This is a genomic window from Brevundimonas sp., from assembly GCF_041648055.1.
Classification (GTDB): domain Bacteria; phylum Pseudomonadota; class Alphaproteobacteria; order Caulobacterales; family Caulobacteraceae; genus Brevundimonas.
The window spans coordinates 508141-564450 of record NZ_JBAZPS010000001.1 but is presented as its reverse complement, the minus strand read 5'-3'; the positions used below and the strand labels follow the sequence as shown (position 1 = coordinate 564450).

The following is a 56310-nucleotide window of genomic DNA, read 5'->3' as shown; positions in this document are numbered from 1 at the left end:
GGCAACGCAGAGAGGTTCTTCGCGTGAAAACCTACTCCACCTGCATCGTCATCGTTCTGTTGGCAATTTCGATGGCGGGATGTGAAGGCGAGCCATCTTCGGGTCTGAGCAACGCCGAACGAATTGCCCTATGGAGATCGGGGGCGGCAGATAATGCGCGGGTGGACGTCGAGTTGACGGTCGCCGTTCAAGGGACCGTTGCGGCGGTCAGCGCGACAAACCGCTCGGACAGGCCGCTTTGCACATCGGGAACTGTCTGGCCAGACAAGCAGATGGCAGGCGACGCGTTCCTGATTAGGGCGGGCGGCCGCTACCGGCTCTATGGCGGGCCGTTGGCCAGCATCATTGGCGATGATTCAATAGCTGTGGCCCCGGGTGAAACCTTGCGGGGCAGGGTGGACATCGCGCCGTATTATACTTTGCCTTCTGACGTCGGAATCGAGACAATCGAGTTTTCGGCTCGGTTCTATGACTGCGCACCCAAAGGAAACGCTAAATGAAAACCCGCGCCGCTGTCGCGTTCGAAGCCAAACGTCCGCTGGAGATCGTCGAGGTCGATCTGGAGGGGCCGCGTGCAGGCGAAGTGCTGATCGAGATCAAGGCGACGGGCATCTGTCACACCGACGCCTATACGCTGGACGGGCTGGACTCGGAGGGCATCTTCCCCAGCATCCTGGGTCACGAGGGCGCGGGCGTGGTGGTCGAGGTGGGGCCGGGCGTGACCTCGCTCGCCGTCGGCGATCACGTGATCCCGCTGTACACGCCGGAATGCCGTCAGTGTAAGTCGTGCCTGTCGCGCAAAACCAACCTCTGCACCTCGATCCGGGCCACGCAAGGGAAAGGGCTGATGCCGGACGGCACCAGCCGTTTCAGTTACAAGGGTCAGGCCATCGCCCACTACATGGGCTGTTCGACCTTCTCGAACTACACCGTCCTGCCCGAGATCGCAGTGGCCAAGATCCGCAAGGACGCGCCCTTCGATAAGGCCTGCTACATCGGCTGCGGCGTGACGACGGGCGTCGGCGCGGTGGTCAACACCGCCAAGGTCGAGCCGGGGGCCAATGCCGTGGTCTTCGGCCTGGGCGGCATCGGGCTGAACGTCATCCAGGGTCTGAAGATGGTCGGAGCCGACATGATCGTCGGCGTCGACATCAATGCCGACAAGGAAGAATGGGGTCGCCGCTTCGGCATGACCCATTTCGTCAATCCCAAGGAGGTGAGCGACGTCGTCGCCCATCTGGTCGAGATGACCGGCGGCGGGGCGGACTACACCTTCGACTGCACCGGCAACACCGTGGTCATGCGCCAGGCGCTGGAGGCGTGCCACCGCGGCTGGGGCGAAAGCATCGTCATCGGCGTGGCCGAGGCGGGCAAGGAGATCTCGACCCGCCCGTTCCAGCTGGTCACCGGCCGGGTCTGGAAGGGCTCGGCCTTCGGCGGCGCGCGCGGCCGCACCGACACGCCGCGCATCGTCGACTGGTACATGGACGGCAAGATCGAGATCGACCCGATGATTACCCACACCCTGCCGCTGGAGCGGATCAACGAGGCCTTTGACCTGATGCATGCGGGCGAGAGCATCCGTAGCGTTGTGGTGTTCTGAGGTCCGTTGCGTTTCGAAATGGACCTAGGTAGCGTCATCGAATAGCAGGGCGGAGCTCACAATGTTCACACACATCACCATCGGCGCGAACGACATCGAGGCGTCGCGCAAATTCTACGATGCGGCCCTCGGTGCGCTGGGCATTCCGGCGGGCACGGATGACGACCGGGGCCGGGTCTGGTGGCGCACGCCGCGCGGGGCCTTTGCCATCACCAGGCCGCTGGACGGCCAGCCCGCCTGCCATGCCAATGGCGGCACCATCGGATTTGGCGCACGCGACGCCGAGGCCGTGAAGGCGTTCCACGACGCCGGCGTGGCGGCCGGCGGCACATCGATCGAGGACCCGCCCGGCGAGCGCAACGGCCCGTTTGGAACCCTGGTGCTGGGCTATCTGCGTGACCCGTCGGGGAACAAGATCTGTGCCGTGCATCGGCGGGGGTGAATCCAGATCATGGATGTGACCAAGACCCACGCCGCTCACGGCGGCACCCTGCGTTATCTCAGGCATGACAGCGCGACGACCGGCACGCCCATGACCCTGTCGGTCTTCGTGCCTCCCGGGGAGGGCCCTTTTCCGGTGCTGATATGGCTGTCGGGACTGACGTGCACCGAAGACAATTTCACCACCAAGGGCGAGGCTTACCGGGCCGCGGCCGAGCATGGGATCATCGTCGTGGCCCCCGACACCTCGCCGCGTGGCCCCGATCTGAACGGCGAGGGCGTGGCGGACGATGCGGCCTATGACCTGGGGCAGGGGGCGGGCTTCTATGTCGATGCGACTGAAGGACCCTGGGCCCCGCATTTCCGGATGGAGACCTATGTCACCTCCGAGCTGATCGCCCTGATCGACGATCAGTTTCCGACGACGAAGACGCGGTCGATCAGCGGCCATTCGATGGGCGGACACGGGGCGCTGACGCTGGCGCTGCGGCATCCAGACCTGTTCCGTTCGGTCTCGGCCTTTGCCCCGATCGGGTCGCCGACGCGCTGTCCCTGGGGCGAGAAGGCCTTCACCGCCTATCTGGGCGACGACCGGGACGAATGGGCGCGGCATGACGCGGCTCTGCTGATCGAAGCGGGCGCGGCGCGGGGCCACTACGACGACATCCTGATCGATCAGGGGGACGCCGATCAGTTCCTGACCGACCAGCTCAAGCCGGAGTTGCTGCAGGCCGCGGCCGAGGCGGCAGGTCAGCCAGTCACCCTTCGCATGCAGCCCGGATACGACCATTCCTATTTCTTCATGGCCAGTTTCATGGCGGATCATGTGGCGTTTCATGCCAAACGTCTGCGCGACTGAAGGACGACAGCCATGACCGACACTGCCCCCAACTACGACGACCTGTTCGCCGCCCTGTGCCGCGAGGTCGGCTTCTGCCTGCATCCCAAGGGCGAGGCCAAGGTGAGGGCGGCTCTCGCCAATGGGCTGGATGCGGCGACGCGGGCCGTGTTCGAAGCGGACGGAGCCGACTTCACCGCCGCCAACGGCGATCAGCGCCGAGCGGTCAGGGACTGTCTGAAGGCGAACCTGCCCACACCCTGACGCAACGAAATCTCCGTTTCGGACTTGGGTTCAGCGAGCGGGCACCTAGATACCGTACCTCACACCCGCAAAGCTCAGGAGCTTCCCCGATGGCCTTCACCCTCGCCCCCCTGCCTTATGCCTATGACGCGCTGGAGCCGGCCATCGACAAGGAGACGATGACCTTCCACCACGACAAGCACCATCAGGCCTATGTCGACAATCTGAACAAGTTCGTGGACGCCACGCCCGCCGCCCAGGGGAAGAGCCTGGAAGAGCTGCTGGCCGTTATCTCCACCCTGCCCAAGCCGATCCGCAACAACGGCGGCGGTCACTGGAACCACGCCCTGTTCTGGGAGCTGCTGGCCCCCGTCGGCGAAACGGGTGAGCCCTCGGCCGAACTGGCCGCCGCCATCGACCGCGACCTGGGCGGGATGGACAAGTTCAAGGAAGACTTCAACGCCGCCGGTGCCGGCCAGTTCGGGTCGGGCTGGGCCTGGCTGATTGTGCAGGACGGCAAGCTGAAGGTTACCTCCACGCCGAACCAGGACAATCCCCTGATGGACGACGTGGCCGAGAAGGGCGCTGTCGTCCTGGCCGCCGACGTGTGGGAACACGCCTATTATCTGAAATACCAGAACCGCCGCCCCGACTATCTCAAGGCCTTCTGGACCGTGGTGAACTGGAACAAGGCCAACGAACTGTTCGCCGCCGCCACCGCCTGACGCTGACGACGCCCGCCGGATCCATCCGGCGGGCGTTTCTCTTTTCGAACCGGAGTCGATGATGCGCCTGACCCTGACCGCCGTTTCCGCCCTGGCCCTGACCTTGGCGGCATGCTCCCCGCCCGCCGCCGAAAAGGCCGCCGAAACGCCGGGGGCGGCTCCCGCCGCCAGCACCCAGGCCGCGAACGAGGCCTTCGCCTTCAAGATCGGGGCGCTGGACGCCTATGCCCTACAGGACGGCAGCCTGTCGGTGCCGAACAATGGCGAGGTGCTGGCGATCGGCGAGGCCAAGGCGGATGTGGATGCGCTGCTGACCGCCAACGGCCTGCCGACCGATACGCTGGGCCTCAGCATCCAGCCGCTGCTGGTCAAGATGGGCGACAAGGTCGTGCTGTTCGACACGGGCGCGGGCGGCCAGATGGGGACCGAGGGCGAGCTGCTGACGTCGCTCACTGCGGCGGGCGTGCAGCCGGGTCAGGTCACCGATATCCTGATCTCGCACGCGCATGGCGACCACGTTGGCGGTCTGGTCAATGGCGAGGGTCAGCTGGTGTTTCCGAACGCCACCATCCGCATGACGACTGATGAGTGGGACGCCCTGAAAGCCGATCCGACCATGGCCGCTCTGGTCACGGCCCTGACGCCCAAGGTGCAGACCTTTGCCGCCGGTGCCGAGGTCCTGCCCGGGGTGACGGCGGTCGACATCCAGGGCCATACACCCGGCCACACCGGCTATCAGATCGCCTCGGGCAACGAGGGCCTGCTCTACATCGGCGACACCATGCATCACTCCGTGATCTCGGTGCAGCGCCCGGACTGGACTATCCAGTTCGACGGGCGGGCCGATGTCGCCGAGGCCAGCCGCCGTGCCTTGCTGGAGCGCGCGGCTAGCGAAAACCAGCGCCTGTACGCCGTCCACTTCCCCTATCCGGGCCTGGGCCGGATCGAGCGGCGGGCCGACGACTTCGTATGGGTGGCCGAGCCGGGGCCTGCCGCCCGATAGGTCCGGGTGATGGCAAGGAACGGTTAAGCCTGATCGTTAGGCCTGCGCTCAAGGTTCCGCATTAGGAGCTGCTGCAGTTTCAGTTCGTTGCGGCAGTTCGTATGCGTGTGTTTTCGTGCCTGGTGGAGGATCACAACCTCTACCTGACGGCCCTTGCGGCCGTGATCTGCGTATTGGGGGCCGTCATCATGGCCCGACTATACCGCAAGGTGAGGGCCAGCCGCCGGCGGATGCGCTGGTCCTGGCTGTTCCTGGGGGCTGTGGCTGGCGGAGCCACCATCTGGTGCACCCATTTCGTGGCCATGATGGCCTATCGACCCGGCGTCGAGATCACCTATGCGCCCTTCCTGACAGGAATATCGTTGCTGGTCGCGATCGTCGGCTGCGGACTGGCCATGGCCATGGGGTCGCAGCGGCACCGTCTGTCGCCCGAAGCGGGCGGCGTGACCTTTGGTCTGACGGTGGCGGCCATGCACTATGTCGGCATGGCGGCCTTCACCGCCGATGCCCTGGTGATCTGGTCGCCGGTCTATGTGGCCGCATCCCTGATCGCGGCGGTGGTGTTCGGCGCTCTGGCCTTTGCCCAGGTCCGGAACACGGTGTCGGGGCTGAAGACCTATATCGCCCCCGGCTTGCTGGTTCTGGCGATCGTGTCGTTGCACTTCACCGGCATGGGGGCCATGACCATCCTGCCCCTGGCCCCGGTCGAAGGCGCAGTCACGGGTGATGTTGCCTCCGCCCTTCTGGCCGTGGGCGTGGCCGTGGTCGGCTTCCTGATCCTGGGTGTCGCGATCGCCAGCCATGCGCTGGAGGACCAGACCAGCCGGGATTCCAACAGCCGCCTCTATCAGCTGATCGAGGGCAGCGTGGACGGCATGTTGGTCGAGAGCGAAGGCGTCATCCTGATCGGCAATGCGGCCTTTGCGGGCCTGTGCGGCGTCCCGGTCGACGATCTGGTGGGACAGCCGCTGGAACGCTGGCTGGACGAGGAAGCGCGGTCCGCAGACGGCATGCTGGTTCAGGGAGCCCTTACGGCCAGCGACGGCGAGGCGATCCCGGTCGAGGTCGCCGTGCGCGCAGCGCGGCGGGACGACGGGGCCGGCCACTATCGCATCTTTGCGGTCCGCGACCTGCGGGCCCGGCTGGCGCAGGAGCGTCGCATCGTCCATCTGGCCCGCAACGACAGCCTGACCGGACTGCCCAACCGCGTGTCGTTCCTGGAGGAGATGGAGCGCCGGGTCGCCCAGTCGGGTGGCCAGCAGTTTGCCCTGTTCGCCATCGACCTGAACCGGTTCAAGGAGGTCAACGACGTCTATGGCCACGGGGTCGGCGACCGGCTGCTGATCCATGTCGCCGATCGGATGATGACGACCCGCACTGAAGGCGACTTCGTTGCGCGGCTGGGCGGTGACGAATTCATGGCCCTGACCCCTGTCACGAGCCGGCTGCACGCCATGGAGGCGGCCGAGCGTCTGCGCAGCGCCATCATGGAGCCGATGCAGGCGGACCATGCCGATGTGCAGTGCGGTGCCGCCATCGGCATCGCCCTGTGGCCCGACGATGCGCGTGAGGCGTCCGTCCTGATCAACAATGCCGATCTGGCCATGTATCGGGCCAAGGCCGCCTTGGCGACCGACGTCTGCTTCTACGAAGAGGCGATGGACGAGGCTGTGCGCGATCGTCGACGCCTGACGCAGGGATTGCGCGAGGCCCTGGATAACGACCGGTTCGAGCTGCACTATCAGGTCCAGGCCTCGCTCTCGACCGGCAAGGCGACCGGGTTCGAGGCCTTGTTGCGCTGGAAGCAGCCTGACGGCTCCTACATTCCGCCGGATCAATTCATTCCCTTGGCTGAAGAGACCGGCCTGATCCTGCCGATCGGTGAGTGGGTTCTGCGGGCCGCCTGTGTGGAGGCCGCCAGCTGGGCGGTGCCGCACCGGATCGCGGTCAATCTGTCGCCGGTCCAGCTGTCGCACATCGACCTGCCCCGACTGGTGCACCAGATCCTGATCGAGACGGGGCTGAAGCCCGAGCGGCTGGAACTGGAGATCACCGAGACGGCCATGATCGCCGAAATGGAACGCACGACCCATATCCTGCGCCAGCTCAAGCTGCTGGGCGTTTCTGTGGCCATGGATGATTTCGGTACCGGCTATTCGTCCCTGTCCACGTTGCGGGCGTTTCCGTTCGACAAGATCAAGCTGGACCGGTCCTTCATGTCAGAACTGGAGGGAAGCCAGCAGTCCAAGGCCATCATCCGCGCCGTCCTGGCCCTGGGCGAGAGTCTGGACATCCCTGTCCTTGCCGAGGGTGTCGAAACCCGGACCCAGCTGGAATTCCTGCGGGCCCAGGGGTGCGACGAGGTCCAGGGCTATCTGTTGGGCCGCCCGTCGCGCGATGGCCAAAACAACACCGATGCGCAGGCCGACCTGACAGTAGACGCTGCGGAGGCGTCCCAGGCGGCTTGACTCCGGAAGGCGCGACGTCGATAAGCGCCGCCTTCACGTCGTCGGGGCAACCCTTCGATGCGATGACACTACGGACGATGCGTGGACCGCCGTTGAGATCGTCTCTCCATCTGGGGAGGGACCGGGCCGCATCATATAAGAGAGTGACACATGTCCAAGCGCCACAGCGCCAAGTACAAACTCGATCGGGTCATGGGTGAAAACCTGTGGGGCCGCGCGAAATCTCCCGTCAACAAGCGGTCCTATGGCCCCGGCCAGCACGGCCAGCGCCGCAAGTCGAAAGTTTCGGACTTCGGCCTGCAGCTGAAGGCCAAGCAGAAGCTGAAGGGCTACTACGGCAACATCACCGAAAAGCAGTTCTTCGCCACCTATGAAGAAGCCTCGCGCCGCAAGGGCAACAGCTCCGAAAACCTGATCGGCCTGCTGGAATCGCGCCTGGACGCCATCGTCTACCGCGCCAAATTCGTCCCGACCGTCTGGGCTGCCCGTCAGTTCGTCAGCCACGGCCACGTGACTGTCGACGGCAAGAAGGTCGACATCGGCTCGTACCGCGTCAAGCCGGGCCAGGTCATCGAGGTCAAGGAAAAGAGCCGCAACATGGCCCTGGTCCTGGAAGCGCAGCAGTCGTCGGAACGCGACATCCCCGACTACATCGAGCTGGGCGACCGCGGCTTCTCGGTCCGCTACGTGCGCGTGCCGGAGCTGGCCGACGTGCCGTTCCCGGTGAAGATGGAGCCGAACCTGATCGTGGAATACTACTCCTCGTAAGGCGGTTGATCGCTGGTTCAGCGAGACAAATTCTGGAAAGGGCCCCGGAGCGATCCGGGGCCCTTTCTATTTCACGGAACCGGGGTTCACCTGTGACGCGAACAGGCGCACTATGATAAAGTTCAGAGACGGTCTGGAGGGCCGGGGCATGAAATCGATCGCTAGTCTGGCCGGCGCGACCCTTCTGGCCATCAGCCTTTCGGCCTGTGCCCTGTCAAACCCTTTTGCGGATGCTGATGTGGTGGCGCACGGTCCGATGCCCGGTCAGATGGAGCCGGTCCACGCCGCCGTCATCGCCCATGACCAGGCTCTGTTCCGCGTCACCTCCAACGGCTGTACCGCCAAGGCCGATCTGACGCCCGTTGTGCGCCAGACGCGGGACGAAGCGGTCATCACCCTGCGCCGGATCAAGGAAGACCGCTGCCAGCGACCCGTCACCGACGGTCTGGAGATCACCTGGACTTTCGAGGAACTGGGCCTGGCACCCGGCGCGCGGGTTTCGGTCGAAAACCCCTACCAGCTGCCGCGAACCTGATACCGGTCAGACCCGGTCTTTACGCTGACCGCCGGCCGACAATGTCCTGATCAGCCCTCCGGTGCCTGCTGCCCGGTGTTGCTGTCCGATGCCGTGCACCGTGGATCGCCCGGGCATGTCGGAAGCGGCGGTGGCGGTGGCGGTGGCGGTGGCGGCGGGGGAGGCGGCGGCATGGGGATGTCGGGCGTCGGCGGTACCGGCGGATCCTGTGGCTGCTGACTGCAGGACGCCATCACCAGGGCAACGGTTCCAATGGCCCACGGCGTCAACAGGGTCAGTACGCGACCAGCAGACTTCAACATCGGATGTCTCCCCAACGGCGAAGCCAGACAAGAACGCCCTGATGGCGCGCGCGTCAATAACAATGTTCAGTCAAGAAGGGCCGGACTGGCAGGGGAGTATGGCCCAACCCTTGTTCTTCAACTGCCCCGCCAGCCAGGGTCGATAGGTCACCGCCCCTTTCGGTCGCAGGTCGACAATGCAGGTCGCGGTCTTTTCGCCGTCTGAGTGCAGACGATAGTGGAAGCGTATGACAAGGCGCTCGGCACGGTCCAGCGCCTGGCTTGCGCTGGTGAAGTTGCGGTAGGCGTCACAGTGGCCAGAAGGCGCGCAGTTGCTGCTGTTGAGGACAAAGCCGATATACTCGGACCGTGAGGAGCCGCCCGCCACGTCCAGCGTCCGGCGAGGCTCCTCGATGGCCAGGAAATTGCCGTTCAGGACGCAGCGTGATGTGACCGGACAGTTCGCAGCCTGACGCGCAGCCGTCTCGCTAAACACCGGCGTCACCAGGGTCTGGTACCGGAACACGGCATCGCGATCGCCCGGGGCATCGATCTGCATCGTGATGCGGGTGACGACGTCGCCATAATTTGCGCTGGCCGTGTTGACCAGCGCCGTATCCACACCGGCCGTCAGGACGGCATTCTCTATGGCTGTTAGTGAAGGATCATTGCTGGCGTCGCGGTAGAAGAAGATGTTTTCCGGCGGCACCGCTGTGACCACCGACCCACGCAGCACAAACCAGGCCGAAGTTGTCAGCGTGATCAGAGACAGCATGACTGCCACGGCCGCTACGGCGGCTTCTGACGTAACTTCGGGCCAGCGTATCCTGGCCGGCGCTCGCCGTCGTATCGGCTTTCTGACCATGGTCCCTCCACCAGGGCCGACTATGCTGCATATCCGTGATTTCCCAAAGTCATGGCTCCACCTTGCGGATTGTTCACGTGCCATTCGCCCGGGCAGGCGGCAGATTGAAGATCAAGCGTCACATCAGGTGACGTCATTGCTCTCTCGCCCTTTTCGAATGGAACACCTCATGCTGCGTCGTCTCGCCATAGCTGCCGTCCTGACGGCCTTTACCGCCCCACTGCTGGGTGGCTGCATCATTATCGCCACGGACAAGCCGACGACCCGGGTCGTGCATCAGTCTTCGGACGCGGCCCAGTGAAGCGCATATTCCTGGCCTCAGCCTTGATCGCGCCCCTGCTGTCGGGCTGCGTCATCTATGCCAATGACGAGGGCAAGACCGATGTGGTGCGCCTGTCCGATGCGGCGTCGACCTCGCTCGAAGCCGTGGGTGAGCCGCGCGTCGAGAACGGTCGTCTGACCGTGCGCGTGGGCTCGAACGGCTGCACCAGCCTGGACAGTTTCGAGGTCCAGCTGACCGAGGCAGCGGACGGCTATACCGACGTGGTCTTGAACCGCCGGGCACCGGATATGTGCAAGGCCCTGGTGGCCGAGGGCGTCGAACTGTCGTGGAGTTTTGCGACCCTGGACCTGGCCCCGGATGCACGCTTGCGCCTGATCAATCCGCAGACGCTTTAGTCAGCGCGCCTGAAAGGCCGGCAGCATGTCTGCCGGAATTCTGTGCGGCCGCATCGTCTGCGCATCGACGAGTACCCATTCGGAGACGCCCTGGGCACAGACCTGGCCCTCGGCATTCTCGATGCGGACATAGCGGTTGAAGCGCGGGCCCTGCGGATCACCGACCCAGGTGCGCGCGACGACGCCGGTTGCGTCGGGCATCAGCGGGCGCAGATAGTCGATCTCGTGCCGGACACCGACCCAGGACCATTTGGTGCGGGTCGCCTCGTCGAAGCGGGCGGTCCAGTGGGCCGTGCCTGCGTCCTGAAGCCAGCCGACATAGACGACATTGTTGACGTGGCCGTTCTCGTCGATGTGCTCGGGCCGGATGATCAGGGGCACGACGAAGATCTCGCGGTCCTCGCGCGGTTGCAGGACCGGGCGGGCCATCAGGCGTCGGCGTCCTCACCCATGGGCACGCCCTTTTCGGCCATCAGGGCCTGAAGCTCACCGGCATTGAACATCTCGCGCACGATATCGGAGCCGCCGACGAACTCGCCCTTCACATACAGCTGGGGGATGGTCGGCCAGTCGCTGAAGCTCTTGATGCCGTCGCGCAGACCCTCGTCCTGAAGCACGTCTACCCCGACGAAGGGCGCGCCGATATGGTCCAAGATCTGGACCGCCAGGGATGAGAAGCCACAGCGCGGCGCGTCCGGCGTGCCCTTCATGAACAGAACGACCGGATGGGTCTGCACCGCATCGGTAATGAAGGTATGGATGGGGTCGGCGGAAGTCACGGCTTGATCGGTCACTGAAGGGGGCCTTTCGTGAAGGCCGTCAGCTAGGGACCGGGCGGGCCAGGGTCAAGGGCGCGGGCTGTTTATGACGCGGTGTTGAAGGGGTTCAGGCTGCGACGGACTTGGCACCGGCCACACGCGCCATCTCGATCTGGGCGGCCAGGCCGGGCGGCAGGTCGCGGTCGGGGATGGCAGCCAGCTGGTTCAGACGATCGACATCCTCGGCATGGATCATGGCGCTGGAGATCGACGGATCGGTCAGCACATAGGCCAGGCAGATTTCCTCGGCCGTCCAGTTGGGCGTGCGATGCAGGAAGGCGAAGGTGCCTGCACCGCGCAGGGGGTCCGACTTGGCCCGACCGCCGGAGCCGCCGAAGCCGAACAGACCCCTTTTCTTGGGCTCCGCATGAACCATTTCGGCCTTTTGGGCCGTATCCAGGCTCTCCGGGAAATAGCCGATGGCGAAGACGGCCATGTCCTTTTCGCGGGCATCGCGCAGACGTGACCGGACCTGCCAGGGCGAGTTGACGTGGTAGGGCGTGACCAGCACGTCGAAGGCCCCGGTCGACACATAGGCGTCCATCACCTCGCCATCACCCGCCACGCCCAGCAAGCGCACGCGGTCGGTGGCGCGCAGGGCCTTCAGCGCATTCAGAGATGATTGGGGCAGTTCGTCATGCATCGGCTGATCCAGCAGAGCCTGGTCGAACCAGCCCAGCGACGATGCGTGCAGGGCGCGGTCCATGCAGGCCGTCATCCCCTCGGCGGAGAAGTCGCGGTCCGACCCCTTGCGACCGTCTCCGGCCCCCAGTGTCAGCGAAATCTGCAGCAGGCGGCGATCCACCTCCTTCAGACTGTCGCCCAGGATTTCGGCCAGCACGGGGTTGGCGTCGCGCAGGCGATAGCTGTTGATGCCTGCTTCCAGCGCAGCATAGATGATCGCGCGCGCCGCCTCGGGGCCCCGGGCGATGTCGCGCGAGCTGAGGCCCAGGGTCACGGCCGAGACCGCCTGTCCTTTGTGGCCGAAGGGACGGTAACGCATGGCTCAGGCCTCCGTCGGCGTCGAGGTTTCGAGCGCCAGCGCGTGCAGTTCGCCGCCCATCTTGCCCTTCAGCGCGGCATAGACCAGCTGATGCTGGCGCACGCGCGGCAGGCCGGCAAAGGCGGTCGAAACGATCCGCGCCCGATAGTGGTCGCCGTCGCCCGCCAGATCGTCGATTGTGATCTCGGCATCGGGAAAGGCCTCGACCAGGTGGCCTCGAAGCTCTTCGACAGGCATGGGCATGGGCGCGGCGATCTCCGACAATTCGGCTGTGACTATGCCGCGTAAACCTTAATGGCTGGCTACGGTGGTCCTGCGCTCCAGCAGCACGACCGGACTGCCTTTGTAGATAGCCTCGGCATAGGGAACGTAGCCTACACGCCGGGCCAGGGCGTGCGACGGGCCATTGGCGGGGTCGATCATGCAGACGGTGCGTGGGGTGTTCAGCGATCGGTCGCACCATCCCAGCGCCGCGCTCACGGCCTCGAACGCCAGCCCCTGTCCCTGAAACCTCGGTGCTACGCCCCAACCCAGTTCCGGCACGTCGAAGGCGGGCGTCATCAGGCGACGATGGTCCAGCACGCTGACATTGCCGATGTAGACGCCGTCGGCCGTTCGCCGCACCGACCAACTGCCATAGCCCCGAACCTGCCACTGCCCGATGTCGCGCAGCAGGCGGAACCAGACGTCCTCGGTATTCATGGCTTCGGGCAGGATGGCGGTGGCGAAGGCTGCGTCGCCCCACAGGGTGCACAGGTCATCGTAGTCATCCACGCTGACCGGCGTCAGGGTCAGCCTGGCTGAGGTCAGCACAGTCATGCGAACAGGGCACCGGCCCGCTCGATCCGGGTCGTGCCGTCGGCGGCCGTGACGGCATAGGTGAAGCCGGGTTGCAGGGCGAAGGCCCCGGCGCGGCCCTGCTTGTCCAGGGCCAGCAGGGCGACCTGCGATGCTGCGACCTTGGTGCCGCGCAGCCGGGCCAGACGTTCGATTACGCTGCGACAGGCGGCGGTGGGGTCCATGCCGTGGCGCATGGCCTCGACCACGGCATGGCTGCCGGCCACGCGGACCACATCCTCGCCGACACCGGTGGCGGTGGCCCCGCCGACCTCGTCATCGACATAGAGGCCCGCGCCGATCAGGGGGCTGTCGCCGACCCGGCCGCGCATCTTGAAGGCCATGCCCGAGGTGGTGCAGGCCCCGCCCATATGCCCGTCCGCCCCGATGGCGATCAGGCCGATGGTGTCATGGTTGCCCGGACCGCCCGGCATCGACCGCCAGTCGGTGTTCTCGCTGTTGATACGCGGCGCATATTCGGCGGTCTTCAGCCAGTCACGCCAGGCGGCCTCGGCCCGTGGAGTCAAAAGGTTCTGCGTCGGAAAGCCTTGGTCGACGGCGAACGTCCGCGCCCCTTCGCCCACCAGCATGGTGTGCGGCGTCTTTTCCATGACGGCGCGGGCGACCGAGACGGCATGGACCACATCCTCCAGGGCGCAGACCGCCCCGATGTCGCCGTTCCAGCCCATGATACAGGCATCCAGCGTCACCCGACCGTCGCGGTCCGGCAGGCCACCCAGGCCGACGGAGGAATTGCTCTCGTCTGCCTCGGCCACGCGCCCGCCCGCCTCGACCATGTCCAGCGCAGAGCCGCCCGCCTGCCGCCGCGCGACGCCCGCCGCATTGGCCGCCGCGCCAAAGTCCCAGGTGGAGATCATGACGGCGGGCGCGGACTGGGCGGAGGCGGTGGTGGCCAAGGCAGCGAGAGGTATTGCGGCGAGGGGCGTCGCGGCCAGAACAGATCGACGTGTGGTTTTCATTTCCATCCGCTCATCCCGGCGAAAGCCGGGACCCAGTTCTGTCCAGCGAAGCACTGTGCCTCGGGATATCGTTACCGGCTCATTCGCGCAGACGCATCACCCAAAGCACTGGGTCCCGGCTTTCGCCGGGATGAGCGGATTAGGGTGGGTCACATCAACCCCAACTGCTTGAAACTGGCCACGCCCTGACGCCCGACGATCAGGTGGTCGTGGACCTCGATGCTGAGCGAGCGGGCGGCTTCGATGACCTGGCGGGTCATGTCGATGTCGGGGCGGGATGGGGTGGGGTCGCCGGAGGGGTGGTTGTGGACGATGATCATGGCCTTGGCCGACAGCTCCAGCGCGCGGCGCACGACCTCACGCGGATAGACGGGGGCGTGGTCAACCGTGCCCCGGTTCTGGATTTCGTCCAGGATCAGCTGGTTGCGGTTGTCCAGATACAGCACCCGGAACTGCTCGCGCGGCTCGTGCTGCAGCGACAGCCGCACATAGGCCAGCAGCGCAGACCAGGACGAGATCACCGTGCGCTTGGCGGGCTCCTCCTTTGCGACGCGGCGCGAGACCTCGTGCAGGGCGGCCAGGTCCAGCGCCGTCTCGGCCCCGATGCCCTTGGTGCGGCCCTTTGTGTCCTCCGCCTTGACCGTCATCAGGTCCTCGACCGATGCGGCCAGCACCGCCGCCAGCGACCCAAACCGCGCCAGCAGGGCCTTGGCGATCGGCTTGACGTCCCCCTGCGGCTGGCTGCGGAACAGGAACAGCTCCAGCAGTTCATAGTCGGGCAGGTGATGGATTCCCGCCCCCCGCGCCCGCTCGCGCAGGCGTTCGCGATGGCCCGCATGGTGGGGCACAGCCGCTTTATGCGCAGCGATTTCTGGCTGTTCCGTCACGCGCCCCTCATGGCCTTTTACCGCTCAGAGCTTGACCCTAGCGCAATCAAGTCCGGCGAGGCTATTCCGGCGTTGCAGGACTTTCAGCTGCTGCCTCTTGCGCCTGACGCGCTTCTTCGGCGGCGCGGGTCGAGACGCCCAGAACCGTTCGGATGCTGTCGGGGATCAGGGCGTGGTCGAATGGCTCGTGCGTCGGCTGCTCTCCCCGTTTCACCATAGTCTGGGTGCCATAGATCTGTGGCTGGCCGATCTTCTGAAGGTAACGGTCCAGCGTCGCGGCCGCGAGCCAGGGCGACTCGGTCGAGCCTTCACCCAAGGCCGCCACAGCCAGGGTGTGGGCCATCAGATAGTCCTCGGCCGTATCGCCATGCTGATAGACCAGGGCGGCGGAATAGAAGTCCGTCGCGGTGCGCAATGCCCCTGCGTCCAGCAGGGCCTTCACCTGCTGGCGGCGCACGGTGTCCTCAGCGTAGATTCGCAGCGCCGCCTCTCGTCCGCCGGCCAGGATCGCGGCGACGTCCTGTCGTACGGCCTGATCCGCCGCATAGATCGCCGCCATGTCCGGATTGTCCGCGACCGGCTCCGGCTCCTGGGCCAGCGCGGGCCCAGCCAGCGTCAGTATCATCCCGACCGTCGCCAGAACCCGCTTCATCGACGCCACCCTGCAAACACTTCGCCGAAACGATGCAGGCGCGTCGCCGGGACGCCAAATGAAATCCCGGTAAGGTGGCTCAGAACTTCGGTCTGAACAGTCCCGCCGGGCTGGCGCTGAACAGTTCGGCGCCGTCGTCCGTCACGCCGATGGTGTGCTCGCACTGGGACGACAGGGACTTGTCGCGCGTCACGGCGGTCCAGCCGTCGGACAGCACCTTCACGTGCGGTTTGCCCAGATTCACCATCGGCTCGACGGTGAAGAACATGCCCTTCTTCAGCACCGCGCCCTCGCCACGACGGCCGTAGTGCAGGACGTTGGGGCTGTCGTGGAACAGCCGCCCGATGCCATGACCGCAGAAGTCGCGCACGACCGACATGCGATTGGCCTCGACCACCTGCTGGATCGCATAGCCGATGTCGCCGAACGTGTTGCCCGGCTTGATCATGGCCAGGCCGGCGTCGAGCGAATCGTAGGTCACGTCGATCAGCTTGCGTGCCCGGGCGTTGATCTCGCCGATCGGATACATGCGGCTGGAATCGCCGTGCCAGCCGTCGACGATGACGGTGTGGTCGATGTTGACGATGTCGCCGTCCTTCAGCACCCGGTCGCCGGGAATGCCGTGGCAGACCACGTGGTTGATCGAGGTGCAGACCGTCTTCTCATAGCCCTTGTAACCCAGGCAGGCGGGCAGGGCACCATGGTCCAGGGTGAAGGTGCGGATGCGGTCGTCGATCTCCTGCGTCGTCACGCCGGGCACGGCGAACTCGGTGATCATGTCCAGCGCCTGGGCGACCAGCTTGCCGGCCGCGCGCATGCCCTCCCAGGCCTCCTCGTCCTGATGGACGCGGATCTCGTGGGTGCGGACGAAGGCGTCCTCGTCCAGTTCGGGGGTCTCGTACATGCGTGCAGGCTTTCAGGCGGGGTCGGCGATCAGGTGGGGAGCATAGCACAGATGCTCAAGGCGAGACGATGACGTGCGGGCCGGATGCGCCTATCTGCATCAGATGAGCAACGCTTCCCCCACCGCCGCCGTCCTGATCATCGGCGATGAAGTCCTGTCCGGCCGGACGCAGGACACCAATCTGAACACCATCGCCCGGTTTCTGGGGGCGCTGGGCATCGACCTGATGGAAGCGCGGACGGTCGGGGATCGCACGGAGCAGATCGTCGACAGCCTGAATGCCCTCAGAACCGCGCATGACTACGTCTTTACCACCGGCGGCATTGGGCCGACGCATGACGACATCACTGCCGATGCCGTGGCCAGTGCCTTTGGGGTGGCCCTGCCGGAGCATCCGGACGCGGTGGCCATCCTGGAGAAGCGCTACGGTCCGGGCGAGTTCAATGCGGCGCGGCGGCGGATGGCGCGGGTGCCGGAGGGCGGCAGCCTGATCGCCAATCCGGTGACGGATGCGCCGGGGTTCCAGATCGGCAATGTCTTCGTCATGGCGGGGGTGCCCAAGATCATGACGGCCATGCTGGAGGATGTGGCCCCGCGCCTTCGCACCGGGGCGGTCGTGCATGCGCGGACCGTGCGGGTGTCGGGCGTGGGCGAGGGGACGATCGCGGACATGCTGGGCGCGGCGGCAAAAGCCAATCGGGAACTCAGCTATGGCAGCTATCCGTTCGGCCACGGCTCGGTGGGAGAGATCGGGACCAATCTGGTTATCCGCGGGCGAGACGCGGCAGCGGTCGAACTGGCGGTCAATAGCCTGCTGGCCGATCTGGCCACAGCGGGCATCGAGGCCCGGGTGATCACGGCCTAGGCCGCCAGTTTCGCCCAGGCCTGGCCGATCGGCAGGATTTCCAGCCCCGCGCCCTTGGCCGCGCGCAGTACGCGATCCAGATCGTCCGGCGTGCAGCCATAGTCCGTGGGCCGGTCCGAGACGTCGTGGCCATAGGCGGTCAGCCAGCCGTTCGATGATGCAGCATCGGCCATCATCGCCTCCAGGTCGTAGTGGGGCAGGCGGCGGCTCTCCAGGCCGATGGACTTGATCAGGCCCCGGTCCTCGCGGCCCGCATTGACCCCGTCACGCACCCCGCGCCCCAGGGTGAAGCGGTCGCGGATGATCCGCTTGGCCGCCAGCGTTGCATCCCCGAACGGATAGGCGAAGGTGGTCATGCGATGACCGTCCAGCCGCGCGGCCACCCAGGCGGCATTGGCCTCAAGGCTCAGCCGCATCGCCTCGGCATCCATGCGCAGCACGCTGGTGTGGCCGAAGGTATGACACCCGACCTCATGCCCCGCCGCGTGCAGGGCCTGCAGATGTTCGGTGCGGAACTGCGGCCGCTCCATGTTCCAGCCACTCTCCAGCCCGCCACAGACATAGTAGGTGGCCTTGATTCCATGCTCGGCCAGGATCGGCCCGGCCTCGGTCCAGGCCGTCTCGGGGATGTCGTCGAAACTCAGCGAGAAGACGCCCTTCGCCGGCGCGATGGTCACGGCGTCGATATCGAGATAGCGAGCGGCCCTGCGCCGCATCTGGTCGATGGCCTTCATGGATGCGGTTCTAGCCGCCCTCGCTTAAGGAAGCGTATGGCCTCGGCTTGCCGCGCAAAGGCCCGCCGTCTAGGGTCCGCGCCTCTCATTTTGCGACTGCGAACAGCCACCCGTGACCACCGAACCTCTCGCCTTCCAGGACTTGATCCTGACCCTCCACAAATACTGGGGCGATCAGGGCTGCGCGATCCTGCAGCCCTATGACATCGAGGTCGGGGCCGGCACTCTGCACCCGGCGACGGTCCTGCGCGCGCTCGGCCCCCGCCCGTGGAAGGCCGCCTATGTCCAGCCCAGCCGCCGTCCCGGCGACGGTCGCTACGGCGAAAACCCCAACCGGCTGCAGCACTATTATCAGTATCAGGTCATCCTGAAGCCCAACCCTGACAATCTTCAGGAGCTGTACCTCGGCTCGCTGGCCGCCATCGGCATCGATCCGAAACTGCACGACATCCGCTTCGTCGAGGACGACTGGGAGAACCCGACCGTCGGGGCTTGGGGCCTGGGGTGGGAGGTCTGGTGCGACGGCATGGAGGTGACGCAGTTCACCTATTTCCAGGGCGTCGGCGGCATCGAGGTCGACGTCGTCTCGGGCGAGCTCACCTACGGGCTGGAGCGCCTGGCCATGTACGTCCAGGGCGTGGACAACGTCTATGATCTGAAGTTCACCAAGGAGGGCCTGACCTATGGCGAAGTTTTCCTGGAGAACGAGCGCCAGCAGTCGGAAGCCAACTTCCACGGCTATGACGTCGACGGTCTGAAGCGCCGGTTCGAGGACATGGTGGCCGAGGTCTCGCGCCTTCTCGCAATGAAAGGTCCGCAGGATCAGGCGCTGGTCCTGCCCGCCTATGACCAGGTCCTGAAGGCGTCGCACCTGTTCAACCTGATGGACGCGCGCGGCGCCATCGCCGTCGCCGAACGCCAGAGCTACATCGGACGGATCCGGGACCTGTGTAAGGCCTGTGCCGTCGCCTATGTCGACCAAGAGCGGAAAACCGCCTGATGCCCCAACTTCTCATAGAACTGTTCTCCGAAGAAATCCCCGCGCGCATGCAGGCGGGGGCGGCGCGTGATCTGGAGCGGATGGCGGCCGAGAGGCTGAAGGCGGCGGGTCTCGCTTACGAGGCCCTGACTACCTATGCCGGCCCGCGGCGTCTGACGCTGGTGGTCGAGGGGCTGCCGTCGGCGACGCCGGACCGGTCCGAAGAGGTCAAGGGCCCGCGCACCTCGGCCCCCGATCAGGCGCTGGACGGCTTCCTGCGCAAGACCGGCCTGGCGAAGGATCAGCTGACCGAGCGTGACGGCGTCTGGTTCGGTGTCCTGTCGTCCACGGGCCAGGCGACCACGGCCATCATCCCCGACATGGTCGACCAGATCGTGCGCGGCTTCCCCTGGCCCAAGTCGATGCGCTGGGGGTCCGGGACCCTGCGCTGGGTGCGACCGCTGAAGCGGATCGTGGCCCTGTTCGACGGGGCGGTGGTGCCGTTCGAGATTGACGGAATCGCATCGGGCGAAACCACCGAGGGCCACCGTTTCCTCGGCTCCGGCCAGCCGTTCACGGTCAAGGATTTCGCCGACTATCGCAGCAAGCTGGAGCGCGAATTCGTGCTGCTGGACGTGGCTGACCGCAAGCTGCGCATACTCGATGGAGCCAAGGCCGCCTGCGCCGCGCGGGGGCTGGCGCTGGTCGATGACGACGGCTTGCTGGACGAGGTGGCGGGGCTGGCCGAATGGCCGACGCCGATCCTGGGCGACATGGACCCGCAGTTCCTGGACTTGCCGCCCGAGGTGGTGCGTCTGTCGATGAAGGTGCACCAGAAGTATTTCGCGGTGCGCGATCCGGCCACACACAAACTGGCACCCAACTTCCTGGTGGTCGCCAATGTCGAGGCGTCCGATGGTGGCCAGGCCCTGGCCGCCGGCAACAGCCGGGTCCTGAGCGCGCGCCTAAACGACGCCCGCTTCTTCTGGGACGAGGACCTGAAGGTCGGCTTCGGCGCCTGGAACGACAAGCTGAAGGGCGTCACCTTCCACGCCAAGCTGGGCACGCTGCACGCCCGCGTCGAGCGCATCGCTGCCCTGGCCCGCGAAATCGCGCCCCTGGTGGGTGCGGACCCCGATCAGGCCGAAGCCGCCGCCCGTCTGGCCAAGGCCGATCTGGCCAGCGGCATGGTCGGCGAGTTCCCGGAACTGCAGGGCGTGATGGGCGGGTATTATGCGCGCGCCTTCGGCCATCCCGACGCCGTCGCCGACGCCATCCGCGACCACTACAAGCCCCAGGGCCCCGCCGACACCGTGCCGACCGCGCCGCTGACCGTGGCGGTCGCCCTGGCCGACAAACTGGACACCCTGGTCGGCTTCTTCGCCATCGACGAAAAGCCCACGGGGTCGAAGGACCCGTTCGCCCTGAGGCGGGCTGCGCTTGGGGTGATCCGGTTGGTGCTGGAGAATGGAGTGCGGCCCAATTGGTGGAATCTGTTGGGCGAAGCTTCTGATCTTACAGGCATTAAAGCGAGCCGAGACGAAACTATCGTGGCCGTCCGGGAGTTTTTTGTGGATCGCCTGATTGTGTTGCTGCGCGATCAGGGACAGCGTCATGATCTCGTACGCGCTGTATTTGGCGTCGGCGACGACGACCTGGTCCGCATCGTGCGACGGGTCGAGGCGCTGGACGGGTTCCTGAGCACCGACGACGGGGCCAATCTGCTGGCGGGCTACAAGCGGGCGTCCAACATCCTGCGGGCCGAGGCCAAGAAAGGCGACGTGCCGACCGGCATGGTCCAGACCGGCCTGCCCGGCCAGCCCGAGGAAGAGGTCGCCCTGGCCTTTGCCGTCGGGGCCGCCGGTACGGCGGTGGATGCGGCGCTGGACACCGAGGACTTCGCCGCCGCCATGACGGCGCTGGCGGGCCTTCGCGGCCCGGTCGACGCCTTCTTCGACAAGGTGCTGGTCAACTCCGACGTGGCCGAGGAACGCGACAACCGCCTGAAGCTGCTGGGCCAGGTCCGCGACGTCATGGGCCGGGTGGCTGATTTCGGACAGGTGGGCGGCTAACACCGCCCCCCACATGACCCACCCCCTGCTCACGCGCCGCGCGTCGGTCTTTGCCCTGGCGACGCTGTGCTGCCTGCTGTGGGGCAGTGCCTATCCGGCGGTGAAGGCGGGCTATGCGATGCTGGACATCGCGCCGTCGGACATGGCCAGCCAGCTGTTGTTCGCGGGGTGGCGGTTCCTGCTGGCGGGGGTGATCCTGCTGGGCGTCACCGTGGCGATGCGAAAGCCGATCCTGAAGGTGACGGGCTCGCAGGCGCGCCAGCTGGTGCTGCTGGGGCTGTTCCAGACCACGTTGCAATACGTCTTCTTTTACATCGGCCTGGCGCATGTGACGGGGGTCAAGGCGTCGATCCTGAATGCGACGGGCACCTTCTTCAGCGTGGTGCTGGCCCACTTCATCTACACCAACGACCGGCTGAGCCACCGCAAGGTCTGGGGCTGTATCGTCGGCTTTCTGGGCGTGCTGGTCGTCAATCTGGGCCGGGGCGGGTTCGGCCTGGACGTCACCCTGCTGGGCGAGGGCTTCATCATCGGCGCGGCCTTCGTGCTGGCTGCGGGGTCCATCTATGGCAAGCGAATATCGCAGGGTCTGGACCCCATGGTCATGACCGGCTGGCAGCTGGCGCTGGGCGGGGCGGTGCTGGTGGCGATCGGCCTGATCGGCGGCGGTCATCTGGGCGCGTTCGACGCCCGCTCGGGGGCGCTGCTGCTCTACATGGCGCTTCTGTCCGCCTTCGCCTTCGCGACCTGGAGCCTGCTGCTGAAGCATAATCCCGTGGGCATGCTGGCCGCCTTCAATTTTCTGGTGCCCGTCTTCGGCGTGGCCCTGTCCAGCCTGTTCCTGGGCGAGAGCGTGATGCGCTGGACCTATGGGGCGTCGCTGGTGTTGGTCTGTGTGGGCATCTGGCTGGTGACGCGGCCGCAGAAGGTTCTAGGTTTCAGGGGCTAGGGATTAGGGGGAGGGCTGCGTGGCTGAGGTCATCGTCCCTCGAACCTAGCCCCTAACCCCTAACCCCTAAAACCTACCAGGCTGATCCATAAACACCGCATCCAGCCCATAGGCCGCGAACCGCGCCAGCCGCTCGCGCAGCCGACCATGTTCCGCCGGGTCTGATCCGATCCTGTCGCCCGTGGGCAGGAAGGCGTTCTCGGCGCGGAAGGTCCAGGCGGCGACTTTCAGTTCCGCCGCGTGAGTGTCGGCGATCAGGGTCGTTGGCATCTCGGGCTCCGGCTCGATCAGCGCGGTATCGACCCCGATCCAGTCAGCATAGGTCGCGATTTCGGCCAGCCCCTGCGGCGTCGTCATGGCGTCGTAGCTGAGGGTTGGATCGTCCGCCGGCCCACCGCTCGCCGCGATCAGTTGCAGCAGCGGGGTGTCGATCCGCGCGTCGAGGCGGCGCAGCGTCCCCACCTCGAAACACTGGACGATGACCGGAGCCTCCGCCCCCGTCAGCCCGTGCTGCTCCAGCACGGCGACGAAGGCGTCCTCCATCGGCAGGCCGACGCCGGCAAAATACGACGGATGCTTCAGCTCCGGCACCACGCCGATGGTCCGCCCGGTGCGGGCACTGGCGTCGCGCGCGATCTCCAGCACCTGTTCGAAGCTCAGAATCGGCTCCAGATCATCGAAGGCCGTGTTGAAGGCCCGCAGCTCCGGCAGGCGTTCGCGCGCGTGCAGCGTCTGCAACTCGGCCCAGGTGAAGTCTTCGGTGAACCAGCCGGTGACGCTCTGGCCGTCGATGATCTTGGTCGTGCGCCGATCCGCGAATTCCGACCGCCAGGCGACGTCGGTGGTGCCGCCGATCTCGTTCTCGTGCCGCACGATCAGGACGCCGTCGCGGCTCATCACCAGGTCCGGCTCGATCATTGCCGCACCCTGCTCGATGGCCCGCTCATAGGCCATGCGCGTATGCTCCGGCCGCTCTCCGGATGCGCCGCGATGGGCGATGATGAGGGGCGATTGGGCCAAGGCCGGGCTCCCGATCAGCAGCAGGACGGTCGCCAGAATGAGCCGGATCATGGAGTAAGGGTAGGGGCGGCCCGTGACGGTTTCATTGCGCCACAGATGCGCCGCCTCAGGCCCCCAGAATCCAGCCTTCTTCCTGCTCGACCTGGGCGATCAGGTCGTCGGAAGCCCCCTTCGGCGGGGCGAAGGCCTTTTCCAGATCGCCTGCTTCATCCAGCTTGGCGAAATGCTCTGCCGTGACGCGGACCTGCGCCTGATCCTTGAACTCGCCGGGGTTCGGTGTCGCATCCCACATCGACGGATAGACCTCGGCTACCAGGGCCGACAGCGGCTCGACGTCGTCGGTGCTCAGGGCACGCCAGCCGGTGCCGAACGGCCAGACGGCACCTGATGGTCCGAGCTTCTCCAGCAGACGGCGCACGGCCGGGATGCCGACCAGGGTCTGGCCGCCGACAGCACCGGCCCCGTGCATCTGCCAGTTCGACTTGGGTTGCAGGCGGCCCTTGCGGATCGCGTTCTCGGTCGCGCGGAACTCGGTGATGTCGGCCCCGGCACCTGCGGGCGGCTTGGTCGTGGTCAGCCAGCGCTGGGCCTGCTTGGCCGGCGCGCCCCAGAAGGGCCAGGCCTCGTCCGTCATCAGCCGGTTCATCTTGGCCGCGACCTGATAGCGGTTGTTGGTGTTGTCGGCCTTGTCGACGATGTTGCCGGCCAGGAATTTCCACAGCGTGGACCAGGCGGGCGTGTCCTTCAGGCCCAGTCGCGCCGCCGTGCCCGCCGGATAGCCCAGCGAGAAATCGAAGCCGACCAGAACCCGGTCGCCGCGCTTCCTGTGGTCGGCCAGCAGCGAGGCCAGCAGGGCCTCGCCCTCGGCACGCGTGGCGACATTGTGCGTCTCGGAATACAGGCGGAAGCGCACGTCGCGCTTGGCCACCCCGATCCAGACGGAGTTGTCGCCCAGCTTCTTGCCCTCGGCGGCAGTCCAGTCAGCGATGATATAGGCGTCGAACAGGCGGGCCACGGCGGGCTCCTAAAAGGCTGGGCGTAAACAGGATGCGGGCTTCTAGCCCATTTTGGCGCGGGGGCTAATCGTGCCGAGGGCAAAAAAGCGTTTCGGCGTTCGATCAGACCGCGGGCGCGCCGCGCAACTGGATCAGAGGGACGATGATGTCTTCCTCGTCGTCCAGATGACGCAGCAGGGGACGGGCCGCCCCCGCGATCCGGTCGCCGAGACGATGGGCCTGGTCGGCGGCGTCGGGGGCCTTGCCGGCCACAGCCTGGTGGAAGGCCATGCCGTCGCGGAACATGGCCTCCAGCGTTTCGTGGACGGCATCGTGATCGCGATCCAGCAGGTCGATGCCCCGGTCGATCCGGGGCTCCATCGCACGCAGGGCCGGAAAATAGTGGCCGCTCTCGACGCGGTGATGGCCGTCCAGATGCTGCAGGAAGCCTTGCAGGGCGGGGATCGGCTGGCGGTGCAGGGCGATCAGGTCGCCGTCTGACCGCCACTGGTCGACCAGATCGTCCATGTGTCGCTGATGGTCACGAAAGCCGTCGTGCATCTGAAGCCAGAAGGCCGCGGTCTGGTCCAGTTCGCTGCGCACCCAGCGATCGCGCGGAAAGCCCTCGACCAGATAGCGCATCTCGGACGGCAGGCCGCTGCGCGAGGCCAGCGCCAGTGCGTCGTCTGTGTCGTTAGACAACGGCGGTCGTGGTCTTGATGAAGCCGCCGCCCAGCAGGCGATCGGGATCGGCGGGATCGTACAGGGCGCAGGCCTGGCCGGGGGCGACGCCTTCCTCGCCCTGGTCGAAGGTCACGGCTACCACGCCGTCCGTCATCGACAGGCGGGCAGGCGACGGCGGGCGGGTCGAGCGCACGCGGGCCAGGACAGGCGCACCGGCGTCAGCGGCATCCTGCATGGAGGGCTCGTCGCCCAGCCAGTTGGTCTCGTCCAGTGTCAGGGACGCGGTCAGCAGGGCCTCGCGCGGGCCGACGATGACGTGACGTTTCGCCGGGTCCAGCCGGGTCACGAACAGGGGCTCGCCCACCGCGACGTTCAGACCGCGCCGCTGGCCGATGGTGTAGTCGGTGATGCCCGCATGGTTGCCCAGGACGCGACCGTCCATGTGCACGATCTCGCCCGCCTCGCGCCCCTGGGGCCGCAGCTTGTCGATCAGGGTGCGATAGTCGCCGTTGGGTACGAAGCAGATGTCCTGGCTGTCCGGCTTGGCCGCGATGCGAAGGCCCAGCGCCGCCGCCACACCGCGCACCTGGGGCTTTTCCAGATCGGCCAGGGGGAAGCGCAGATAGTCCAGCTGATCCCGCGTCGTGGCGAAAAGGAAGTAGGACTGGTCGCGCGAATGATCGACCGCCTTCCTCATCTGGGATTGCCCATTCGTGCCCGCGGATCGGCGGACGTAGTGGCCCGTCGCCATCGCCTCGGCGCCCAGGTCGCGGGCGACGTCGAGAAGGTCGCGGAACTTGACGGTCTGGTTGCAGCGGATGCACGGCACCGGCGTCTGACCGGCCAGATAGCTGTCGGCGAACTGGTCGATCACCGCGTCGCGGAACTTCGATTCATAATCGAGGACGTAGTGGGGGATGCCCAGCATCTCGGCGGCGAGGCGGGCGTCGTGAATGTCCTGACCCGCGCAGCAGGCCCCCTTCTTCTTGAGGGCCGCACCGTGGTCATAGAGCTGCAGCGTCACCCCGACGACGTCATAGCCTGCCTTGTGCAGCAGGGCCGCCACCACGGTGGAATCCACACCGCCCGACATGGCCGCCACGACGCGCGAACCGACCGGCAGGCCGACCGCCGCGCGCGCGGCCTCAATCGCCGCATCCATGTCGTCCTGCGACGACACGGGGGCGATGTCGGGGATCGGGCAAAGGTCCTCGGTCAGGGTCATGGCCGCTATCTAGGCCTTGAACGGCGCGATTTCGAGGCCTGAGCGTGGACGCATGTCAAAACGACAACGGCCGCCCCTGTTGTCAGGAGCGGCCGCTGGCCGTCGGGGAGAGAGATCGAGCCGATGATCAGTCGTCGCGGCCGTAGTGCTGGATGCGGGTCGTGCGCAGGCCCTGCATGCCCCATTTGTCGATGGCCTTCTGCCAGGCCAGGAACTCCTCGGCCGTCAGGCGATAGCGGGCCAGGGCGTCCTCCAGGCTGATCAGGCCACCGCGAACGGCGGCGACCACCTCGGCCTTGCGGCGGATGACCCAACGGTCCGTATGCGGCGGCGGCAGGTCGCGCAGGGTCAGCGGCGTGCCCGTGGGACCCACGACATACTGTTCACCCTGGGTATTAAGACGTCGCTCTTGCAACATGGGCTTTTGCCTCATTCACCACCACACTGAGCAGGCAAGGTAGCGCGACCCGCCTAAGGGCCGTTTAAGCGTCGTGGTGAAGGGAATCCTAAAATCCCCTCCGTCCACCCGCCTGGTTTTCGTCGATCGGTCCATGCGCCGTTCCCCCCGTTCAGGCCTTTATCAGCGCTTGATGTTGATCAGTTCGGCCAGCATTTCGTCGGCCGTGGTGATGATCTTGGACGAGGCGGAATAGGCCCGCTGGGTCGTGATCAGGCCGGTGAACTCGGCCGACAGGTCCACTGTGGAGGCCTCCAGCTGCGAGGCACCGATGAAGCCCGCGCCGCCCGTACCCGCGGTCTTCAGGTTAAAGGTGCCCGAGCCGCGGCTGACGCGGTAGGCATTGCCGTCCTCGACCGTCAGATTGTCGGGGCTGGCGAAGGTGGCGATGGCGACCTGGGCGATGCGGCGCGTCACGCTGTTGTCGAAGATGGCGGTGACGAAGCCTTCCTTGTCGATCTCGATGCTGGCCAGGTTGCCGAAGGCGGTGCCGTTGGTGTTCACCGACTGGACGGCCGAGGCGCTGCTGTACTGGGTCAGGCCGCCGGCGGAGGCGTTCAGCGCCAGGTTGATCGGCTGGGCCGCAATGCCCAGGCCGGTCGCCCATTTCACCGCGCCGGGTGCCGCCGCCGAATCCGAGGCCCCGATGTTCAGGGTGGCGGCGTTCAGGTCGGGGAACAGGGCATTGGCACCGAGGGCCGCGGTGGCGGTGGGGTCCAGCCGCCCGTCCTGGGTGAAGACGATGCGGCCGCTCTTGATCAGGCCATTGGGCGCGCCCTCGATGTCCGAGGCCGGCACGGCGTGAATCTCGGCGTACCATTCGTTCGGGTTGACGCCCTTCAGGAAGGACAGGGCCACCGTCCGCTGGCCACCCTTGGAGTCCGAGACCGGGATCGACATGGTGAAGTCGGGCTTCACGCCCACGCCCGTGTCGGGGTCGTACATCGCCATGGAGTTGGTGGCCGGATCGTAGGCGTCGGCCCCGGCCGGAACGGTGGAAGCGGCGGTCGCCTCGGCCGAGATCGGCTGGCTGGACTGCAGGTTGGCGTTCAGCTGGGCGCGCGTGGTGGCCTCGGCGGCGCCGCCGACCGAGCCGATGTTGATCGACTGCAGGCGGTTGATGTCCGACGGGTCGGTGGCGATGTTGCCCTCGGAATCCACCGGCCAGCCCTGCAGATACAGGCCCGCCGTGTTCTTTAGAAAGCCGAAGTCGTCAGGCGTGAACGCCCCGGCGCGGGTGAACAGCCGCGCATCGATCGGCGTCAGGTTCTCGGGCTTTTCCGTCACGACGAAGAAGCCCTGACCGGCAATGCCAAGGTCGGTGCTGGAGGTCGTGCGCTGTAGCTGACCGCCCTGCGAGGTGTAGTGGCGGGTATTGGCGATAACGCCGCCGGCGGAATAGCCGGTGCCGGCGGACTGGCCGTTGATGACGGTCTGGAACTCGCTGGTCGTGCGTTTGTAGCCGACCGTGTTCACGTTCGCGATGTTCTGCGAGATCGAAGCCAGGGCGGCGGCATTGGCGGACAGGCCGGAAACACCGGCCCACAGGGCGCTATTCAGAGACATGGCTCGGGTCCTTTACGAAAACAGTTTGAGGGGGTTCAGCGCCGAGGCGATGGAGGCCAGCAGGCCGTCCTCGCTGTCGTCGTTCGCTGGTGTCGGAGTGGGGGTGGCCGTCCGGTTTTCTTCCAGAGCGATCACGGTGGAGAGAGGCAGGATGGAGTTGCCGACGGTCAGATAGGCCTCACCGTTGTACATCTCGACGCCGGTGATCCGGCCGCGGGTCAGGACCTGGCTGTCGACGGTGCCGCCGGTCGCATTGTTGGCGGTAATCTTCAGGGTGTAGACGCCGCCCTCGGTGGCGTTGACGCCGCTGGTGGTCTTGCCGTCCCAGGTGAAGTCGTGAACGCCGGTGGACTTGTCGGGGGCGGTGCCCTCCCAGACAACCTTGCCCTGGGCGTCCAGCACCTGAAGCTTGGCGTCGGTGGCGGTATTGGCCAGCTCATAGCTCCAGGTCGCCTTGCCGTCGGTCAGCTTGGTGGCGGCCCAGGCGGCGGTGGCATCCTTGCCGATGTAGTTGGCCGCATTGGCCAGGCTGCCGCCACCCTGACCGGCGACCAGGGACTTCAGCAGATCGTTGGTCAGCAGCTGCTGTTCCACGCCCGCCATCTGGGTCAGCTGGGCCGTGAACTGGTTGGAATCGACCGGCGACAGCGGGTCCTGATTCTTCAACTGCGACGTCAACAGCGTCAGGAAGGTCTCGAAGTTCGAGGCCAGCATGGTCGAGCCGGAGTTGATCCGGGTCGTGGCGGTATTGGTGCTGATGGAATCGACCATCGGTTAAACCTTCAAATCCACGCCCGAGGGCGAGAGGGACAGCGACATCCAGCGGGGCGGCTGGGCCACATCGATTTCGGCATTCAGGCGAGAGGCGGCGGAGAAGGCGCGGTTCTGGCGCTGTTTGTCGTTGTGATCGGATGAGCCCCGGTCAAAGGCGCTGGAGCCGCTGTCGCGCTCGGCGAATTCAAAGGCGTCGTCGGGCACGTGGAAGCCCGCATCCTGCAACTGGCGACGCAGTTCGTCCGCCCGGCCGCGCAGATCGGCGGCGGCGGCGGGATTGTCGAAGGCCATGCGCGCGGCCAGGCGGCCCTCGGCATCGATCTCCAGCTTCACGTCCACCCGGCCCAGGTCGTCCGGCGTCAGGGCCATTTCGAACCGGGTCGACCTGCCATCCAGCTTGCGGATGATCTGGGCGGCGATCTGGGCCGTGGCGTCGATGCTGGCGCGCGACAGGGTCGACAGGCTGGCGTCATGGCTGACGGCGGCCTCGGCCTGCGACTTGGCGGTATCGAGCGAGGCCGCAGCCCCATCGGTGCCGAGGTCGCCGGAAAGATCGGCCTGGCCTGTCAACGCGGCAGACACAGGCGGCAGGGTGGAGGCGTCGGCGGCGGCCTTGCCAGGCGTCGGTGCAGGTGTCGCGGAGGGGGCTGATGCGCTGGTGGTGACGGTCACGCCATCGGCAGACACCTTGGCCTCGCTCCCTTCGCGGGTCAGTCCGTCATGGGGGCGGCCCGTACGTTCGGACGCGGGTTTCAGCGGGGCCGGTGCGGGCGGCTGGACCTGGGGAACCGGTGGTGTCGTCGCTGCGGTCTTGTCGGTGACGGCGGGCGGCAGGGTCTGGGCGTCGTCGGTCGTGGCCTCGGCGGCAGCGGCCAGCAAGGCGGCTTCAGCAGCGTCAGCGGCGGTCACGTCCGGCAGGACAACCGGCGCGGTCGATGTCGGAGCAGCTGTCGACGCCGTTGCAACGACGGGCGTGGGCCCGACGGGCAAGGGCATCACGGGGGGCTGATCGTCCGTCTTCCCGGCGACGTCGGACGCAGATGAATCAGCTTCCAAAGCGGGGCCGGGGAAGGTGAGGGCGACGTCCGTTGCCTTGGTGCCGACAGTCTCGTCCACCGGTGCGGGCGGCAGGGTCTGGATGGTGCCCAGGCCTGTCGGATCGATCAGGGTGCCGGGTGTGCTGCCGTCCAGGGCGATAAGCTTGTTCGTGGCCCTGGTCGTGTCACGTGGCGGCTGGGTGGTCGGCGGCGGTGGTAGGCTGTCGTCGTTGCCGCTTTCGCCCGCTCCGATATCGGACAGCAGGCCGCCGAAGATCGACGCATCGGCGTCGCCCGCAGCCTGCACAGGCATCGGAGCGGAGGGCGCGATCAGATTGAGGACGGCGGAGGCTGACATGAAACCGTGACGGCTCGCGGTGAAGCGAGAGGACGAGGGCGCCTGCTGCGCCGGACATTCGGCAGCTCCGCCGCAAGTCGCGGGCCAACTTCGCTCGCTACTTCAAGTCATTGTTTCCTAATGACAAAACCTGCGCCTTGCTGTCGGCGTGACCCGGCTGGCTATGATCAAACTTGCCGCGTGGTGACGGTATTTGCCCGGTAGGCAGGGCGATTTGCGTCGCTTGTCCGTCTGGCCCGCCGCTTGCGCTCCTGATCAGCCATGACCCAGGCGCGAAACACGATCTTGCGTAATATCAGTGACTTGACGGAAGCGCCCGCGCGCGCCGCCGGGCAAAAAGCGCATGTGGCATGGCAGGCTTTGCCGGGTGCCGCCCGTGACGGAGGGCCGTTCGCATGACCCTGAACGCCATCATGAATACGGCCAGCAGCGGCCTGTCGGCGGCCCAGACCCAGCTTCGGGTGATCTCGGACAACGTCTCCAACGTCAATACGCCGGGTTATGTCCGCAAGATCGCCGATCAGAAGACCCTGACAGGCACAGGCATCGGCTCGGGCGTCGAGATCGCGCGCATACGCCTGGCCACCGACACCTTCCTGCAGGCGGCCAGCATGAAGGCAGGCGCTGAATCTGCCCGCCAGACCGTGCGCTATGAATTATACGACCGGATCCAGTCGCTGTTCGGCGACCCCGGTGGCGACAACGGCTTCTTTTCCCAGATCGACAGCCTGTTCTCGGCCTTTGCGGCCAGCGGCGAGAACCCGACCTCCTCGCCCAGCCGCCAGGACGCCCTGTTCAAGACCCAGGCCCTGTTCGACGAGGCCGGGCGGATCAGCAAACAGATCGATGCGGTCCGCCAGGACGCTGACGCCCGCATCCTCAGCGCGGTCGAAAAGGCCAACAGCCTGCTGGAACAGATCGAGGGGCTGAACCTGGAAATCGCTCGCGCCTCGGCGACCAAGGGCGATTCCTCCGGTGCTCAGAGCGCCCAGTCGAGCCTGTTGAGCGAGCTGTCCAAGCTGATGGACGTGCAGATCACCCAGCGCCCCATCGGCGGGGTGACGGTGCGCACCAATGGCGGGGCCATGCTGGCCGGCCAGGGCGTGGGCAAGATCAGCTACAGCCCGACCGGCACGGTCACCAGCACCAGCGCCTTCAACGAAATCTATGTCACCGAGCCCAGCGGCCAGAAGCGGGCCCTGCTGGACGGCATCACCTCGGGCGAGATCAAGGGTCTTGTCGAACTGCGCGACGTGGATGCGCCCGCCGCCGCCGCCCGGCTGGCCGAACTGGTCAGCCACGTCGCCGACGAGCTGAACCGCGCCCACAATGCCAACACCGCCGTGCCTGCGCCCAACCGCCTGACGGGACGCAACGTCGGCCAGTCGCTGGAAACGGCGCTGGCGGGGTTCACGGGCCAGACGACCATCGCCGTGGTGAACGCTGCCGGGGTGATCCAGAGCCGAGCCGACATCGTCTTCTCGGGCGCGACCATGACGGTCAACGGCGTGGCGGCGGACCCGACCACCTTCCTGGCCACGCTGAACAGCCAGCTGGGCGGGGCGACGGCCAGCTTCGTCGACGGCAAGCTGAGCATCCAGGCCCCGGCGGGCAACGGCATCTCCATCGCCGACCCGGCAGGTGCCGCCTCGAACAAGGCGGGGCGGGGCTTCTCCCACTATTTCGGCCTGAATGACCTGGTCGCCACCGACTCCCCGGCCATCTATGACACCGGCCTGACCGCCGCCTCGGCCCACGGGTTCACCGCCGGCGAGACCATGAGCTTCCGCTTCACCGACGAGCGCGGCGCGCGCATCCGTGACATCGAGGTGGCGGTCCCCGCCGGCGGCACCGTGGGCGATCTGATCACGGCCCTGAACGATCCGATCACGGGCGTCGGTCGCTACGGCAGCTTCAGCCTGGGGCCTGACGGGGCGCTCAGCTATACCGGCGCAGGCAATCCGTCGCCGAGCATGAGCGTCCTGGACGACCGGACGAGCCAGGTCCCGTCGGGCGTCTCGGTCTCGGCCCTGTTCGGGATCGGGGAGGGGACGCGGGCCTCGCGCGCCGACAGCTTCACCATCCGCTCCGACATCCGCACCAGCCCGGCCAATCTGGCCCTGGCCCAGCTGAACCTGGGCGCGGCCGCAGGCTCGGCGGCCCTGACCAGTGGCGACGGACGCGGGGCCCTGCTGCTGGCCGACGCCGGTCAGCGCACCAGTGCCTTCCAGTCGGCGGGCGGGGCCGCGGGCGGGTCGATGTCGGTGTCGCGCTATGCGTCGGAACTGGCCGGCGATATCGGCGGCAAGGCCGCAGCCGCCAAGACCCGGGCCCAGACGGCCGACGCCCTGGCCAACGAAGCCAGCGCCCGGCAGATTTCGCAGGAGGGCGTCAACCTGGACGAGGAACTGGTGCTGATGACCACCTATCAGCAGGCCTTTAACGCCTCGGCCCGCATGATCCAGGCCGCCAAGGACATGTACGACACGCTGCTGGGGATGGTCTGATGAACCGCGTTGCCACCTTTGGAAACTATCAGTCGGCCCTGCTGAATCTAATGAACACGCAGATGAAGGCCAACGACGCCCAGGAACGGGTGTCGACCCAGAAGAACGCCACCGATCTGGTCGGCTTCGGACGCCAGTCGGAGACTCTGACGGCGCTGAAGGGCTCGTCGGCGCGATTGCAGGGGTTTCTCGATACGTCCAACTCGGTCGCCGCGCGCCTGACGTCGCAGGATCTGGCGATGAACCGCGTCGGCGAAGGTACCGAAGGCATCCGCTCGGCCCTGGGCAATGCCATCGCGGCCGACACCAGTGTGGGCCTGATGACCGAGCTGGAGGGCCTGTTCCAGTCGGTGCGCGGCGGCCTGAACTCCAAGCATCAGGGCAACTATCTGTTCGCCGGCTCGTCGGTGGATGTGGAGCCTCTGGCCGCCGAAACGATGTCGGACCTGACCACGGGTCCGCTCGCCGCCCAGTTCCGCAACGACAGCCTGAAGACCGCCAGCCGCGTGGCCGAGGGCACCACGCTGGAGACCGGTGTTCTGGCCAGTGACCTGGGCACCGACACCCTGGCCATCCTGCGCGACATCCAGGCCTTTCACGAGGGGCCGCAAGGTCCGCTCAGCGGCAAGCTGACGGTACCGCAGAAGACCTTTCTGACCAGCCAGCTGACCTTGCTGGAACAGGCGGGCAAGGCCGTGACGGAAAAGACCGCCATGACCGGGGCCCAGGCCAATCAGGTCGACACCCTGATCGCCAGCCAAAAGGATCAGATCGCTTCTCTGGACGGCCTCGTCGCGGATCGCACCGATGCGGACATGCTGAAGGCCGTGACCGATCTGCAACTCTCGCAGGTCGCCATCCAGGCCTCGGCCCAGGTCATCAGCCAGCTGCGCCAGTCGACCCTGCTCAACTATCTGAGCTGACGCGACAATTCGTTCCACGGCCACGCTGGACGTCACAGCAGTATTGGAACATACCATGAACGATGGCGCAGCTCGATCTCAAGCGGAAACTGTCGATCCTGGCTGATGCGGCCAAATATGATGCCAGTTGCGCGTCTTCCGGCACGACCAAGCGCGACTCGCTCGGTGGCAAGGGCATCGGCTCCACCGAGGGCATGGGAATTTGCCACGCCTATACGCCGGACGGCCGCTGCGTCTCCCTGCTGAAAATCCTGCTAACCAATTTCTGCATCTACGACTGCGTCTATTGCATCAACCGGGCGTCCTCAAACGTGCAGCGGGCGCGGTTTGATGTGGACGAGGTCGTGTCGCTGACGCTGAACTTCTACAAGCGCAACTACATTGAGGGGTTGTTCCTGTCGTCCGGCATCATCCGTTCGGGCGACTATACGATGGAGCAGCTGGTCCTGGTGGCGAAGAGGCTGCGGATCGACCACGGCTTTCGCGGCTATATCCATCTGAAGCTGATCCCGGAGGCCGATCCTCGACTGATCGAGGAGGCGGCGCTTTATGCCGACCGGCTGTCGGCCAATATAGAGCTGCCGCGCGACGAGGCCCTTCATCGGCTTGCGCCCCAGAAGGATGTCGCCGTCATCAAGAAGGCGATGAGCCAGGTGCGCCTGGGCGTGGAAGCTGCGAAGCCGTCAAAGAAGGACCGCATCAAGCCGCCGAAATTTGCGCCCGCAGGCCAGTCGACCCAGCTGATCGTCGGGGCGGACGGGGCACCGGACACGGAGATCATCGACCGGTCGGCGTCGCTGTATGGCGGTTACGGCCTGCGCCGCGTCTACTATTCCGCCTTTTCGCCCATACCGGATGCGTCCAGCGTCCTTCCCCTGACCAAACCGCCGCTGATGCGCGAGCATCGGCTGTACCAGGCCGACTGGCTGATGCGGTTCTACGGCTTTTCGCCGCCCGAGATCGGCGAGGCGACGGTGGATGGCATGCTGGATCTGGCCATCGATCCCAAGCTGGCCTGGGCGCTGAACAGCCGGGCGCAGTTCCCGGTCGATGTGAATACCGCCCCGCGCGAAATGCTGCTGCGGGTGCCCGGTCTGGGCGTGAAGTCGGTCAACCGGATCGTCCAGGTGCGGCGCTGGCGCACCCTGCGGCTGGAGGATATCGGGCGGCTGTGCCGGGGTATCGACAAGGTCCGGCCCTTCATCACCGCCCTGGACTGGACGCCGGGCGGCCTGACCGATGCCGCCGATCTGCGGGCACGCCTGACCCCGGTCGAGAAGCCGGTGCAACTGAGCCTGTTCTGATGCGGGTCGCGACCCTGGCCAGCGAGATCGATTTCGACGGCTGGCGCAAGGCCGCGCGGGCCTTCCGGCTGGAAGGCGTGGAGCCGTCGCAGGCGCGGTTCTTGGTGGCAGGCAGTGAAGATCAGGGAGGCCTGTTCGACGCGACGCCCGTGGATTTGCCTGCCGCGACGGCGACGCAAGAGTTCGCTGTTCCCAAGGCCTTCGTCGATCTGGCGCAGGCGGTCATCCTGCACCGCTCGGCCGACCGGTTCGACCTGCTGTATCGCCTGCTCTGGCGACTGCGGGACGAGCCCGATCTGATGAAAGTGGTCACCGACATCGATGTCGCCGACGCCTTCGAGCGCGCCAAAAATGTCAGCCGGGCCAGTCACAAGATGAAGGCCTTCGTCCGCTTTCGCGAGGTTCAGGACGAGCAGGGCGAGGCCTGGGTCGCCTGGTTCGAGCCCGCGCACCGGGTGCTGGAGCGCACGGCCCCCTTCTTCATGCGTCGGTTCACGACCATGCGGTGGTCCATTCTGACGCCTGACGGCTGCGCCTTCTGGGACGGCCAGGCCCTGACCTTCGGCCCGCCCGCGACGCGCGACATGGCCCCGACCGAGGACGAGATCGAGGAGTTCTGGAAGACCTACTATGCCTCGACCTTCAATCCGGCGCGCCTGAAGACCGGCACCATGCAGGGCGAGATGCCCAAACGGTACTGGAAAAACCTGCCCGAGGCGGCGCTGATCCCCGAACTGATCGCCAAGGCGTCGGCCCGCGAACAGCAGATGGTCGCCGCGCCCGCATCCACGCCAAACCCGCGCCTGGCCCAGACGCTGTCGCCGATCGTCCGCAAGGGTGAGGTGGCCGAAGACTATGTGCCCACTTCGCTCGACGACCTGAACCGCGCCGTTCAGGGCTGTCGCCGCTGTCCGCTGTGGCGCGATGCGACGCAAGGGGTGTGCGGGGTGGGCACCACCGCAGCGCCCCTGATGATTGTCGGCGAACAGCCGGGCGATCAGGAGGACCTGTCGGGCCAGCCCTTCGTCGGTCCTGCCGGCCAGGTCTTGAACACCGCGCTCGACGAAGTCGGCATCGACCGCGAACAGGCCTTCGTCACCAATGCGGTCAAGCATTTCAAGCACGAACCGCGCGGCAAGCGTCGCCTGCACAAGACCCCGGTGGCCAGCGAGGTCACCGCCTGCCGCTGGTGGCTGGACAGCGAGCGGCGACTGGTGAAGCCACGCCTGATCGTGGCCTTGGGCGCGACGGCGGCGCTTGGTGTGCTGGGCCGCAAGGTGACGATCGGCAAGGAGCGCGGTCAGCCGATCGCCCTGGATGACGGGGCCACCCTGATGATCACGGCCCACCCTTCCTATCTGCTGCGGATTCCCGATGAGGCCGGGCGGGCGGCGGAGCGGGCGCGCTTCGTCGAGGATCTGGCGCGCGTCCGGACAGCCCTTTGAAACGCATGAGCGATTGTGGCTGAACGAATACGGTTCAGCAGCGTTGTCATCGGCTGATGAGCTTTGCCGTTCAAGGAACGTGGTCAAAGCCTACGGGGCGATTTAAGTAGCGACATGGCCGCAGCGGACTTTGACATCGACGATGGCGGCTCAGGCCTGACCCTGCGGCTGACCGGCGACTGGACGGCGACCGAGCTGGGCCGTGTCTCGCGTCGCCTGGATGAACAGATGAATGACCGCTGCATCGACGCGGTCGACCTGAAGGATCTGGGCCGTTTCGATACCGCCGGAGCCTTGGCGATCGTGCAGGCCTCCAACTGTGTCCTGCCCAAATCGGCCTGGTCGGAGCGGCCAGAGGCTGGGCGTACCTATGCCATGGTGGAGAAGCTGGAGCGCGAGAGTGCCCCACCGCCACGCCGCCCCCTTCCGGTCGTGCGGTTCTTCGGAAAGATCGGCCTGGGCGTCTACGACGTCGCCACCGAGGCCATGCTGTCGATGGCCTTCCTGGGCCGGTTGATCGTGGCGGTCGGGACGGCCTTCAAGAACCCCGGCCGCATCCGCTGGGCCGCCTGGTTCAGCCAGGGCGAGCGCGCTGGCCTAGATGCCATGCCGATCATCGCGGTGACCAACTTTTTCATCGGGGCCGTCATCGCCCTGCTGGGAGCGAACCTGCTGTCGCAGCTAGGGGCCGGAGTGTTCACGGTCCAGCTGGTCGCCGTGGCCGTTCTGCGCGAACTGGCCGTGCTGATCACCGCCATCCTTCTGGCCGGTCGTTCGGCCTCGTCCTTCGCCGCCGAGATCGGCTCCATGCGGATGACGCAGGAGGTCGACGCCATGCAGGTGATGGGCGTCAATCCGTTCCAGGCCCTGGTTATTCCGCGTCTGGCGGCCATGGTCATCATGATGCCGCTGCTGACCTTTGTGGGCATCATCACCGGCCTGTTCGGCGGGCTGCTGGTGACCTGGGGCGTGCTGGGTTACGGCCCGATCTTCTTCATCCAGCAGATGTCTCAGGACCCCTTGATGGGCAATCACCTGATGGTCGGCATGATCAAGGCCCCGATCTTCGCCATCGTGGTCGCGGCTATCGGCTGTCGCCAGGGCATGGCCGTGGCCGGTGATGTCGAAAGCCTGGGACGCCGGGTGACCGCCGCCGTGGTCCAGGCCATTTTCGCCATTATCTTCCTGGATGCCGTCTTCGCCATGATCTTCATGGAGCTGAACCTGTGACGGATACCGTGAAGGACGACACCGTCGTTACGCCCGCCGGCGACCAATCTGCCAAGACGGGGCCGGAAAACCTGATTGAGGTGCGTGGTCTCGTCAGCCAGTTCGGCGACCAGGCCCCCATTCATGAAAACCTCGATCTGGACGTGGTCCGGGGCGAGGTTCTGGGCGTGGTCGGCGGTTCGGGCACCGGCAAGACGGTGCTGCTGAACACCATCATCGGCCTGAAGGAGCCCGAGGCCGGCTCCATCAAGATCTTCGGGCATGAAACGGCCGATATGACCAAGGCCCAGGCCGCCGACATCGAGCGCCGGACCGGCATCCTGTTTCAGCAGGGGGCCCTGTTTTCCTCCCTCAGCGTGCTGGACAACGTCGCCTCGCCGCTGGTGGAGCATACCAACCTGTCCAAGGCTGTGATCCGCGAACTGGCCGAGATGAAGATCGCCATGGTGGGCCTGAAGCCCGAGGTGCATCATCAGAAGCCGGCCGAATTGTCTGGCGGTATGAAGAAGCGTGTCGGCCTGGCCCGTGCCCTGGCGCTGGATCCCGAACTGGTCTTTCTGGACGAGCCGACGGCCGGTCTGGACCCTATCGGGGCCGCGGCCTTCGACGATCTGATCCGCCAGCTGTCGGATGATCTGGGCCTGACCGTCTTCATGATCACCCACGATCTGGACAGTCTGTACGCCATCACCGATCAGGTGGCCGTCCTGGCCGACAAGCACGTCGTTGCCAAGGCCCCGGTCCGCGAGCTGGAACGCTCGGACCATGCCTGGATCAAGGAATACTTCCTGGGGCCGCGCGGACGCGCCGGTTCCGGATCGAAAGCGGCCTGAGGAGAGCCGACCCATGGAAAGAGACGCACACTACGCCGCCGTCGGCATCGCCACCGTCGCCCTTCTGGCGGCCCTGGCGGTGTTCACGATCTGGCTGGCCCGGCTTCAGTTCAACAACGACTACGACGTCTATGACATCGTCTTCTACGGCCCCGTACGCGGCCTGTCCGAGGGCGGCGAAGTCCACTTCAACGGTATCCGCGTGGGTGAGGTCACCGACCTGAACCTGGACCCCAACAAGGGCGATCAGGTCATCGCGCGTATCCGCGTCGATGGCACCACGCCCGTGCGCGTCTCCTCGCGCGCCCAGCTGGAACCGCAGGGCATCACGGGCCTGAACTACATTCAGATCACCGCCGGCGACGCCAACAGCGCCATCCTGAAGAGCCAGTATCCGGACAACGTCATTCCGGTGATCCAGAGCCAGCCGTCGCCGATCGCGGAGTTGCTCAGCGGCTCTGGCACAGTGCTGGCCCAGACTGTCGATGCGCTGAACCGGATCAACCGCGTGTTGTCCGACGACAACGTGCGCAGCTTCTCGACCAGCCTGAAGAACGTCGAATCCCTGACCGCCGAACTGGAAGCGCGCAAGGGCATGTTCGAGCAGCTGGAACAGGCTCTGGCCAAGGCCAACTCGGCCATCGGCGAATATGAGGCCCTGGGTGCCGAGGCGCGTCGTCTGGTCGAGACGGACGGTCGTTCCGCCATCGCCAACATCAACTCCGCCGCTGAAGAGGCCCGCGGTGCCATCGCCACCATCAACCGCACGGCCGAGGGTGTGGAGGGTCCGCTGACCGACTTCACCGCCACCGGCCTGCCGCAACTGCAACAGTCGATCCAGGGCCTGGAAGACGCCACCCGTTCGCTGGAGGGCCTCGTTGATGAGGTTCGCGCCAGCCCGCGTGACTTCATCGGCCGTGCCCCGACCCGTGAACTGGAGGTTCAACCGTGATCCGATCCAACCTGCTTCGTCTCGCTGCCGTTGGCGCGACCGCCATCTCCCTGTCGGCCTGCGCCCTGTTGTCCAGCCCGGACCCTGTCCAGACCTATCGCTTCGGTGGCGTCTCGGGCCAGGCGGCGACGCCGGTGGCCGATCCCATTCTGGTCGGGATGCGAAGGGTGGAGATGCCAGAGGCGGCCGAGGGCGACCGGCTGCTGGGCGTTACCGGTACGGAAACCGCCTACATCGGCGGTGCCCGCTGGATATCTCCGGCTGCGGACCTGCTGACCGATAGTCTGGAGAATGCCTTTGCCAGCCAAGCGACACAGGTCCGTCTGATCGGCCCTCGCGAACTGGCGCGCAGCACGCGGACGCTGGATATCGATATCCGCGCCTTCGAGACGCGCTACCCCGCCCCGGAAGCTGTGCCTACGGTCGTCATCACGGCCCGGGTGCGCCTGCTGACCCTGCCGGAGCGGCAGGTGAAGGTGGAGCGGATCTTCACGGTCGAACAGCCCGCCGCCGCCAACCGCGTGGGGGCCATCGTCGAGGCCTATGACCTGGCCACGCGCGATCTGAACACCCAGATCGTGGCCTGGACCGAAGCGAACGCAGCCTGACGCCGATCAGGCCAGGCCGGGTGCGATCGTATAGGTCGCCTCGGTCTTGGCCGCGACGTCGTCCAGGGTCACCCCGTCGGCCAGTTCGATCAGCTCCAGGCCCGCGCCGTCCGGCTTGACGTCGAACACCGCCAGGTCGGTGATGATGCGGCTGACCACGCCGGTGCCGGTCAGGGGCAGGGTGCAGGCCTTCAGCACCTTGGACTGGCCGTGCTTGTTGGCGTGATCCATGACCACCACCACCCGCTTGACGCCTGCGACCAGGTCCATGGCACCGCCCATGCCCTTCACCAGCTTACCCGGGATCATCCAGTTGGCGATGTCGCCGTTCTCGGCGACCTCCATGGCTCCCAGGATCGACAGATTGATATGGCCGCCGCGGATCATGGCAAAGCTGTCCGCGCTGCTGAAATAGGCGCTCTCGGGAATCTCCGTGATCGTCTGCTTGCCCGCGTTGATCAGGTCGGCGTCCTCTTCTCCGGCAAACGGAAACGGCCCCATGCCCAGCATGCCGTTCTCGGACTGCAGGGTCACTTCCATTCCGGCGGGGATGTAGTTCGCCACCAGGGTCGGGATGCCGATGCCCAGGTTCACATAGAAGCCGTCCTGCAGCTCCTTGGCGGCGCGTTCGGCCAGTTGTTCGCGGGTGCGGGGCATCAGACGGCCTCCCTCTGACGGATAGTTCGCTGCTCGATCCGCTTCTCGAACGTGCCGACGAACAGACGGTCGACGTAGACGCCGGGCGTGTGGATATGGTCCGGGTCCAGCGCGCCGGTGGGCACGATCTCCTCGACCTCGACCAGGGTCACCTTGCCGGCCGTGGCCATCATCGGGTTGAAATTGCGGGCCGTCTTGCGGAACACCAGATTGCCGCGCTCATCCGCCTTCCACGCCTTTACGATGGCCAGGTCGGCGACGAGGCCCGTCTCCATGACATAGTCGCGGCCATTGAAGTTGCGCACCTCCTTGCCCTCGGCGACCAGGGTGCCGACGCCGGTGGCTGTGAAGAAGGCGGGGATGCCCGCGCCGCCCGCGCGGATGCGCTCGGCCAGAGTACCCTGCGGGTTGAACTCCAGCACCAGCTCACCGGCCAGATACTGGCGCTCGAACTCCTTGTTCTCGCCCACGTAGGAGCTGATCATCTTGGCGATCTGGCGGGTTTCCAGCAGCTGGCCCAGGCCAAATCCGTCGACTCCCGCGTTGTTGGAGATGACCGTCAGCCCCTTGACACCACTGTCCCGCAGGCCCGCGATCAGGTTCTCGGGAATGCCGCACAGGCCGAACCCGCCGGACATGACGGTCATGCCGTCGAACGTCAGGCCGTCCAGCGCCGCCCGCGCATCGGAGACAATCTTCCGCATCGCTTCCTCTTTTCATCTTTTGATGAATATCTGATCTTCAGTCGTCTCTAGCTTTCCCCGCGCGGGCGGGCAAGCGCAAGGCGCGATCCGCGCCGAACCGTAATCGGCTGACATCTTCTGTCAGGGTTGGGGGGCTGGAGACGGCGGCGAAAAAGGCTAAAGGTCGGTGCGACAATCTGGCTTTTTGGGAACCGTGGGAATGAGCGTGCGCAAGGTCATCAATGCCCTGACCCTGATCTTCTTGATCGGCGTCGTGGCGGGTCTGGCCCTGACCCCGGACGGTCGGCAATGGCTGCGACATCCGACGTTGATGCTGGGCAAAAGTCAGACTGCGGAAGCATCGACGACGCCAGAGGTTCCTGCCCCCGTACCCGTCGCTGACACCATCCGCCCGGCCTTGCCGACGACGGCTGTCGATACCCGCACCGTCACCCCTCTGTCCCAACGCCTGGCGCAGGGCCCGCTGAAGATCGGCGTGTTTGGCGACTCCATGGCGTCGGACCTCTACACCGGCCTGTACCGCGACATGCAGGCCTATCCGAACGTGACGGTCAGCAAGTTCACCCAGCCCGCGACCGGCCTCGCCCGCTACGACTTCGTGGACATTCAGGCCAAGACGCAAGGGCAACTGGCCAATGCCGACCTGGATGTCGCCATCATCGCTTTCGGCACAAACGACGGCCAGGGCATGGAGGTCGACGGCACCGTCCATCCCTTCGGCAGCGACGGCTGGAAGTCCATCTATGGCAAGCGGGTCGACGACCTGATCGCCCTGCTGAAAAGCCGTGACATCGCCGTTTACTGGGTCGGCAATCCGCGCATGCGCAGCGATGCCTTCAACACCAAGATGCAGATCATCAACGATCTGGTCCGCAGCCGCATGCAGGCCGCCAATGTCACCTTCATCGACATGGTGCCCCTGACCGCCGACGCCCAGGGCGGCTATGAGGCCTATGGCCAGGATTCAAACGGTCGCCGCGTGCTGATGCGCAAGGACGACGGCATGCATCTGTCGCTGGCCGGTGTGATGCACGTCAGCGGCAGCATCGTCGATCGGTTGACGCGCGATGCGGGCCTGGCCCTGCCGCAACCCGCCACCCAGCCTGCCGCCTGATCGCCGGGACCGACTGAATGCTGTTCCCGACCCTGGCCTTCGCGGTCTTCTTCCTGATCGTCTATTTCGCGACCTGGGCGCTGGGGGCGGAGAACCGGTCCCGCAAGATCTTCCTGCTGCTGGCCAGCTGGTTCTTCTATGCCCAGTGGGACGAACGGTTCGTCGCCCTGCTGATCCTGTCGGCGGTGCTGAACTGGGGCATTGCGGCGATGATCGCGCGGCGGGCCCCCGACCGTCGCAAATGGCTGCTGGTTCTGGGCGTCACCGCCAATCTGCTGATCCTGGGGACGTTCAAATACTACGGCTTCTTCGTGGAGCAGTTCGCCAACCTGCTGGCCCCGCTGGGCTGGGGGCGCGACATCCAGATCCTTCAGATCCTGCTGCCGGTGGGGATCAGCTTTTTCACCTTCCAGGGCATCAGCTATGTCGTGGACGTCCATCGCGGCAAGACCCCGCCGGCCAAGAGCCTGCTGGACGTTATGCTGCTGATGAGCTTTTTCCCGCATCTGGTGGCCGGGCCCATCGTGCGGGCCTCGGACCTGCTGCCGCAGTTCGACAAGGCCCCGCGCCTGACGCGCGAAGCCGCCACCTGGGGCCTGCTGCTGATCGTCTGGGGCCTGTTCAAGAAGTCGATCATCGCCACCGAGATCTCGGTCAATCTGGTGGATCCGGTCTTCTTCGATCCGTCGGCCTACAGCAGCATCGACATCGCCTTCGCCGTCTATGGCTATGCGGTTCAGATCTATTGCGACTTCTCGGCCTATTCGGACATGGCCATCGGGATCGCGGCCCTGCTGGGCTATTCCTTCCCGCGCAACTTCGACCAGCCATACCGGGCTTCGTCGATGCAGGATTTCTGGCGGCGCTGGCACATCAGCCTGTCCAGCTGGCTGCGCGACTACCTGTATATCCCGCTGGGCGGCGGCAAGAAGGGGCTGTGGGCCAGCTGCCGCAACGTCTTCATCACCATGCTGCTGGGCGGCCTCTGGCATGGTGCGGCCTGGACCTTCCTGGCCTGGGGCGCGCTGCACGGCTTCGTTCAGGTGGTCGAAAGGCTCGCCAGGTCGGTGCTGGGCGATCGCAAGGTCATGCCGACGGTCATCGGCGTCATCGTCACATTCCACATCGTCTGCCTGGGCTGGATCCTGTTCCGCGCCGAGAGTTTCGGCATGGCTGTGGCGATGCTCCAGGGCCTGGGCCGACCGGGTCCGGTGCTGGCCCTGACGCCACTGCTGCTGGCGCTGGTGGTCGGCGGCCTGGCCATGCATTGGCTGCCGCCGCGCGCCATCGAGGGCGTGGCGGTGCGGCTCAAGGAGGCTCCGGCCCTGACGATTGGCCTGCTACTGTCCGCCGCCTTCCTGATCCTTGAGGCGGCCCGGCCCGACGGCGTCGCCCCCTTCATCTATTTCCAGTTCTGAGGCGGGAGGCGTCATGACCCACGAGCCCGATCGCACACCGACCCCCACCCGGTCCGATCCCGTCAGCGACTGGATACCGGATGCCGATGCTCACGACCTGCGCACCTTCCGCGGGCGGCTGCGCGCCTTCGGTCGCAGCCTGTATCCGGTCGAGCCACCTCTGGATGCCGAGGCGACGGCGGCCGCCGACCGGCGCTGGACCGATGTCGTCATTCTTGTCGTCGCGGTCTTCATGCTGACCTTCAATGCGGTCTCGCCCCAGAACTGGTCGCGCGAACAGCCGCCAGGCTGGTGGTCGGTCACGGTCGGGCGGGTATCCGAGGTCTGGGTCGATCAACTGGCCCAGATCGGCACCGACATGCCGCGCCAGGGGATGCGCGACATCTGGCACAGCTGGCAGGACGCCCGCTTCCCCGGTCAGGAACCGGCCGAACCGCGCCCTCCGACCTGAATATCTATAGTCCGCTCATCCCGGCGAAAGCCGGGACCCAGAGCTTTGGATGATCGGTGTCGCGGTGCGTGCGCGGTCACTGGCCTGAATCACCCGCGCCAAGCTGGACAGAACTGGGTCCCGACTTTCGCCGGGATGAGCGGCAGGGGATGGGTTGACCCAAGGGCACGCCGACCCCTAGCGTGCCGCTCCCGTCGGGCTGGCGGGGTGTCATGGGACTGTTCTGAAATGCGTCATCGTCTGCTTGGCCGGGCTCTGCCCGCGTTCGTTCTTCTGGCCGCTATCGCCGGTCCGGTCCTGGCCCAGGAGGCACAGAACGGGGTCGCCTATCAGCAGCCGCCGGCACCGATCGCCCAGATCCTCGATACCAAGCCGACGCCGACCCCGTCGCTCAGCCCCGATGACACCACGTTGGCCCTGTTCGACCGGTCGAACCTACCGTCCATCTCCGAGCTGGCCGAGCCCATGCTGCGGCTGGGGGGTTACCGGATCAATCCCCGCAACAACGGCCCGGCCAACAGCCGCATCAGCTGGCTGACGGGCATGAGTTTCCAGCAGGTCGAGGGCGGGGCCATCCGTCCCGTCAGCCTGCCTGCCAATGCGCAGTTCACCTCGCCCAGCTGGTCGCCCGACGGCAAGTCGGTGGCCTTCCTGATGGATGCACCCCAGGGCATGGAGCTCTGGGTCGCCGACGTGGCTGGCGCGACGGCGCGCAAGGTTGCCGAGGGCTACGTCAATGCCGCCGCCGGTGCCGGTTTCGACTGGCTGCCCGACAACTCCGGCCTGGTGGTCCGCATAGTGCCCACCGGGCGCGGGGCGGCTCCCGATACCACCCGCCCACCATCCGGCCCGACGATCTCCGAGACCGGCGGCCGTGCCGCCCCGACCCGGACCTATCAGGACCTGTTGTCCGATGCGGGCGACGAGGCTCTGTTCGACCACTATTTCACCTCCCAGCTGGCGGTGGTGTCGCTGGACGGTACGGTGCGGCCCATCGGTCAGCCCGGCGTGATCCTGGGGGCGGCTGTGTCGCCTGACGGGGCCCATGTGCTCCAGACCCGCGTCAAGAAACCTTACAGCTATGTGGTGCCCGCCGGCCTGTTCCCGTCCGAGGTGACGGTCACGGACCTGCAAGGCCGGGTCCTGCATCAGGTCGCCGACCTGCCCCTGCGCGACAACATCCCCACGCCGTTCGATTCCGTCGCCCCTGGTCCGCGCTCTGTCCAGTGGCGCGCCGATGCCCCCGCGACCCTGGTCTGGACCGAGGCTCAGGACGGCGGCGATTCCCGTGCTCCTTCGGAGGTCCGCGACCGCGTGCTGATGCTGGCTGCACCGTTCAACAGCCAGCCGGTCAAGCTGATCGATCTGGACGAAAGGTATGGAGGTGTCGACTGGGGCCGCGACGACCTGGCCATTGTGGGGAGCCGCTGGTTCAACACCCGCAACGAGACCCGCTATGTGGTCGATCCGTCGAACCCGGGCCAGGGCCGTGTCCTGCTGGAGCGCAACTATCAGGACCGCTACAACAACCCCGGCTCTCCGGTGTCACAGCCGACCGGAAACGGCTTCAGCGTCATGCGCTTTACGCCGGACGGCTCGCGCGTGCTCATGACGGGCGCGGGTGCCACGCGGCAGGGCGAATATCCCTTCTTGGCGGCGATGGACCTGAACACGGGCCAGTCCGAGCGTATCTGGACCTCGGCCCCCGGGGCCTACGAAAGTCTGGTCGGTATCCTCGACGACGAGGGTCGCCGTCTGGTCACACGGCGCGAGACGAAGGACATGCCGGGCAACCTCTACATCCGCAGCCTGGACGACGATCAGGCGGCGGCTCCGGCCACGGCCCTGACGGCCTTCCCCGACCCGGCTCCGCAACTGGCCGGGGTGTCGCGTGAACTGATCACCTATACCCGCGCCGACGGCGTCCAGCTGTCGGGTACGCTTTATCTGCCCGCCGGTTACGACAAGACCCGCGACGGCCCTCTGCCGCTGGTCATGTGGGCCTATCCGGCAGAATTCACCGACGCCGCCGTGGCCGGTCAGGTGGTCGACACCGACAACCGTTTCGTGCGTCCCGGCGGCTCAAGCCACCTGTTCCTGCTGACCCAGGGCTATGCCGTGCTGGACAATCCGACCATGCCCATCATCGGCGTGAACGGGGCCGAGCCCAACGACACCTATATCGAACAGCTGAGCGCCAGCGCCGCGGCGGCCGTCAAGGCAGTGGTCGATCTGGGCGTGGCCGATCCGGACAAGATCGCCGTCGGCGGTCACTCCTACGGGGCCTTCATGACCGCCAACCTGCTGGCGCACACCGACCTGTTCCGCACCGGCATCGCGCGCTCGGGCGCCTATAACCGGACCCTGACGCCCTTCGGCTTCCAGGCCGAACAGCGCACCTACTGGGAGGCGACCGAGACCTATCAGGAGATGTCGCCCTTCACCTATGCCAACCGGGTCAATGAGCCGATCCTGCTGATCCATGGCGAGGCCGACGACAACTCCGGTACCTTCCCGGTGCAGTCGGAGCGGTTCTATGCCGCGCTGAAGGGGCAGGGGGCGACGGTTCGCTACGTCGTCCTGCCGCTGGAGGCCCACGGCTATCGTGCGCGCGAGTCCGTCGGTCACACCCTGTGGGAGACGGTTCGCTGGCTGGATCAGTACGTCAAGAATGCCGGCCCGCGCGAAGTGGCGGCGGCTCCGGCGGGGGCGGCTTCGGGTACCCCCTGAATTCGTCGTCGCCGCGCTGCAACAATCTTGTTGCAAGGCTGTTGTGTCTCGGTCCACCCTGATCGGACGCATCAGCATGCAGGAGCCGCGTTGGCGTTTGACGAAATGTCCGGAATGGGCGGCGAGGTCCGCGACAGCTATCGGGGCCTCGCCCGGTGGCTGGCGGACGCGCCGGAGGGTCTGTTGCAGGCCCGGTCGCGCCAGGCCGAGCTGTTCTTTCGCCGCATGGGCATCACCTTCGCCGTCTATGGCGAGGCCGAGAGCAGCGAGCGCCTGATCCCCTTCGACGTCGTGCCGCGCATCATCGGCGCGGCCGAATGGTCGGGGCTGGAGGCGGGCCTGGTCCAGCGGGTCAATGTCATCAACGCCTTCCTCGCCGACATCTATGGCAAGCAGGAGTGTCTGAAGGCGGGGGTCATCCCCGCCGAACTGGTCCTGACCAACCCCTACTACGTGCCGCAGATGCAGGGCCGCCGCCCGCCGCGTGACATCTGGGTCCAGATCGCGGGCGTGGACCTGGTTCGCACCGGCGAGGACGGCTTCTATGTGCTGGAGGACAACTGCCGCACGCCGTCGGGCGTCTCCTACATGCTGGAAAACCGCGAGATGATGATGCGGTTGTTCCCCGACCTGTTCGCCGACTATCCGGTGCGCCCGGTCGAAACCTATGCCGACATGCTGCTGGCCAGTTTGCGAGGCTGCGCACCGGTCGGGGCGGGGTCGGACCCGACCATCGTGGTGCTGACGCCCGGGCCGTTCAACTCGGCCTATTACGAACACTCCTTCCTGGCCGACAAGCTGGGGGTGGAACTGGTCGAGGGCAGTGACCTGTTCGTCGACGACGACCGCGTCTTCATGCGTACGACGCAGGGGCGCCAACAGGTCGATGTCATCTATCGCCGTCTGGACGACGACTTCCTTGATCCCCTGATGTTCCGCCCGGATTCCGCCCTGGGCGTGCCCGGCCTGATGACGGCCTATCAGGCAGGCAATGTGGCGCTGGCCAATGCGGTCGGCACCGGCGTGGCCGACGACAAGGCCGTCTATACCTACATGCCCGAGCTGATCCGCTTCTTCACGGGCGAGGCGCCGATCCTGAAGAACGTCCCCACCTGGCGCTGTCGCGAGCCGGAGGCACTGAAAGAGGTGCTGTCCAATCTGGATCAGCTGGTGGTCAAGGAGGTCGGCGGTTCGGGCGGCTATGGCATGCTGGTCGGCCCGGCCTCGACCAAGGCAGAGGTCGAGGCCTTCCGCAAGAAGCTGATCAACGACCCCGACGACTTCATTGCCCAGCCGACCCTGGCGCTGTCGACGGCTCCGACTTTGGACAAGGGCGAGCTATCCAGCCGCCACGTCGATCTGCGCCCCTTCGTCCTGTCCAGCCCGGACGGCGTGAAGGTGGCCCCTGGGGGCCTGACCCGCGTGGCCCTGAAGGCCGGATCGCTGGTGGTCAACTCCAGCCAGGGCGGCGGAACCAAGGACACCTGGGTGCTGGATGTTTGAGATGATGGCACCGCATTCCTCCCCCACCGGGGGAGGGGGACCGCGTAGCGGTGGAGGGGGCATACCCCAGACACCGGCGCTTGCAGTCAGCCCCCTCCACCATCCTTCGGATGGTCCCCCTCCCCCGAGGGGGGAGGAATAATGCTGAGCCGTACCGCAGACAGCCTGTACTGGACCGGCCGCTATATCGAGCGGGCGGACTTTCTCGCCCGCATCCTTGAGGCGACGCTGCGCCTCGCCGCCATCCCCACCCGCGGCGACGGCGATGCCGAGACCGTCTGGGCCAGTGCCCTGGCCTCGGCCGGTGCGCCCAAGGCGCTGGGCCGGTCGCCGACGGAGAAGTCGGTGCGTGAATATCTGGCCTTCTCGACGCTGAACTCCTCCTCGATCACCTCCTGCATCACGCGCGCGCGGACCAATGCCCGTTCCGTCCGCACAGCCCTGACGGTGGAGCTGTGGGAAGCGATCAATGGGGCATGGAACGGTCTGGCCGACCAGGGACAGCCGACGCGCCGCGACGACTTCGTGCATTTCCTGGAGTGGGTGAAGACCGTCACCCTGTCGGTCGAGGGTGCTACCAGCCGGACCATGCTGCGCGGCGACGCCTACTACTTCCTGCGGCTGGGCGCGGCGATCGAGCGGGCCGACAACACCGCCCGCCTGCTGGACGTCAAATACCACCTGCTGCTGCCCGAGGGCGAACGGGTCGGCGGACAGCTCGACTATTTTCAGTGGACCACATTGCTACGCGAGGTTTCGGCCCTGACGGCCTATCGCTGGGTCTATCGCGACTCGGTCAAGCCGTGGCTGGTGGCCGACCTGCTGGTGCTGAACCGCCAGATGCCGCGGTCGCTGGCCAGTTGCCAGGCCTCGATCGTGCGCTATCTGGAGCGGCTGTCGTCCGACTATGGTCGTCGCGGACCGGCCCAGCGGCTGGCCCAGGAGCGGATGCGCGCCTTCGACGGGGCCAATATCGACGCCATTTTCCAGTCGGGCCTGCACGAATACATCCAGTCGTTCCTGTACGAGAACGGTCGGCTGGGCCAGGCCATCACCGACCAGTATCTGAGCTGATCCAGACCCATGCGTATCCGGATCGACCACTCCACCACCTATTCCTACGATCGCGCCGCGCGGTTCATCATCCAGACCCTGCGTCTGACGCCGCGCACAACTGAAGGCCAGACCGTGCGCGACTGGCGGATCGAGACCGACGTTGATGCCCGCCTGAGGGAATCCGAGGACGCCTTTGGCAACATCGTCCACGCCCTGTACACCGAAACGCCGACCAACAGCCTGACGGTACGCGTCACCGGAGAGGTGACCACAGTGGACACGGCCGGGGTCGTCCGCGCCGGCCGCGAACAGTTGTCGCCCATCGTCTATCTGCGCGAGACGCCCCTGACCAAGCCGGACAAGCTGATCGCGGTCTTCGCCTCGGAGTTCAAGGCGCATCCACCGCTGGAGCGGATGCACCGGCTGACCAGCGCCATCCACAGCTCCGTCGCCTTCGAGATCGGGGTGACGACGCCCACCCACACGGCCGCCGAGGTCCTGGCCCTGGGTCGCGGCGTCTGTCAGGACCACGCCCACGTCTTCGTCTCCGCCGCCCGTTCCATGGGAGTGCCCGCCCGCTACGTCTCCGGCCACTTCCTGCGTAGCGACCGCAACGACCAGGACGCCGCCCATGCCTGGGCCGAGGCCTGGATCGAGGATTTCGGCTGGGTTGGCTTCGATCCTGCGAACGGCGTCTGTCCGACCGACCGCTATGTCCGGGTTGCTGTGGGTCTGGACTATCTGGGGGCCGCCCCGGTGCGCGGCACCAGCTATGGCGGCGGCGGTGAGCGACTGGCGGTCAAGCTCAACGTGCGTGATGCCGACATGCAACAGGGTCAGCAGCAGGCATAGGCAAGTGCGTGACAAGGCAATGACGGTCGCGCGAATCGGCTACTGTCGCTCAGCCGACTTTGGGCGTCGCAGGACGGGGATCCGGTGACTTATTGCGTAGGCATGCTGGTCGAAGAAGGCCTGGCGATGATCGCCGACACCCGCACCAATGCCGGTGTGGACAACATCTCGTCCTATCGAAAGCTGCACGTCGTCAATCAGCCCGGCGAACGGGTGCTGGGCGTCTGCACGGCCGGCAATCTGTCGGTGACCCAGACCGCGCTGGCCATGGTGCGGGACGGTGTCCACCTGCATGTCGGCGAACCGTCCGAGACGCTGGAGACCGCACCCACCCTGTTCCGCTGTGCGCAGTTGCTGGGCCACGCCTTGCGCGAGACCCGCCTGTCCATCGCTCCGGCCATGGAGGCCGACAGCCTGAACACCTCTGCCTCCATGCTGCTGGGCGGCCAGATCGCGGGCGGCGAGATGGGGCTGTATCTGATCTACAGCCAGGGCAATTTCATCGAGTGCGGCCTGGACACCCCCTACCTCCAGATCGGCGAGCTGAAATACGGCAAGCCCATTCTGCAAAGCGGCCTGTCATCCGACACACCCCTGTCCACCGCGATCAAGCTGGGGCTGATCTCGTTCTCCACGACGATGCGATGCAACGTCGGGGTCGGCTCGCCCTTCGACATGCTGACCCTGAGACGGGATTATCTGAGCGGGGACGAGCGCCGGATCGACAAGGACGACGCCTATTTCACCGACCTGCATGAGCAATGGACCCGCGCCCAGACGGCGGCCCGCCGCTCCATGCCCGAGCCTCCGTGGATGAACGGCCAGGTTTAGGCTCCGTCATCGCGGCCAGAACCTGTATTCGACCGGGGTTGCGGGGGCTAGCCCCGCCCACGTTTGCAATCGGCCGGTCTGGTAACCCGCCGCTGATGATTCAGCGTCAGGGCGTGACGAACAGACAGGGGCCTTGCCTTGACCACAGGGTCTCGCAGCGCCTCTGGAAACCGGCGGGGTCGGGTTTGGCGGCACCATCGATCCAGCCCTCCAGCGCATCCAGGGCAGTCATATAGCTGGCGTCTGACAGCTTGCTGTGGTCGGCCTCGTCGGTGGCCACCTGGACCAGCCACTGCGACCGGCCCGCAGCTGCAACCGTGGCGGTATAAAGCGCCTCGACATCGTAACTGACGGTCGGGTCATGCAGGGCATGCAGGGTCAGGGTCGGGCGCACGATCTGGCCGGTCAGGTCGGCGTCATGGGCCAGCATCGCCACGCCTTCGGGGTCAGCGACAAACCGCTCTACCCCGGCATTCAGGGCCGCGTCGCCGGACGAGCCGCTATAGACGGTCTGGCTGTTGTCGAACGGGTTACGCCCATCCAGACGGCGCATCACCATGTCCTGAAACAGGAAGGTGGCCCAGTTCATGTGGCTGACCAATTCGGCCTCTTCGATGCCGATCACGGCCAGAATGTCGCGCAGTTTCGCCGCCTGTTCGGGCGTTCGGCGCTCAGCAGGCTTGTCCACCCCGGTGCAGGTCTCGATCCGGCGACGCAGCTCGGCCCGTGTCATCCGGCTGTCCAGCGGCAGGCCTTGCCAGACGGGATACTGTGTCTCGTTCGGCTCGGGATGATTTGCGCAATAAAACTGATAGACGGCGCGCAGGTCGGCGCGAAAGCCATAGGCCCGCGTCCCGCCCGATACGATGCCATTGGTGATCAGGACGCCGTCGTAGTTCCAGCCGTCCTCGGCATTACCGGCATAGAGCTCTGACGCCTTGGCTGCGACGTTTCCGCCCCAGGACTGACCGTGCAGCAGGGTGCGCTGGGGGCGACCGTACAGCGACCAGAAGATCTTGCGGGCATTGTCCGTATCCTCGGCCGCCATCCGCACGCCATAGCCGCCTCGGCGATAGGTCGAGCCGATCCAGGCATAGCCGTGGCGCACCATGACCGAGAACCGGTCCAGGTCTCCCAGCTCATCTTCTGCTTCGGGACTGCCGGTGCGAGGTCCGCCATGCGAGTGGACGATCAGGCGGCGGTTCCAGTTGGCCGGAACCGCCGCCACGAACCAGGCTCCGTTTTCGTCCTGGCCCGACACGCAGCGCGTGCCGCGCCCGGTCGAGGCCGGACAGTCGATCCGTTGGGTGCGGACGGTGGGTTCGTTCGGCTGCGCCTGACCTGGCGACGAGCTCAGGACAAGCGCCGCTGCGATAAGGCCCAGTCGTTTCATGTCCCGAACTCCCGTCTGTTCCTTAACCTCGATCAGAAGGTCTTGGAAATATTGACGTACCACGACCGGCCATACGGACGCTGTACCGAGCCCAGATAGCCGTTCTCAGCTAGAGACGGTCCCTCGTCGGCCAGATCACGCACCCCGACCCGAACCGCAGTGCCAGACGCGAAGCCCGCTCCGTCGAAGGTGTACTGGCCGTAAAGATTGGCGACCCACTGGTCCTGAACGACCCAGGGTTCGCCCGTCGAACTTAGCAGGCTGGTCTGCTGCACGTCGCCGACATACTGGGTCGACAGACCCGCCCGCCACGGACCGCTGCGCCAGATAAAGGTCGTGCTGACCTTCCACTCCGGCCGGCCGTTCACGGCGATCAACTGACTGGAATCCGGCAGGGGCGTCAGGGCATCGATCGTGCCGTTCTCCCGGGCCTCATACAGGGAATCGATGATATCGCCCGGCTCACGCGAATAGGTCAGAAGCTGTGAGGCGTTCAGGCGGAAAATAAAGGTGCCCCACTCCGTCCGACGTTTGGCCCAAGAGAAGCCGAAGTCGATGCCCTCCACCGTCTGGGGCAGCAGGTTGACGAACTGGTCGTTGATCGAGATCACCTCGCCGACCGGGGCCAGTCCGCTGCCGTCGAACAGGGCGACGTCGTCAGCATCCGGCGCGGCACGCACCACGTTCGGGTTGGATCCGCCCTCGATGCGATTGAGGTAGTCCAGCGTCAGCGCTGCCTCGGCCCCCAGCAGGCCGACGATCTGTTCCTGTTCGATCTTCCAGCGGTCGACCGTAAAGGTGAAGTCGCCCCAGCCTTCCGGCACGAAGCGCGGCTGGAAGACGATGCCGATTGACTGGTTGGTGCTTTCCTCAGGCTGCAGGTCCGGGTTGCCGGCGATCAGCAGCGATGCGCTCGCCCCCTGACCGCACTGGGCCATCGATTCGATCGTTCCGGCCCGCAGCGCAGGCTCGCAGCGAATGAAGTCGGTGCCGCCTGCCAGACGGGCATACTGGGTGGCATTCACCTGTTCCAGGTTCGGTGCGCGGAAACCCTCGGAGTAGGAACCCCGGACCCGAAGACCATCAATGATGTCCCAGGCCACGGCCACCTTCGGCTTGGCGACGCTGCCGAAGTCCGAATACTCCTCGAACCGTCCGGCGACCTGCATGTCCAGGCTGTAGACGAGCGGGACGTTCATGTCAGGCGACACGAGGGGAACGGCAAATTCGACGAAGGCCCCGGCGACTGTGCGGTTGCCGCGCGTGTCCGGGTTGGGGCTGACGGCCGCGACGTTCGAGGGGTTGGTCTCCCCCGTCACGCTGTCGGTAAAGGTGATGGTGCCGTCGACGTTCTCGTCCCGGTCATCGAACTGGGTTTCGCGCCGGAACTCGGCCCCGAAGGCGACGCCCATCGGCCCGGCCGGCAGCTGGAACAGGTCAGGCCGCGACATCTTGAAGTCGGCCAGGGCCAGGGTGGTCCGAGAGAAACGCCGCATGTCGAACATGATCGCGTCGATCGCGGCCGGACTGGACGGCGAGCAGTCGCCGACGCTTGTCGTGGCGATACAGCCGCCGGAGAAGGGGTTGTAGGCATCCGGCGTGGACAGCGACAGCTGCTGTTGTAGCGCGGTCATGTTGATGTTGGGGGAGGTGTCTTCGGCCTCGGCCTCGGAATACAACAGCGCCCCTTCCCAGTCGAAGCCGCGCCATTCACCACGCAGTCCGCCCAGGAAACGGGACTGGAAATTCTTGACCGTCACGGTCTGGAAGCCAGTGTCTACGAAGCGATAGTTAGAAAGCAGGATCGGCAAGCCTGCCGCCGGAACATTGGTCAGGCCCTGAAGGCGGTTGGGATTGGCCGTGCCGTCGGCAAAGGTCACCGGACCGAAGGGGTTCCAGTAGTTGGAGGCCGGAATCCAGATGTCGTTCAGATTGATGACCGGCGGCTGAATGGCGCGGCTTTCGGCGCTGTACAGGCCGATCTCGCCAAACAGGGTCACGTTCGGGGTCAGGTCATAATGGCCGGTCAGGAAGACGTTGGTCCGCTCCAGATCCGACCTGACCGTCGTGCCGGCGCGCGTGTCGTAACGAAGTTCGCGGATCGAACCATTGTATGATCCCGCCCCACTGACCAGGCACAGGCCGTTGTTCAGATTGGCTCCTGAACAGTCGAAGCTCTCTGGCTGAATCCGGAATGCACCCGCCGCCGTGGCCACCACCGTGCCGTTGACGCGCGGGCGCTGAGCCGTCGTACTGCCCGGCGTGCTCAGCCGTGCCCAGGGTGTGTAGGACGAACGGCCATCCGGCACTGTCGAGGTCTCGAAGCCCGGCTCGTTGGCGAAGAAAGGCCGCATGTCGTCGCTGAAAGTGAAGTCCTGGTCCTCGGCCATCATCGCCGAGCGATCGCTGTAGTTGGCGAACAGCGAGACATTGCCGCGGTCGAAATCCTTGCCCGCAAAGATGTTGGCCTCGAACTCCCGCAGGCCCGTGCCCTCGGCCCCGCTGTACTCCGCCTCCATGCGCAGTCCGTCGAAATCGTTCTGCAGGACGGTGTTCACCACCCCGGCTACGGCATCGGCCCCGTAGATGGCGGCCGCGCCGTCCAGCAGGACTTCCAGACGCTCCAGTCCCGACACGGGAATGGCGTTGGAATTGTAGCTCAGCACCGGCACCGTGCCGGTGTCGGACGTGCCCTGGCTGGTCGGGTGCTGGACCATGCGGCGACCGTTGATCAGCACCAGGGTATTGCCGACGCCCAGCGAGCGCAGATCGACTGAGTTGACGTCGCCTCGAGCCGAGTTGCTGGTTTGCGGTCCGTTGGATTCCTCGAACTGCACATCGCCCATCTGGGGGATGGAGCGCATCAGGTCGTCGCCGGACGAGGCCCCGATGGCGTCGATCTGTTCCTGGTCGAACACGACGACCGGCAGGGCTGCCGTGGTCGAGGCTCCCCGGATCTGGGAGCCGACGACGACGACTTCTTCGAGCTCGGTCGCGGTCGGGTCCTGCTCGTCGGTGCCGGTCGCGGCGACAGGCTCAACCGTGTTGCCGGGCACGCTCTGCGCCGCCGCCATTCCGGCCGAGGCGATGAGGGCCAGCGAGGCGGTGCCGCCCAGCAGCAGGGTGCGATGAATGTTTCTCATGGTCTTGTCCTCCCAAATGCCTCGATCGTTCAGTCGATCGTTATGGCGTCCTTGTCTCCGGGCCCCGCCGCCGGATCGGGCGGTGCGGCCAATGCTTTCGGCTTCGACCCCAGCGCCAGATTCATGGCCTCGCGGTCGAGTTGCCCCTCCCAGCGCGCGACGACCAGGGTGGCCACGGCATTGCCGATGAAGTTGGTCAGGGCCCGGCATTCGCTCATGAAGCGGTCGATACCCAGGATCAGGGCCATGCCCGCGATCGGCACCGACGGCACGACCGCCAGCGTCGCCGCCAGGGTGATGAAGCCCGCACCGGTGATGCCTGCCGCCCCTTTGGAGCTCAGCATGGCGACCAGCAACAGCAGGATCTGGTCCTGCAAACTCAGGTCGATGTTCATGGCCTGGGCGATGAACA

The 56310-nt window shown here is 66.1% G+C and carries 56 protein-coding genes (1 of these 56 only partly in view); 32 read left to right on the top strand and 24 right to left on the bottom strand.

What is annotated here, in order from left to right; all coding sequences use genetic code 11:
- Window positions 1-23 precede the first annotated feature (23 nt).
- The 10 genes from WC585_RS02705 (at window position 24) to WC585_RS02660 (ending at window position 8624) form a co-directional block, all read left to right on the top strand.
- Window positions 24-500 carry a hypothetical protein gene (locus WC585_RS02705; protein ID WP_373255973.1) on the top strand — a complete coding sequence of 159 codons (477 nt, stop codon included), beginning with the start codon at window positions 24-26 and terminating at the stop codon, window positions 498-500.
- The gene (locus WC585_RS02700) at window positions 497-1603 is read left to right on the top strand and encodes an S-(hydroxymethyl)glutathione dehydrogenase/class III alcohol dehydrogenase (RefSeq protein WP_373255972.1); all 1107 of its coding nucleotides are present in this window, start codon (window positions 497-499) and stop codon (window positions 1601-1603) included. Before WC585_RS02705 ends, WC585_RS02700 begins: the two co-directional genes overlap by 4 nt.
- Window positions 1604-1664: 61 nt before the next feature.
- Window positions 1665-2045 carry a VOC family protein gene (locus tag WC585_RS02695; RefSeq protein ID WP_373255971.1) on the top strand — a complete coding sequence of 127 codons (381 nt, stop codon included), beginning with the start codon at window positions 1665-1667 and terminating at the stop codon, window positions 2043-2045.
- Window positions 2046-2054: 9 nt separating this feature from the next.
- Window positions 2055-2903: an S-formylglutathione hydrolase gene (fghA, locus tag WC585_RS02690; RefSeq protein ID WP_373255970.1), complete on the top strand. Its 849-nt coding sequence runs from the start codon at window positions 2055-2057 to the stop codon at window positions 2901-2903.
- 12 nt (window positions 2904-2915) lie between these two features.
- Window positions 2916-3146 (top strand): hypothetical protein, encoded by a 231-nt coding sequence (locus WC585_RS02685; RefSeq protein WP_373255969.1) that lies wholly within the window; start codon window positions 2916-2918, stop codon window positions 3144-3146.
- A gap of 89 nt (window positions 3147-3235) precedes the next feature.
- Window positions 3236-3850 (top strand): superoxide dismutase, encoded by a 615-nt coding sequence (locus tag WC585_RS02680; RefSeq protein WP_373255968.1) that lies wholly within the window; start codon window positions 3236-3238, stop codon window positions 3848-3850.
- Window positions 3851-3908: 58 nt separating this feature from the next.
- Window positions 3909-4853 carry an MBL fold metallo-hydrolase gene (locus WC585_RS02675; protein ID WP_373255967.1) on the top strand — a complete coding sequence of 315 codons (945 nt, stop codon included), beginning with the start codon at window positions 3909-3911 and terminating at the stop codon, window positions 4851-4853.
- A 101-nt stretch (window positions 4854-4954) separates the two neighbouring features.
- Window positions 4955-7321 (top strand): EAL domain-containing protein, encoded by a 2367-nt coding sequence (locus WC585_RS02670; RefSeq protein WP_373255966.1) that lies wholly within the window; start codon window positions 4955-4957, stop codon window positions 7319-7321.
- A gap of 150 nt (window positions 7322-7471) precedes the next feature.
- Entirely contained in the window at window positions 7472-8089 is a 618-nt protein-coding gene (gene rpsD, locus WC585_RS02665; RefSeq protein WP_373255965.1) for a 30S ribosomal protein S4, read from the top strand.
- Between the two features lie 148 nt (window positions 8090-8237).
- On the top strand, window positions 8238-8624 hold the full coding sequence (locus tag WC585_RS02660) for a hypothetical protein (protein ID WP_373255964.1): 387 nt from the start codon (window positions 8238-8240) through the stop codon (window positions 8622-8624).
- 372 nt (window positions 8625-8996) lie between these two features.
- Here the strand turns inward: WC585_RS02660 and WC585_RS02655 are convergent, their stop codons facing one another.
- Window positions 8997-9680 carry a hypothetical protein gene (locus WC585_RS02655; RefSeq protein WP_373255963.1) on the bottom strand — a complete coding sequence of 228 codons (684 nt, stop codon included), beginning with the start codon at window positions 9678-9680 and terminating at the stop codon, window positions 8997-8999.
- 259 nt (window positions 9681-9939) lie between these two features.
- Here WC585_RS02655 and WC585_RS02650 point away from each other — a divergent pair, with 259 nt between their 5' ends.
- The gene (locus tag WC585_RS02650) at window positions 9940-10071 is read left to right on the top strand and encodes a hypothetical protein (RefSeq protein WP_373255961.1); all 132 of its coding nucleotides are present in this window, start codon (window positions 9940-9942) and stop codon (window positions 10069-10071) included.
- A complete protein-coding gene (locus WC585_RS02645; protein WP_373255960.1) occupies window positions 10068-10448 on the top strand; it encodes a hypothetical protein in 381 nt (126 codons plus the stop codon). Before WC585_RS02650 ends, WC585_RS02645 begins: the two co-directional genes overlap by 4 nt.
- Here WC585_RS02645 and WC585_RS02640 read toward each other — a convergent pair whose 3' ends face one another.
- From WC585_RS02640 to map, 9 genes are all read right to left on the bottom strand, one after another.
- The gene (locus WC585_RS02640; protein WP_373255959.1) at window positions 10449-10877 is read right to left on the bottom strand and encodes an acyl-CoA thioesterase; all 429 of its coding nucleotides are present in this window, start codon (window positions 10875-10877) and stop codon (window positions 10449-10451) included.
- On the bottom strand, window positions 10877-11242 hold the full coding sequence (gene grxD, locus WC585_RS02635; RefSeq protein ID WP_373255958.1) for a Grx4 family monothiol glutaredoxin: 366 nt from the start codon (window positions 11240-11242) through the stop codon (window positions 10877-10879). The genes WC585_RS02640 and grxD overlap by 1 nt, the downstream gene beginning before the upstream one ends.
- 91 nt (window positions 11243-11333) lie before the next feature.
- Entirely contained in the window at window positions 11334-12269 is a 936-nt protein-coding gene (locus WC585_RS02630) for an oxidoreductase (RefSeq protein ID WP_373255957.1), read from the bottom strand.
- Between the two features lie 3 nt (window positions 12270-12272).
- On the bottom strand, window positions 12273-12512 hold the full coding sequence (locus tag WC585_RS02625; RefSeq protein ID WP_373255956.1) for a BolA family protein: 240 nt from the start codon (window positions 12510-12512) through the stop codon (window positions 12273-12275).
- A 48-nt stretch (window positions 12513-12560) separates the two neighbouring features.
- On the bottom strand, window positions 12561-13088 hold the full coding sequence (locus WC585_RS02620) for a GNAT family N-acetyltransferase (RefSeq protein ID WP_373255955.1): 528 nt from the start codon (window positions 13086-13088) through the stop codon (window positions 12561-12563).
- Window positions 13085-14086, bottom strand: coding sequence for a N(4)-(beta-N-acetylglucosaminyl)-L-asparaginase (locus tag WC585_RS02615; protein WP_373255954.1), 1002 nt, complete (start codon window positions 14084-14086; stop codon window positions 13085-13087). The genes WC585_RS02620 and WC585_RS02615 overlap by 4 nt, the downstream gene beginning before the upstream one ends.
- A 149-nt stretch (window positions 14087-14235) precedes the next feature.
- Window positions 14236-14973, bottom strand: a complete 738-nt coding sequence (gene radC, locus WC585_RS02610) for a DNA repair protein RadC (protein ID WP_373255953.1) — start codon at window positions 14971-14973, stop codon at window positions 14236-14238.
- A gap of 61 nt (window positions 14974-15034) precedes the next feature.
- On the bottom strand, window positions 15035-15625 hold the full coding sequence (locus tag WC585_RS02605) for a hypothetical protein (protein ID WP_373255952.1): 591 nt from the start codon (window positions 15623-15625) through the stop codon (window positions 15035-15037).
- A 79-nt stretch (window positions 15626-15704) separates the two neighbouring features.
- Window positions 15705-16529 (bottom strand): type I methionyl aminopeptidase, encoded by an 825-nt coding sequence (map, locus tag WC585_RS02600; protein ID WP_373255951.1) that lies wholly within the window; start codon window positions 16527-16529, stop codon window positions 15705-15707.
- A gap of 103 nt (window positions 16530-16632) precedes the next feature.
- Between map and WC585_RS02595 the strand changes: the two genes are divergently transcribed.
- Window positions 16633-17394, top strand: a complete 762-nt coding sequence (locus WC585_RS02595) for a competence/damage-inducible protein A (RefSeq protein ID WP_373255950.1) — start codon at window positions 16633-16635, stop codon at window positions 17392-17394.
- Here the strand turns inward: WC585_RS02595 and WC585_RS02590 are convergent.
- Window positions 17391-18128 carry a polysaccharide deacetylase family protein gene (locus tag WC585_RS02590; protein WP_373255949.1) on the bottom strand — a complete coding sequence of 246 codons (738 nt, stop codon included), beginning with the start codon at window positions 18126-18128 and terminating at the stop codon, window positions 17391-17393. The genes WC585_RS02595 and WC585_RS02590 overlap by 4 nt on opposite strands.
- Window positions 18129-18240: 112 nt before the next feature.
- Here WC585_RS02590 and WC585_RS02585 point away from each other — a divergent pair, with 112 nt between their 5' ends.
- The 3 genes from WC585_RS02585 to WC585_RS02575 are packed head-to-tail and all read left to right on the top strand — an operon-like array spanning window position 18241 to window position 22128.
- Window positions 18241-19128: a glycine--tRNA ligase subunit alpha gene (locus WC585_RS02585; RefSeq protein WP_373255948.1), complete on the top strand. Its 888-nt coding sequence runs from the start codon at window positions 18241-18243 to the stop codon at window positions 19126-19128.
- On the top strand, window positions 19128-21179 hold the full coding sequence (gene glyS / locus WC585_RS02580) for a glycine--tRNA ligase subunit beta (protein WP_373255947.1): 2052 nt from the start codon (window positions 19128-19130) through the stop codon (window positions 21177-21179). Before WC585_RS02585 ends, glyS begins: the two co-directional genes overlap by 1 nt.
- Window positions 21180-21192: 13 nt before the next feature.
- Window positions 21193-22128, top strand: coding sequence for a DMT family transporter (locus tag WC585_RS02575; protein WP_373255946.1), 936 nt, complete (start codon window positions 21193-21195; stop codon window positions 22126-22128).
- 66 nt (window positions 22129-22194) lie between these two features.
- Here the strand turns inward: WC585_RS02575 and WC585_RS02570 are convergent, their stop codons facing one another.
- From WC585_RS02570 to WC585_RS02535, 8 genes are all read right to left on the bottom strand, one after another.
- Window positions 22195-23199 (bottom strand): glycerophosphodiester phosphodiesterase family protein, encoded by a 1005-nt coding sequence (locus WC585_RS02570; protein WP_373255945.1) that lies wholly within the window; start codon window positions 23197-23199, stop codon window positions 22195-22197.
- Window positions 23200-23254: 55 nt separating this feature from the next.
- Window positions 23255-24163: a cobalamin biosynthesis protein CbiG gene (locus WC585_RS02565; RefSeq protein ID WP_373255944.1), complete on the bottom strand. Its 909-nt coding sequence runs from the start codon at window positions 24161-24163 to the stop codon at window positions 23255-23257.
- A 103-nt stretch (window positions 24164-24266) separates the two neighbouring features.
- Window positions 24267-24845 carry a hemerythrin domain-containing protein gene (locus tag WC585_RS02560; protein ID WP_373255943.1) on the bottom strand — a complete coding sequence of 193 codons (579 nt, stop codon included), beginning with the start codon at window positions 24843-24845 and terminating at the stop codon, window positions 24267-24269.
- Window positions 24838-26052, bottom strand: a complete 1215-nt coding sequence (mnmA, locus tag WC585_RS02555) for a tRNA 2-thiouridine(34) synthase MnmA (protein WP_373255942.1) — start codon at window positions 26050-26052, stop codon at window positions 24838-24840. Before mnmA ends, WC585_RS02560 begins: the two co-directional genes overlap by 8 nt.
- A gap of 127 nt (window positions 26053-26179) precedes the next feature.
- Entirely contained in the window at window positions 26180-26470 is a 291-nt protein-coding gene (locus WC585_RS02550; protein WP_292170909.1) for a DUF1153 domain-containing protein, read from the bottom strand.
- Window positions 26471-26632: 162 nt separating this feature from the next.
- Window positions 26633-28075 (bottom strand): flagellar hook protein FlgE, encoded by a 1443-nt coding sequence (gene flgE / locus WC585_RS02545; protein WP_373255940.1) that lies wholly within the window; start codon window positions 28073-28075, stop codon window positions 26633-26635.
- Between the two features lie 12 nt (window positions 28076-28087).
- Complete coding sequence (locus WC585_RS02540) at window positions 28088-28846, bottom strand: flagellar hook assembly protein FlgD (protein WP_373255939.1); 759 nt, start codon at window positions 28844-28846, stop codon at window positions 28088-28090.
- A 3-nt stretch (window positions 28847-28849) separates the two neighbouring features.
- Entirely contained in the window at window positions 28850-30244 is a 1395-nt protein-coding gene (locus WC585_RS02535; protein WP_373255938.1) for a flagellar hook-length control protein FliK, read from the bottom strand.
- 395 nt (window positions 30245-30639) lie between these two features.
- Between WC585_RS02535 and flgK the strand changes: the two genes are divergently transcribed.
- The 8 genes from flgK to WC585_RS02495 all read left to right on the top strand — a co-directional run bounded on the left by flgK (window position 30640) and on the right by WC585_RS02495 (window position 40046).
- Window positions 30640-32751 carry a flagellar hook-associated protein FlgK gene (gene flgK, locus WC585_RS02530; protein WP_373255937.1) on the top strand — a complete coding sequence of 704 codons (2112 nt, stop codon included), beginning with the start codon at window positions 30640-30642 and terminating at the stop codon, window positions 32749-32751.
- Window positions 32751-33674 (top strand): flagellin, encoded by a 924-nt coding sequence (locus WC585_RS02525; protein WP_373255936.1) that lies wholly within the window; start codon window positions 32751-32753, stop codon window positions 33672-33674. The genes flgK and WC585_RS02525 overlap by 1 nt, the downstream gene beginning before the upstream one ends.
- 62 nt (window positions 33675-33736) lie before the next feature.
- Window positions 33737-34978, top strand: a complete 1242-nt coding sequence (locus tag WC585_RS02520) for a putative DNA modification/repair radical SAM protein (RefSeq protein WP_373255935.1) — start codon at window positions 33737-33739, stop codon at window positions 34976-34978.
- Window positions 34978-36423, top strand: coding sequence for a UdgX family uracil-DNA binding protein (locus tag WC585_RS02515; protein WP_373255934.1), 1446 nt, complete (start codon window positions 34978-34980; stop codon window positions 36421-36423). Before WC585_RS02520 ends, WC585_RS02515 begins: the two co-directional genes overlap by 1 nt.
- Before the next feature lie 114 nt (window positions 36424-36537).
- Entirely contained in the window at window positions 36538-37653 is a 1116-nt protein-coding gene (locus WC585_RS02510) for an MlaE family ABC transporter permease (RefSeq protein ID WP_373255933.1), read from the top strand.
- Between the two features lie 71 nt (window positions 37654-37724).
- Window positions 37725-38486: an ABC transporter ATP-binding protein gene (locus WC585_RS02505; RefSeq protein ID WP_373256778.1), complete on the top strand. Its 762-nt coding sequence runs from the start codon at window positions 37725-37727 to the stop codon at window positions 38484-38486.
- A gap of 13 nt (window positions 38487-38499) precedes the next feature.
- The gene (locus WC585_RS02500) at window positions 38500-39438 is read left to right on the top strand and encodes an MlaD family protein (protein ID WP_373255932.1); all 939 of its coding nucleotides are present in this window, start codon (window positions 38500-38502) and stop codon (window positions 39436-39438) included.
- Entirely contained in the window at window positions 39435-40046 is a 612-nt protein-coding gene (locus tag WC585_RS02495) for an ABC-type transport auxiliary lipoprotein family protein (protein WP_373255931.1), read from the top strand. Before WC585_RS02500 ends, WC585_RS02495 begins: the two co-directional genes overlap by 4 nt.
- 6 nt (window positions 40047-40052) lie before the next feature.
- On the opposite strand, the gene WC585_RS02490 is transcribed toward WC585_RS02495, so the two are convergent.
- Window positions 40053-40703, bottom strand: a complete 651-nt coding sequence (locus tag WC585_RS02490; RefSeq protein WP_373255930.1) for a 3-oxoacid CoA-transferase subunit B — start codon at window positions 40701-40703, stop codon at window positions 40053-40055.
- Window positions 40703-41407 carry a CoA transferase subunit A gene (locus WC585_RS02485; protein ID WP_373255929.1) on the bottom strand — a complete coding sequence of 235 codons (705 nt, stop codon included), beginning with the start codon at window positions 41405-41407 and terminating at the stop codon, window positions 40703-40705. The genes WC585_RS02490 and WC585_RS02485 overlap by 1 nt, the downstream gene beginning before the upstream one ends.
- Window positions 41408-41606: 199 nt before the next feature.
- On the opposite strand from WC585_RS02485, the gene WC585_RS02480 reads away from it, so the two are divergent.
- From WC585_RS02480 to WC585_RS02445, 8 genes are all read left to right on the top strand, one after another.
- The gene (locus WC585_RS02480; RefSeq protein WP_373255928.1) at window positions 41607-42521 is read left to right on the top strand and encodes a DUF459 domain-containing protein; all 915 of its coding nucleotides are present in this window, start codon (window positions 41607-41609) and stop codon (window positions 42519-42521) included.
- Between the two features lie 17 nt (window positions 42522-42538).
- Complete coding sequence (locus tag WC585_RS02475; RefSeq protein ID WP_373255927.1) at window positions 42539-43939, top strand: MBOAT family protein; 1401 nt, start codon at window positions 42539-42541, stop codon at window positions 43937-43939.
- Between the two features lie 13 nt (window positions 43940-43952).
- A complete protein-coding gene (locus tag WC585_RS02470; protein WP_373255926.1) occupies window positions 43953-44390 on the top strand; it encodes a hypothetical protein in 438 nt (145 codons plus the stop codon).
- A gap of 228 nt (window positions 44391-44618) precedes the next feature.
- Window positions 44619-47120 carry a prolyl oligopeptidase family serine peptidase gene (locus WC585_RS02465; protein WP_373255925.1) on the top strand — a complete coding sequence of 834 codons (2502 nt, stop codon included), beginning with the start codon at window positions 44619-44621 and terminating at the stop codon, window positions 47118-47120.
- Between the two features lie 105 nt (window positions 47121-47225).
- Entirely contained in the window at window positions 47226-48623 is a 1398-nt protein-coding gene (locus WC585_RS02460; RefSeq protein WP_373256777.1) for a circularly permuted type 2 ATP-grasp protein, read from the top strand.
- A gap of 141 nt (window positions 48624-48764) precedes the next feature.
- Entirely contained in the window at window positions 48765-49697 is a 933-nt protein-coding gene (locus WC585_RS02455; RefSeq protein WP_373255924.1) for an alpha-E domain-containing protein, read from the top strand.
- Window positions 49698-49706: 9 nt separating this feature from the next.
- The gene (locus WC585_RS02450; RefSeq protein WP_373255923.1) at window positions 49707-50531 is read left to right on the top strand and encodes a transglutaminase domain-containing protein; all 825 of its coding nucleotides are present in this window, start codon (window positions 49707-49709) and stop codon (window positions 50529-50531) included.
- A gap of 102 nt (window positions 50532-50633) precedes the next feature.
- The gene (locus tag WC585_RS02445; RefSeq protein WP_373255922.1) at window positions 50634-51362 is read left to right on the top strand and encodes a peptidase; all 729 of its coding nucleotides are present in this window, start codon (window positions 50634-50636) and stop codon (window positions 51360-51362) included.
- Window positions 51363-51468: 106 nt separating this feature from the next.
- Here the strand turns inward: WC585_RS02445 and WC585_RS02440 are convergent, their stop codons facing one another.
- The 3 genes in view from WC585_RS02440 to WC585_RS02430 are tightly spaced (at most 32 nt apart) and all read right to left on the bottom strand, a layout consistent with a single transcriptional unit that may run on beyond the window.
- A complete protein-coding gene (locus WC585_RS02440) occupies window positions 51469-52755 on the bottom strand; it encodes a hypothetical protein (protein WP_373255921.1) in 1287 nt (428 codons plus the stop codon).
- A gap of 32 nt (window positions 52756-52787) precedes the next feature.
- Window positions 52788-55898, bottom strand: a complete 3111-nt coding sequence (locus WC585_RS02435) for a TonB-dependent receptor plug domain-containing protein (RefSeq protein ID WP_373255920.1) — start codon at window positions 55896-55898, stop codon at window positions 52788-52790.
- A 29-nt stretch (window positions 55899-55927) separates the two neighbouring features.
- Window positions 55928-56310, bottom strand: the 3' end of a protein-coding gene (locus WC585_RS02430) for a dicarboxylate/amino acid:cation symporter (protein ID WP_373255919.1). The gene runs 976 nt beyond the window's last position; only the last 383 of its 1359 coding nucleotides appear in the window; the start codon falls outside the window, past its right edge; its stop codon occupies window positions 55928-55930.

Excerpts from the sequence above, each read along its gene's own strand:
- WC585_RS02700 (WP_373255972.1), top strand. The coding sequence starts at position 497 with ATGAAAACCCGCGCCGCTGTCGCGTTCGAAGCCAAACGTCCGCTGGAG.
- WC585_RS02695 (WP_373255971.1), top strand. The coding sequence starts at position 1,665 with ATGTTCACACACATCACCATCGGCGCGAACGACATCGAGGCGTCGCGC.
- fghA (WP_373255970.1), top strand. The coding sequence starts at position 2,055 with ATGGATGTGACCAAGACCCACGCCGCTCACGGCGGCACCCTGCGTTAT.
- WC585_RS02685 (WP_373255969.1), top strand. The coding sequence starts at position 2,916 with ATGACCGACACTGCCCCCAACTACGACGACCTGTTCGCCGCCCTGTGC.
- WC585_RS02680 (WP_373255968.1), top strand. The coding sequence starts at position 3,236 with ATGGCCTTCACCCTCGCCCCCCTGCCTTATGCCTATGACGCGCTGGAG.
- WC585_RS02675 (WP_373255967.1), top strand. The coding sequence starts at position 3,909 with ATGATGCGCCTGACCCTGACCGCCGTTTCCGCCCTGGCCCTGACCTTG.
- WC585_RS02670 (WP_373255966.1), top strand. The coding sequence starts at position 4,955 with ATGCGTGTGTTTTCGTGCCTGGTGGAGGATCACAACCTCTACCTGACG.
- rpsD (WP_373255965.1), top strand. The coding sequence starts at position 7,472 with ATGTCCAAGCGCCACAGCGCCAAGTACAAACTCGATCGGGTCATGGGT.
- WC585_RS02660 (WP_373255964.1), top strand. The coding sequence starts at position 8,238 with ATGAAATCGATCGCTAGTCTGGCCGGCGCGACCCTTCTGGCCATCAGC.
- WC585_RS02655 (WP_373255963.1), bottom strand. The coding sequence starts at position 9,680 with ATGCTGTCTCTGATCACGCTGACAACTTCGGCCTGGTTTGTGCTGCGT.
- WC585_RS02650 (WP_373255961.1), top strand. The coding sequence starts at position 9,940 with ATGCTGCGTCGTCTCGCCATAGCTGCCGTCCTGACGGCCTTTACCGCC.
- WC585_RS02640 (WP_373255959.1), bottom strand. The coding sequence starts at position 10,877 with ATGGCCCGCCCGGTCCTGCAACCGCGCGAGGACCGCGAGATCTTCGTC.
- WC585_RS02630 (WP_373255957.1), bottom strand. The coding sequence starts at position 12,269 with ATGCGTTACCGTCCCTTCGGCCACAAAGGACAGGCGGTCTCGGCCGTG.
- WC585_RS02625 (WP_373255956.1), bottom strand. The coding sequence starts at position 12,512 with ATGCCCATGCCTGTCGAAGAGCTTCGAGGCCACCTGGTCGAGGCCTTT.
- WC585_RS02620 (WP_373255955.1), bottom strand. The coding sequence starts at position 13,088 with ATGACTGTGCTGACCTCAGCCAGGCTGACCCTGACGCCGGTCAGCGTG.
- WC585_RS02615 (WP_373255954.1), bottom strand. The coding sequence starts at position 14,086 with ATGAAAACCACACGTCGATCTGTTCTGGCCGCGACGCCCCTCGCCGCA.
- WC585_RS02605 (WP_373255952.1), bottom strand. The coding sequence starts at position 15,625 with ATGAAGCGGGTTCTGGCGACGGTCGGGATGATACTGACGCTGGCTGGG.
- map (WP_373255951.1), bottom strand. The coding sequence starts at position 16,529 with ATGTACGAGACCCCCGAACTGGACGAGGACGCCTTCGTCCGCACCCAC.
- WC585_RS02595 (WP_373255950.1), top strand. The coding sequence starts at position 16,633 with ATGAGCAACGCTTCCCCCACCGCCGCCGTCCTGATCATCGGCGATGAA.
- WC585_RS02590 (WP_373255949.1), bottom strand. The coding sequence starts at position 18,128 with ATGAAGGCCATCGACCAGATGCGGCGCAGGGCCGCTCGCTATCTCGAT.
- glyS (WP_373255947.1), top strand. The coding sequence starts at position 19,128 with ATGCCCCAACTTCTCATAGAACTGTTCTCCGAAGAAATCCCCGCGCGC.
- WC585_RS02575 (WP_373255946.1), top strand. The coding sequence starts at position 21,193 with ATGACCCACCCCCTGCTCACGCGCCGCGCGTCGGTCTTTGCCCTGGCG.
- WC585_RS02570 (WP_373255945.1), bottom strand. The coding sequence starts at position 23,199 with ATGATCCGGCTCATTCTGGCGACCGTCCTGCTGCTGATCGGGAGCCCG.
- mnmA (WP_373255942.1), bottom strand. The coding sequence starts at position 26,052 with ATGACCCTGACCGAGGACCTTTGCCCGATCCCCGACATCGCCCCCGTG.
- WC585_RS02550 (WP_292170909.1), bottom strand. The coding sequence starts at position 26,470 with ATGTTGCAAGAGCGACGTCTTAATACCCAGGGTGAACAGTATGTCGTG.
- flgE (WP_373255940.1), bottom strand. The coding sequence starts at position 28,075 with ATGTCTCTGAATAGCGCCCTGTGGGCCGGTGTTTCCGGCCTGTCCGCC.
- WC585_RS02540 (WP_373255939.1), bottom strand. The coding sequence starts at position 28,846 with ATGGTCGATTCCATCAGCACCAATACCGCCACGACCCGGATCAACTCC.
- WC585_RS02535 (WP_373255938.1), bottom strand. The coding sequence starts at position 30,244 with ATGTCAGCCTCCGCCGTCCTCAATCTGATCGCGCCCTCCGCTCCGATG.
- flgK (WP_373255937.1), top strand. The coding sequence starts at position 30,640 with ATGACCCTGAACGCCATCATGAATACGGCCAGCAGCGGCCTGTCGGCG.
- WC585_RS02525 (WP_373255936.1), top strand. The coding sequence starts at position 32,751 with ATGAACCGCGTTGCCACCTTTGGAAACTATCAGTCGGCCCTGCTGAAT.
- WC585_RS02520 (WP_373255935.1), top strand. The coding sequence starts at position 33,737 with ATGGCGCAGCTCGATCTCAAGCGGAAACTGTCGATCCTGGCTGATGCG.
- WC585_RS02515 (WP_373255934.1), top strand. The coding sequence starts at position 34,978 with ATGCGGGTCGCGACCCTGGCCAGCGAGATCGATTTCGACGGCTGGCGC.
- WC585_RS02510 (WP_373255933.1), top strand. The coding sequence starts at position 36,538 with ATGGCCGCAGCGGACTTTGACATCGACGATGGCGGCTCAGGCCTGACC.
- WC585_RS02500 (WP_373255932.1), top strand. The coding sequence starts at position 38,500 with ATGGAAAGAGACGCACACTACGCCGCCGTCGGCATCGCCACCGTCGCC.
- WC585_RS02490 (WP_373255930.1), bottom strand. The coding sequence starts at position 40,703 with ATGCCCCGCACCCGCGAACAACTGGCCGAACGCGCCGCCAAGGAGCTG.
- WC585_RS02485 (WP_373255929.1), bottom strand. The coding sequence starts at position 41,407 with ATGCGGAAGATTGTCTCCGATGCGCGGGCGGCGCTGGACGGCCTGACG.
- WC585_RS02480 (WP_373255928.1), top strand. The coding sequence starts at position 41,607 with ATGAGCGTGCGCAAGGTCATCAATGCCCTGACCCTGATCTTCTTGATC.
- WC585_RS02475 (WP_373255927.1), top strand. The coding sequence starts at position 42,539 with ATGCTGTTCCCGACCCTGGCCTTCGCGGTCTTCTTCCTGATCGTCTAT.
- WC585_RS02470 (WP_373255926.1), top strand. The coding sequence starts at position 43,953 with ATGACCCACGAGCCCGATCGCACACCGACCCCCACCCGGTCCGATCCC.
- WC585_RS02465 (WP_373255925.1), top strand. The coding sequence starts at position 44,619 with ATGCGTCATCGTCTGCTTGGCCGGGCTCTGCCCGCGTTCGTTCTTCTG.
- WC585_RS02460 (WP_373256777.1), top strand. The coding sequence starts at position 47,226 with ATGTCCGGAATGGGCGGCGAGGTCCGCGACAGCTATCGGGGCCTCGCC.
- WC585_RS02455 (WP_373255924.1), top strand. The coding sequence starts at position 48,765 with ATGCTGAGCCGTACCGCAGACAGCCTGTACTGGACCGGCCGCTATATC.
- WC585_RS02450 (WP_373255923.1), top strand. The coding sequence starts at position 49,707 with ATGCGTATCCGGATCGACCACTCCACCACCTATTCCTACGATCGCGCC.
- WC585_RS02445 (WP_373255922.1), top strand. The coding sequence starts at position 50,634 with ATGCTGGTCGAAGAAGGCCTGGCGATGATCGCCGACACCCGCACCAAT.
- WC585_RS02440 (WP_373255921.1), bottom strand. The coding sequence starts at position 52,755 with ATGAAACGACTGGGCCTTATCGCAGCGGCGCTTGTCCTGAGCTCGTCG.
- WC585_RS02435 (WP_373255920.1), bottom strand. The coding sequence starts at position 55,898 with ATGAGAAACATTCATCGCACCCTGCTGCTGGGCGGCACCGCCTCGCTG.